Origin of the sequence: Salinispora sp. H7-4, assembly GCF_013416675.1 — a bacterium.
Classification (GTDB): domain Bacteria; phylum Actinomycetota; class Actinomycetes; order Mycobacteriales; family Micromonosporaceae; genus Micromonospora; species Micromonospora vitiensis.
On the sequence record NZ_JABZED010000016.1, the window covers coordinates 1 to 57,038 of the forward strand.

At 71.2% G+C, this 57,038-nt stretch carries 56 protein-coding genes (1 of these 56 running past the window's edge); 11 read left to right on the top strand and 45 right to left on the bottom strand.

All coding sequences use genetic code 11. The annotated features are described in order from the left end of the window. Nucleotides 1–270 precede the first annotated feature (270 nt). The 3 genes from H0524_RS11080 to H0524_RS11090 all read right to left on the bottom strand — a co-directional run bounded on the left by H0524_RS11080 (nucleotide 271) and on the right by H0524_RS11090 (nucleotide 3,911). Nucleotides 271–1,155 carry an acyl-CoA thioesterase II gene (locus H0524_RS11080; protein WP_180198573.1) on the bottom strand — a complete coding sequence of 295 codons (885 nt, stop codon included), beginning with the start codon at nucleotides 1,153–1,155 and terminating at the stop codon, nucleotides 271–273. 52 nt (nucleotides 1,156–1,207) lie between these two features. Beyond that, nucleotides 1,208–2,656, bottom strand: coding sequence for a pyruvate kinase (pyk, locus tag H0524_RS11085; protein ID WP_180198574.1), 1,449 nt, complete (start codon nucleotides 2,654–2,656; stop codon nucleotides 1,208–1,210). A gap of 391 nt (nucleotides 2,657–3,047) precedes the next feature. Further along, nucleotides 3,048–3,911, bottom strand: a complete 864-nt coding sequence (locus H0524_RS11090) for a triacylglycerol lipase (RefSeq protein WP_180198575.1) — start codon at nucleotides 3,909–3,911, stop codon at nucleotides 3,048–3,050. Nucleotides 3,912–4,174: 263 nt separating this feature from the next. On the opposite strand from H0524_RS11090, the gene H0524_RS11095 reads away from it, so the two are divergent. From H0524_RS11095 to H0524_RS11105, 3 genes are read left to right on the top strand one after another with little or no spacing between them, the layout of a single operon-like run. Next, entirely contained in the window at nucleotides 4,175–5,152 is a 978-nt protein-coding gene (locus H0524_RS11095) for an ABC transporter ATP-binding protein (RefSeq protein ID WP_180198576.1), read from the top strand. After that, nucleotides 5,149–6,000 (top strand): ABC transporter permease, encoded by an 852-nt coding sequence (locus H0524_RS11100; RefSeq protein ID WP_180198577.1) that lies wholly within the window; start codon nucleotides 5,149–5,151, stop codon nucleotides 5,998–6,000. The genes H0524_RS11095 and H0524_RS11100 overlap by 4 nt, the downstream gene beginning before the upstream one ends. A gap of 10 nt (nucleotides 6,001–6,010) precedes the next feature. Continuing rightward, nucleotides 6,011–6,262 (top strand): helix-turn-helix transcriptional regulator, encoded by a 252-nt coding sequence (locus H0524_RS11105; protein ID WP_180198578.1) that lies wholly within the window; start codon nucleotides 6,011–6,013, stop codon nucleotides 6,260–6,262. Between the two features lie 90 nt (nucleotides 6,263–6,352). Here the strand turns inward: H0524_RS11105 and H0524_RS11110 are convergent, their stop codons facing one another. The 8 genes from H0524_RS11110 to trpC all read right to left on the bottom strand — a co-directional run bounded on the left by H0524_RS11110 (nucleotide 6,353) and on the right by trpC (nucleotide 19,037). Beyond that, nucleotides 6,353–7,153, bottom strand: coding sequence for an SGNH/GDSL hydrolase family protein (locus H0524_RS11110; RefSeq protein WP_180198579.1), 801 nt, complete (start codon nucleotides 7,151–7,153; stop codon nucleotides 6,353–6,355). A gap of 149 nt (nucleotides 7,154–7,302) precedes the next feature. Next, nucleotides 7,303–8,808 carry a glutamate synthase subunit beta gene (locus H0524_RS11115; RefSeq protein WP_180198580.1) on the bottom strand — a complete coding sequence of 502 codons (1,506 nt, stop codon included), beginning with the start codon at nucleotides 8,806–8,808 and terminating at the stop codon, nucleotides 7,303–7,305. Continuing rightward, a complete protein-coding gene (gltB, locus tag H0524_RS11120; protein WP_180198581.1) occupies nucleotides 8,801–13,522 on the bottom strand; it encodes a glutamate synthase large subunit in 4,722 nt (1,573 codons plus the stop codon). Before gltB ends, H0524_RS11115 begins: the two co-directional genes overlap by 8 nt. A gap of 188 nt (nucleotides 13,523–13,710) precedes the next feature. Next, the gene (locus tag H0524_RS11125) at nucleotides 13,711–14,898 is read right to left on the bottom strand and encodes an NAD(P)/FAD-dependent oxidoreductase (RefSeq protein ID WP_180198582.1); all 1,188 of its coding nucleotides are present in this window, start codon (nucleotides 14,896–14,898) and stop codon (nucleotides 13,711–13,713) included. Between the two features lie 14 nt (nucleotides 14,899–14,912). Beyond that, on the bottom strand, nucleotides 14,913–16,022 hold the full coding sequence (lgt, locus tag H0524_RS11130) for a prolipoprotein diacylglyceryl transferase (protein WP_180198583.1): 1,110 nt from the start codon (nucleotides 16,020–16,022) through the stop codon (nucleotides 14,913–14,915). Nucleotides 16,023–16,161: 139 nt separating this feature from the next. Then, the gene (trpA, locus tag H0524_RS11135; RefSeq protein ID WP_180198584.1) at nucleotides 16,162–16,965 is read right to left on the bottom strand and encodes a tryptophan synthase subunit alpha; all 804 of its coding nucleotides are present in this window, start codon (nucleotides 16,963–16,965) and stop codon (nucleotides 16,162–16,164) included. 4 nt (nucleotides 16,966–16,969) lie between these two features. Further along, nucleotides 16,970–18,202 carry a tryptophan synthase subunit beta gene (trpB, locus tag H0524_RS11140; RefSeq protein ID WP_180198585.1) on the bottom strand — a complete coding sequence of 411 codons (1,233 nt, stop codon included), beginning with the start codon at nucleotides 18,200–18,202 and terminating at the stop codon, nucleotides 16,970–16,972. A 31-nt stretch (nucleotides 18,203–18,233) separates the two neighbouring features. After that, nucleotides 18,234–19,037, bottom strand: coding sequence for an indole-3-glycerol phosphate synthase TrpC (trpC, locus tag H0524_RS11145; RefSeq protein WP_018726714.1), 804 nt, complete (start codon nucleotides 19,035–19,037; stop codon nucleotides 18,234–18,236). Between the two features lie 467 nt (nucleotides 19,038–19,504). On the opposite strand from trpC, the gene H0524_RS11150 reads away from it, so the two are divergent. Beyond that, entirely contained in the window at nucleotides 19,505–19,738 is a 234-nt protein-coding gene (locus tag H0524_RS11150; RefSeq protein WP_180198586.1) for a hypothetical protein, read from the top strand. Nucleotides 19,739–19,792: 54 nt separating this feature from the next. Here H0524_RS11150 and H0524_RS11155 read toward each other — a convergent pair whose 3' ends face one another. Genes H0524_RS11155 through hisI form a run of 3 tightly spaced genes read right to left on the bottom strand, consistent with a single transcriptional unit; the run spans nucleotide 19,793 to nucleotide 22,373 of the window. Continuing rightward, nucleotides 19,793–20,386 carry a Trp biosynthesis-associated membrane protein gene (locus H0524_RS11155; RefSeq protein ID WP_180198587.1) on the bottom strand — a complete coding sequence of 198 codons (594 nt, stop codon included), beginning with the start codon at nucleotides 20,384–20,386 and terminating at the stop codon, nucleotides 19,793–19,795. After that, nucleotides 20,383–21,936, bottom strand: coding sequence for an anthranilate synthase component I (locus H0524_RS11160; protein ID WP_018726717.1), 1,554 nt, complete (start codon nucleotides 21,934–21,936; stop codon nucleotides 20,383–20,385). The genes H0524_RS11155 and H0524_RS11160 overlap by 4 nt, the downstream gene beginning before the upstream one ends. After that, nucleotides 21,933–22,373, bottom strand: a complete 441-nt coding sequence (hisI, locus tag H0524_RS11165) for a phosphoribosyl-AMP cyclohydrolase (RefSeq protein WP_180198588.1) — start codon at nucleotides 22,371–22,373, stop codon at nucleotides 21,933–21,935. Before hisI ends, H0524_RS11160 begins: the two co-directional genes overlap by 4 nt. A 119-nt stretch (nucleotides 22,374–22,492) precedes the next feature. Between hisI and H0524_RS11170 the strand changes: the two genes are divergently transcribed. From H0524_RS11170 to H0524_RS11180, 3 genes are read left to right on the top strand one after another with little or no spacing between them, the layout of a single operon-like run. Continuing rightward, nucleotides 22,493–23,230, top strand: coding sequence for an ABC transporter ATP-binding protein (locus H0524_RS11170; protein ID WP_180198589.1), 738 nt, complete (start codon nucleotides 22,493–22,495; stop codon nucleotides 23,228–23,230). Next, nucleotides 23,227–23,982 (top strand): ABC transporter permease, encoded by a 756-nt coding sequence (locus tag H0524_RS11175; RefSeq protein WP_180198590.1) that lies wholly within the window; start codon nucleotides 23,227–23,229, stop codon nucleotides 23,980–23,982. The genes H0524_RS11170 and H0524_RS11175 overlap by 4 nt, the downstream gene beginning before the upstream one ends. Before the next feature lie 29 nt (nucleotides 23,983–24,011). Further along, nucleotides 24,012–24,650 carry a TetR family transcriptional regulator gene (locus tag H0524_RS11180; RefSeq protein WP_180198591.1) on the top strand — a complete coding sequence of 213 codons (639 nt, stop codon included), beginning with the start codon at nucleotides 24,012–24,014 and terminating at the stop codon, nucleotides 24,648–24,650. Between the two features lie 44 nt (nucleotides 24,651–24,694). On the opposite strand, the gene H0524_RS11185 is transcribed toward H0524_RS11180, so the two are convergent. After that, complete coding sequence (locus H0524_RS11185; protein WP_180198763.1) at nucleotides 24,695–26,461, bottom strand: ABC transporter ATP-binding protein; 1,767 nt, start codon at nucleotides 26,459–26,461, stop codon at nucleotides 24,695–24,697. Between the two features lie 109 nt (nucleotides 26,462–26,570). Next, the gene (locus tag H0524_RS11190) at nucleotides 26,571–28,448 is read right to left on the bottom strand and encodes an ABC transporter ATP-binding protein (protein ID WP_180198592.1); all 1,878 of its coding nucleotides are present in this window, start codon (nucleotides 28,446–28,448) and stop codon (nucleotides 26,571–26,573) included. A 128-nt stretch (nucleotides 28,449–28,576) separates the two neighbouring features. On the opposite strand from H0524_RS11190, the gene H0524_RS11195 reads away from it, so the two are divergent. Then, nucleotides 28,577–29,206 carry a TIGR03085 family metal-binding protein gene (locus tag H0524_RS11195; protein WP_180198593.1) on the top strand — a complete coding sequence of 210 codons (630 nt, stop codon included), beginning with the start codon at nucleotides 28,577–28,579 and terminating at the stop codon, nucleotides 29,204–29,206. Between the two features lie 97 nt (nucleotides 29,207–29,303). Here the strand turns inward: H0524_RS11195 and H0524_RS11200 are convergent, their stop codons facing one another. Together H0524_RS11200 and H0524_RS11205 are read right to left on the bottom strand one after the other, a co-directional pair. Next, a complete protein-coding gene (locus H0524_RS11200) occupies nucleotides 29,304–30,611 on the bottom strand; it encodes a low temperature requirement protein A (protein WP_180198594.1) in 1,308 nt (435 codons plus the stop codon). Between the two features lie 60 nt (nucleotides 30,612–30,671). Then, nucleotides 30,672–32,129 carry a PLP-dependent aminotransferase family protein gene (locus H0524_RS11205; RefSeq protein ID WP_180198595.1) on the bottom strand — a complete coding sequence of 486 codons (1,458 nt, stop codon included), beginning with the start codon at nucleotides 32,127–32,129 and terminating at the stop codon, nucleotides 30,672–30,674. Between the two features lie 60 nt (nucleotides 32,130–32,189). Here H0524_RS11205 and H0524_RS11210 point away from each other — a divergent pair, with 60 nt between their 5' ends. Both H0524_RS11210 and H0524_RS11215 read left to right on the top strand, forming a co-directional pair. Then, nucleotides 32,190–32,831: a YitT family protein gene (locus tag H0524_RS11210; protein ID WP_180198596.1), complete on the top strand. Its 642-nt coding sequence runs from the start codon at nucleotides 32,190–32,192 to the stop codon at nucleotides 32,829–32,831. 143 nt (nucleotides 32,832–32,974) lie between these two features. After that, entirely contained in the window at nucleotides 32,975–33,436 is a 462-nt protein-coding gene (locus tag H0524_RS11215; RefSeq protein WP_180198597.1) for a hypothetical protein, read from the top strand. Nucleotides 33,437–33,562: 126 nt separating this feature from the next. Here H0524_RS11215 and hisF read toward each other — a convergent pair whose 3' ends face one another. From hisF to hisD, 10 genes are all read right to left on the bottom strand, one after another. Continuing rightward, nucleotides 33,563–34,330: an imidazole glycerol phosphate synthase subunit HisF gene (hisF, locus tag H0524_RS11220; RefSeq protein ID WP_180198598.1), complete on the bottom strand. Its 768-nt coding sequence runs from the start codon at nucleotides 34,328–34,330 to the stop codon at nucleotides 33,563–33,565. A gap of 111 nt (nucleotides 34,331–34,441) precedes the next feature. Continuing rightward, nucleotides 34,442–35,446, bottom strand: coding sequence for an NADP-dependent oxidoreductase (locus tag H0524_RS11225; protein WP_180198599.1), 1,005 nt, complete (start codon nucleotides 35,444–35,446; stop codon nucleotides 34,442–34,444). Nucleotides 35,447–35,451: 5 nt separating this feature from the next. After that, entirely contained in the window at nucleotides 35,452–35,901 is a 450-nt protein-coding gene (locus H0524_RS11230; protein WP_180198600.1) for a MarR family winged helix-turn-helix transcriptional regulator, read from the bottom strand. Nucleotides 35,902–36,047: 146 nt separating this feature from the next. Continuing rightward, entirely contained in the window at nucleotides 36,048–36,773 is a 726-nt protein-coding gene (gene priA / locus H0524_RS11235) for a bifunctional 1-(5-phosphoribosyl)-5-((5-phosphoribosylamino)methylideneamino)imidazole-4-carboxamide isomerase/phosphoribosylanthranilate isomerase PriA (protein WP_180198601.1), read from the bottom strand. Between the two features lie 16 nt (nucleotides 36,774–36,789). Then, a complete protein-coding gene (locus tag H0524_RS24690) occupies nucleotides 36,790–37,113 on the bottom strand; it encodes a hypothetical protein (protein WP_018726734.1) in 324 nt (107 codons plus the stop codon). Then, the gene (gene hisH, locus H0524_RS11245; protein ID WP_180198602.1) at nucleotides 37,110–37,775 is read right to left on the bottom strand and encodes an imidazole glycerol phosphate synthase subunit HisH; all 666 of its coding nucleotides are present in this window, start codon (nucleotides 37,773–37,775) and stop codon (nucleotides 37,110–37,112) included. The genes H0524_RS24690 and hisH overlap by 4 nt, the downstream gene beginning before the upstream one ends. Beyond that, nucleotides 37,772–37,945 (bottom strand): hypothetical protein, encoded by a 174-nt coding sequence (locus tag H0524_RS11250; RefSeq protein ID WP_180198603.1) that lies wholly within the window; start codon nucleotides 37,943–37,945, stop codon nucleotides 37,772–37,774. Before H0524_RS11250 ends, hisH begins: the two co-directional genes overlap by 4 nt. A 31-nt stretch (nucleotides 37,946–37,976) precedes the next feature. Continuing rightward, nucleotides 37,977–38,588, bottom strand: coding sequence for an imidazoleglycerol-phosphate dehydratase HisB (gene hisB / locus H0524_RS11255; RefSeq protein WP_180198604.1), 612 nt, complete (start codon nucleotides 38,586–38,588; stop codon nucleotides 37,977–37,979). Further along, nucleotides 38,585–39,661 carry a histidinol-phosphate transaminase gene (locus H0524_RS11260; RefSeq protein WP_180198605.1) on the bottom strand — a complete coding sequence of 359 codons (1,077 nt, stop codon included), beginning with the start codon at nucleotides 39,659–39,661 and terminating at the stop codon, nucleotides 38,585–38,587. The genes hisB and H0524_RS11260 overlap by 4 nt, the downstream gene beginning before the upstream one ends. After that, nucleotides 39,658–40,980 (bottom strand): histidinol dehydrogenase, encoded by a 1,323-nt coding sequence (gene hisD / locus H0524_RS11265; protein ID WP_180198606.1) that lies wholly within the window; start codon nucleotides 40,978–40,980, stop codon nucleotides 39,658–39,660. Before hisD ends, H0524_RS11260 begins: the two co-directional genes overlap by 4 nt. 107 nt (nucleotides 40,981–41,087) lie before the next feature. Here hisD and H0524_RS11270 point away from each other — a divergent pair, with 107 nt between their 5' ends. After that, nucleotides 41,088–41,786, top strand: a complete 699-nt coding sequence (locus H0524_RS11270) for an LON peptidase substrate-binding domain-containing protein (RefSeq protein WP_180198607.1) — start codon at nucleotides 41,088–41,090, stop codon at nucleotides 41,784–41,786. Here H0524_RS11270 and H0524_RS11275 read toward each other — a convergent pair. From H0524_RS11275 to H0524_RS11355, 17 genes are all read right to left on the bottom strand, one after another. Next, the gene (locus H0524_RS11275) at nucleotides 41,701–42,531 is read right to left on the bottom strand and encodes a DUF2567 domain-containing protein (protein WP_180198608.1); all 831 of its coding nucleotides are present in this window, start codon (nucleotides 42,529–42,531) and stop codon (nucleotides 41,701–41,703) included. The genes H0524_RS11270 and H0524_RS11275 overlap by 86 nt on opposite strands. 56 nt (nucleotides 42,532–42,587) lie before the next feature. After that, entirely contained in the window at nucleotides 42,588–44,147 is a 1,560-nt protein-coding gene (locus H0524_RS11280; RefSeq protein ID WP_180198609.1) for an AAA family ATPase, read from the bottom strand. Nucleotides 44,148–44,212: 65 nt separating this feature from the next. Beyond that, nucleotides 44,213–45,412, bottom strand: coding sequence for a hypothetical protein (locus H0524_RS11285; protein ID WP_180198610.1), 1,200 nt, complete (start codon nucleotides 45,410–45,412; stop codon nucleotides 44,213–44,215). A 48-nt stretch (nucleotides 45,413–45,460) separates the two neighbouring features. Next, a complete protein-coding gene (locus H0524_RS11290) occupies nucleotides 45,461–46,405 on the bottom strand; it encodes an RluA family pseudouridine synthase (RefSeq protein ID WP_018726744.1) in 945 nt (314 codons plus the stop codon). Next, nucleotides 46,402–47,103 carry a signal peptidase II gene (lspA, locus tag H0524_RS11295; RefSeq protein WP_180198611.1) on the bottom strand — a complete coding sequence of 234 codons (702 nt, stop codon included), beginning with the start codon at nucleotides 47,101–47,103 and terminating at the stop codon, nucleotides 46,402–46,404. The genes H0524_RS11290 and lspA overlap by 4 nt, the downstream gene beginning before the upstream one ends. A 63-nt stretch (nucleotides 47,104–47,166) precedes the next feature. Continuing rightward, entirely contained in the window at nucleotides 47,167–47,586 is a 420-nt protein-coding gene (locus H0524_RS11300; RefSeq protein ID WP_018216356.1) for a TraR/DksA C4-type zinc finger protein, read from the bottom strand. 637 nt (nucleotides 47,587–48,223) lie between these two features. Beyond that, entirely contained in the window at nucleotides 48,224–48,547 is a 324-nt protein-coding gene (locus H0524_RS11305) for a DUF167 domain-containing protein (protein WP_180198764.1), read from the bottom strand. Next, nucleotides 48,531–49,085, bottom strand: coding sequence for a hypothetical protein (locus H0524_RS11310; protein ID WP_180198612.1), 555 nt, complete (start codon nucleotides 49,083–49,085; stop codon nucleotides 48,531–48,533). The genes H0524_RS11305 and H0524_RS11310 overlap by 17 nt, the downstream gene beginning before the upstream one ends. A 112-nt stretch (nucleotides 49,086–49,197) precedes the next feature. Next, nucleotides 49,198–50,010 (bottom strand): DivIVA domain-containing protein, encoded by an 813-nt coding sequence (locus H0524_RS11315; protein WP_180198613.1) that lies wholly within the window; start codon nucleotides 50,008–50,010, stop codon nucleotides 49,198–49,200. Nucleotides 50,011–50,051: 41 nt separating this feature from the next. Then, entirely contained in the window at nucleotides 50,052–50,360 is a 309-nt protein-coding gene (locus H0524_RS11320; RefSeq protein ID WP_018726749.1) for a YggT family protein, read from the bottom strand. A gap of 30 nt (nucleotides 50,361–50,390) precedes the next feature. Beyond that, nucleotides 50,391–51,071: a cell division protein SepF gene (locus H0524_RS11325; protein ID WP_180198614.1), complete on the bottom strand. Its 681-nt coding sequence runs from the start codon at nucleotides 51,069–51,071 to the stop codon at nucleotides 50,391–50,393. A gap of 187 nt (nucleotides 51,072–51,258) precedes the next feature. Beyond that, the gene (locus H0524_RS11330) at nucleotides 51,259–52,005 is read right to left on the bottom strand and encodes a YggS family pyridoxal phosphate-dependent enzyme (RefSeq protein WP_180198615.1); all 747 of its coding nucleotides are present in this window, start codon (nucleotides 52,003–52,005) and stop codon (nucleotides 51,259–51,261) included. Nucleotides 52,006–52,014: 9 nt separating this feature from the next. Next, nucleotides 52,015–53,130: a cell division protein FtsZ gene (gene ftsZ / locus H0524_RS11335; protein ID WP_018726752.1), complete on the bottom strand. Its 1,116-nt coding sequence runs from the start codon at nucleotides 53,128–53,130 to the stop codon at nucleotides 52,015–52,017. A gap of 225 nt (nucleotides 53,131–53,355) precedes the next feature. Then, nucleotides 53,356–54,138, bottom strand: coding sequence for an FtsQ-type POTRA domain-containing protein (locus H0524_RS11340; RefSeq protein WP_180198765.1), 783 nt, complete (start codon nucleotides 54,136–54,138; stop codon nucleotides 53,356–53,358). 32 nt (nucleotides 54,139–54,170) lie between these two features. Beyond that, nucleotides 54,171–55,715 (bottom strand): UDP-N-acetylmuramate--L-alanine ligase, encoded by a 1,545-nt coding sequence (gene murC / locus H0524_RS11345; protein ID WP_180198616.1) that lies wholly within the window; start codon nucleotides 55,713–55,715, stop codon nucleotides 54,171–54,173. Continuing rightward, nucleotides 55,712–56,818, bottom strand: a complete 1,107-nt coding sequence (gene murG / locus H0524_RS11350; protein ID WP_180198617.1) for an undecaprenyldiphospho-muramoylpentapeptide beta-N-acetylglucosaminyltransferase — start codon at nucleotides 56,816–56,818, stop codon at nucleotides 55,712–55,714. The genes murC and murG overlap by 4 nt, the downstream gene beginning before the upstream one ends. Next, nucleotides 56,818–57,038, bottom strand: partial view of an FtsW/RodA/SpoVE family cell cycle protein gene (locus H0524_RS11355; RefSeq protein WP_255435907.1) — the end only. It continues 1,186 nt past the right edge of the window; 221 of the gene's 1,407 nt are visible here — the last part of the coding sequence; its start codon lies off the right edge, out of view; the stop codon is at nucleotides 56,818–56,820. The genes murG and H0524_RS11355 overlap by 1 nt, the downstream gene beginning before the upstream one ends.

Here is a 57,038-nt window from a genome sequence, read left to right on the forward strand (position 1 = left end):
CCACCAGCATTCCCGGCGACCTCACAGGCCACCGGCATTCCCGGCGACCTCACACCCGGTGGTGTCACCCGCCCGAGCGGGGCACCTCCACGGCCGTACGCAGGATGTAACGCCCCGACGGCCGCCGGGATTCCACCGTCACCGTGCCCCCGACCACACCCCAAACCGGCACAGACCCGCCATCGGGCGTCATCGTCGCGAACCGGCTGGGCCGCCCCTTCCAACGGTAATCGGTGGAAAGGGGCGGCCCAGCCCGGGAACGCAAGCGCGTCAGGCCCCGACCTTACGCAGCAGGCCCTCCTGCACCGAGCTGGCGATCTGCCGGCCGTCCCGGGTGAACATCCGACCGGTCGCCAACCCGCGCGCCCCGGACGCCGACGGGCTCCAGCAGTCGTAGAGGAACCACTCGTCGGCGCGGAACGACCGATGGAACCAGAGGGCGTGATCGAGACTTGCGCCCACCACCCCGCCGGGCCCCCACACCTCTCCGTGCACCGACAGCACCGAGTCCAGCAGGGTGAGGTCGGAGGCGTACGTCAGCGCACAGGCGTGCAGCAGCGGATCATCCGGGAGTTTGCCGTCGATCCGCATCCACACCCGCTGGTTCGGCTCGGCCGGACGGTCACCAGGGCGCACCCAGCCGGGCTCGCCGACATAGCGGACATCGATCGGCCGGGGAATCAACGCCCAGATGCCCAGCCGTTCCGGGTAGCGGGCGAGCCGGTCACTCATCGTCGGTACCTCGTCCGGCCCGGGCACGTCCGGCGGGGAGGGCGCGTGGTGGTCCAGCCCCTCCTCCTGACGTTGGAAAGACGCCGACATGAAGAAGATCGGTTCGTCGTGCTGGAGCGCCACTGATCGGCGGACGGAGAAGGAACGACCGTCGCGGACGCACTCGACCTGATAGTCGATGGGCTCACTCGGATCGCCCGGTCGCACGAAGTAGCCGTGCAGGGAGTGCACGGAGCGCTCCGGATCGACCGTCCGCCCGGCGGCGACCAACGCCTGACCGGCGACCTGCCCCCCGTACACCCGCTGCGGGCCGACCTGCGGACTCATCCCCCGGAAGGTTCGCTCGCCGGTCGGGCTGAGGTCCAGCACCTCCAGCAGCTGATCGACCGCGGCCTGACCGACCACCGCACCGGACTCGCTCACCGGACCTCCCGTCGCGACCGCGGGGATCGCGGGCCCGGCTTGCTCCGAACGCTCACTGGAGCGCCCGGGCCGCAGCGAGATCAACCAGCGATCCGAGCTGGTGCACGCGCAGGGTGTTGGTCGAGCCGGGGGTTCCGGGCGGGCTACCGGCGACGATCACGACGTGTTCGCCGGGGTTGGCCAGGCCGAGGCCGAGCAGCGCCTCGTCAACCTGTCGGAACATGGCGTCGGTGTGCTCAACGAAGGGCATCAGGAACGTCTGTACACCCCAGGAGAGAGCAAGCTGGTGGCGTACCTCCGACACCGGGGTGAACGCGAGCAGCGGCAGGTCGCAGTGCAGCCGGGAGAGCCGCCGGACGGTGTCGCCGGTCTGCGAGAACGCCACCAGAGCCTTGGCATCGATCGCCCGGGCGATCGACGACGCGGCGATGGTGAGCGCACCCCCATGGGTACGCGGATCGTGCTGGAGCCGGGGCACCGAGATCGAGCCCGCCTCCGTCGTCGCCACGATCTTGGCCATGGTGCTCACGGTGAGCACCGGGTACTTTCCGACGCTGGTCTCACCGGAGAGCATCACCGCGTCCGCACCATCCAGCACGGCGTTGGCCACATCGGAGGCCTCGGCACGGGTGGGCCGGGAGTTCTCAATCATGGAGTCGAGCATCTGGGTGGCGACGATGACCGGCTTGGCGTTCTCCCGGCAGAGCTGCACCGCGCGCTTCTGAACCAGGGGCACCTGGTCCAGCGGCATCTCCACGCCGAGGTCACCCCGGGCCACCATGATCCCGTCGAAGGCCAGGACGATCGCCCCGAGCTGCTCCACTGCCTCCGGCTTCTCCACCTTGGCCAGCACCGGCCGGTGCACGCCCTCCTCGGCCATGATGGCGTGGACCCGCTTGATGTCGTCGGCGGAGCGGACGAAGGAGAGCGCCACCAGGTCGACGCCGAGGCCGAGAGCGAACCGCAGGTCCGCGGTGTCTTTCTCCGAGAGCGCGGGGACACTGACCGCCACGTTCGGCAGCGACACGCCCTTGTTGTTGGAGACCGGTCCGCCCTCGGTGACCAGGCAGCGGATGTCGCTGCCGGTGACGTCGGTGACCTCGACCGCGACCCGGCCGTCGTCGATCAGCAGCCGGTCGCCGGGCTTCACCTCCTCGGGCAGCTTCCGGTAGGTGCAGGCGACCCGGTCCCGGGTGCCGAGAATGTCATCACTGGTGATGACCACCGAGTCACCGGTGCGCCACTCGTGCGGCCCGTCGGCGAACCGGCCAAGCCGGATCTTGGGGCCCTGGAGATCGGCGAGAACCGCGACCGGCCTCCCCGCCGCCTCGGCCGCCTCCCGAACCAGCCGGCAAACCGCCTCGTGATCGGCGTGGCTGCCGTGGCTGAAGTTGAGCCTCGCCACATCCATTCCGGCCTCAACCAGGCCACGAATGCGCTCCGGCGAGGAGACGGCGGGGCCAAGTGTGCAGACAATCTTTGCGCGGCGTGTCACGCCCATCAGGCTAATCTCTCCTCCGGGCCGGTCCGCGGGCCGACCCCTTTCGCAATGCGAACACGTTCTCCGACGTTGCGCGGCTGCACGGCCGGCAGTGGATAACCGCCGGGAACGTCGTGGGGGGCGGGCGTCGGCGACCGCGCGCCCCGAGATCGTACCGCCCACGGTTAGCCCGACCGAAAGGCATGGGTGAACAGCGCAGCGACATTCGACCTCGGTCGCTGGTTGTTTCCGCTCCCCGCCCCACCGTGACCGGGGAAGACGCACACCTCGGGAGAGCCGATGCAGCGTGGCCCGCGCCCCGGGAGACAACACGCGCCCGGGAGACAACCGGACCAGCCGGCACAGCCCGGTGGGGCGGTCGGTGTGCCGACCGCCCCACCGGGAAACGTTCCTAGAGGGCCCAGCAGTTGGGGCGGGTCGACTGGTCGCGCAGCGCCTGCCGAATCACCGTGTAGGTGGTCCCGTCCAGCGCCAGGCCGAGGTGCCCGACCAGCCGCAGCGGACACCGGGACTGGATCAGTACGTTGTTCGCCCCATCAGCGAGCGCGGCGTTGCCCACCGGCCGCACCAACTCGTCCTGCCACGTACGGATCGTGGTGTAGCTGACCGAGCCGGGGGTGTCGTCGCCCGCGTTGAGGTCGGCGAGGAAGTCCGAACCGATCGTCATCTGCTGACAGGCCACCACTCCGGCACAGTTGCCGAGCCCGAGGAAGGCGACGATGTTGGCCACGTACGTCCCGTAGTGCGGGCTGCCGAGGCTGACGTATCGGCCGACGGCTCCGGTGCCACCGAGCCGCTTCAGGTAATAGCGGGCCACAATGCCCCCCTCGGAGTGCCCCACCAGATCCACCCGGCTGGCGCCGGTGGTGGCGCGAACCTGATCGACGTAGTCGGCGAAGTCACGGGCCGAGGTCGGGATGTCGCCGAAGCCCAGCCCCGGCAGTTCATAAATAAAGGGGCGGAACCCGTCGGCAGCCAGCCGCGCGGCGAGCGGCTCATATGCGAAGGCGAAACCGCTCAACCCGCCAAGGATGATCACCGGGTTGTCGGTCGCCACGGCCGGGCCGGCTGCGGCGGCACCGGAACTGCTCGCCGGTGCGGGCTGGGTGGACGTTTGCTCCGCCGCAGCACCGGCGGGTGCCGCACTGACGGCGCCCGCCGGGACGGCGGGTGCTGCGCTGGCGGCGATGCCCGGGACGGTGAGCGTGGCACCGAGCGCGAACGCGAGCACGATGGCGGTCTTTCGAAGCAGCATGGCTGCACCTCCATGAGGGTGGCGGGTGCGGTGCGAGTCCGATCGACCGGTGCGAACGATGATGCGGGCAGAAATTCTCATTCGTCAATGCCTAGCTACCTCCCGGTAACCTGTTGTTCCACCTACGGCACACTCCGGCTCTCCGGACAAAAGCCCTATCACGGAATTAAATCGCGAAGCTCCTGCGCCACGACGCAGCCACAACCCCATCAGGAGAGAGTTGCTATACCTATATCTGTAGTAGAGATGCTATCTTCCAGAGCATGACTACAGTCGAACAGTCGGAGGCTGTCGAGGCTCCCCGAAATCCCGACGATCATCTGGTCCTCGACGTTCGAGACCTACGCATGCGCTACGGCACCGTGGACGTACTGAACGGCATCGACCTCACCGCCCAGCGAGGGGAGGTGATCGCGCTGCTCGGGCCGAACGGCGCCGGCAAGACCACCATCATCGAGATCCTCGAGGGGTTCCGGCTGCCCTCGGCCGGCTCGATCCGGGTGCTCGGCGTTGACCCCGCCCGCGGGGACGAGCGGTGGCGCGCCCAGATCGGCGTGGTGCTCCAGTCCTGGCGGGACCACGGCCGGTGGCGGGTCCGGGACCTCCTCTCCCACCTCGGCGACTACTACGCACCGTACGCGACCGACCAGATCCAACGCCCGTGGCCGGTGGATGACCTGCTGGCGGCCGTCGGGCTGACCGCACACGCCAACGCTCGGGTGTCCCGGCTCTCCGGCGGGCAACGGCGGCGGCTCGACGTGGCGGTCGGCATCGTGGGCCGGCCAGGGCTGCTCTTCCTGGACGAGCCGACGGTCGGCCTCGACCCGGCGGCCCGACGCGAGTTCCACGAGCTCGTGCACCGCCTCGCCGACCTGGACCACACCACCATCCTGCTGACCACCCACGACCTGGCCGAGGCGGAGAAGCTCGCCGACCTGATCGTCATCCTGGCCAACGGCCGGATCATCGCCCGGGGCTCGCCGGACCAGCTCTCCCGCCGGCTGACCACCGATGCGGAGATCCGCTGGACCTGCGACGGCCAACGCCACGTACACGCCACCATGGACGCCACCGGGTTCCTGCGCGACCTGCTCCGCGACCACGGCGACCGGGTACAGGAGCTGGAGGTACGCCGCGCCAACCTGGAGGACGCGTACCTGGCCCTGGTCCACGAGGAGGAGACCGGAATCCGTACCGGCTGGGCCGAACGGGTGTGGCAGCAGCAGGAGGAGACCCGATGAACCCGAAGACCACCGCGCTCCGGGCCGGCCTGCGGCGCGGAGCCATCGAGTTGCGCAGCACCTTCACCAACGGCCAGGACCTGTGGAACTACTTCTTCCCCACGGTGGTGCTGCTGGTCGCCGTCTTCTTCATGCGCGGGGCGACCGTACCCGGCACCGACTTCTCCCTCGGTTCGCGGACGCTGCCCAGCGCGCTGGGCATGGGCCTACTCTTCGGCGGGCTGCTCGGACTGGCCCAGGCCCTCGTCGTGGACCGGGAGGACGGCACCCTGCTGCGGGCCAAGGCCATCCCGAACGGGATGCTCGGCTACCTGGTCGGCAAACTGGTGCTCGTCTCCTCGGTCGCGATGATCGGCCTGGTCATCCAACTGACCCCCGGGATGCTCTTCCTGGACGGGCTCCGGCTGGACGAGGCCAGCGCCTGGCTCACCCTGGCCTGGGTGGTGCCGCTCGGGCTGGTGGCGACGCTCCCGCTGGGCGCGATGATCGGCTCCCTGATCGAGAACCCCCGCAACATGGGGCTGGTGGTGCTGCCGGTGATGGGCCTCATCGCCGTCTCCGGCATCTTCTACCCGATCACCGGCCTGCCCGGCTGGCTCCAGGGCGCCGCCCAGGTCTTCCCGCTCTACTGGCTAGGCTTGGGCATGCGCTCCGCGCTGCTTCCGGCTGACCTGGCGGCGGTCGAGATCGGCGGGTCCTGGCGCCATCTGGAGATGGTTGCCGTCCTCGGGGCGTGGGCGGTGCTCGGACTCGTGCTGGCGCCGGTACTGCTGCGTCGGATGGCCCGCCGGGAGTCCGGCTCGCGGGTCGCGGCCCGACGGGAGCAGGCCATGCAGCGGGTCGGATGAGAGGGCATCGATGAGCGAGACCGTGCACAACCGGATCGCGGTGCTGCGCGCCGAGCGGGGCATCTCCCGGCGGCAGCTCGCCGACGCGCTCGGAGTGCACTACCAGACCATCGGCTACCTGGAGCGGGGGGAGTTTCGGCCCAGCCTGCACCTGGCGCTGCGGATCGCCGCCTACTTCGAGGTACCGGTCGAGGTGGTCTTCTCGATCGAACCGTTTCCCCGCATCGGTGATGCCGCTGTCGGGAACCGCCGCCCAGCGTGAACCAACGGCGGCGGCCGGCAGCGTCGATGTCCCCACCCGCCGCCACCGCCGGCCGGCCGTCCACCTGGGACTGCCGGCCGACGGGCGGGATCAGCCGGTGACGGCGTTCAGCGCCGGCAGGTAGCCGTCGCGGTAGCCCTCGTCGTTGGGGTGGTACGCCTCGATGATCCCGGTGACGTCGTTGATCCAGGGTTCGTCGCCGCAGACGCCATGGCCGGCGAAGGAGGAACGGGGGTCGGCGAAGGTGGCACCGGCCGCGGCGGCGCGGCCGGCGGTGATGCTGTTGAGGAGGTCAGCGGCGTCGTTGAGCTGCTGCCGCTTGGAGGCGCTCATCCCGAACAGGCCACACCAGCCGGTCTCGAAGAGGCGCGGGTAGCCGAGCACGATCAGCTGGGCGCCCGGCGCCCGGTCCCGGATCGCCACGTAGGTGGCGTCCAGCCGGCCGGGCAGGGTGGTCTGGGCGAAGTCCCGCGCCTCGCCGATGGCCTCCGCGCAGGCCGAGCTGCTGCCGAACCGGCAGGTGAGCATCACGCTGGCGAAGCCGGCGTCATTACCACCGATGGTGACCGTCACCATCGTGGTGCTGGCACTGAGCGAGTCGACCTGGCCGTTGATGACGTCGGCGGTGACCGCGCCACCACAGGCCGGGAACTGGAAGCTGGTCACCGCGTTCGCCGCGGCCCAGCGCGGGGCATAGGACTTCTGACTGCGCAGGCAGCTCGACCCGTCGTACGGGCCGGCGCCGACGCCGGAGGAGTACGAGTCGCCGAGCGCGACGTAGTGGATGGTCGCGGCCTGCGCGGGGCTGGGGGGGACCAGCATCGCGCCGACGACGGCGACACAGAGGGCGACCAGCGCCGCCAGGGCGCGGGCGGGTGCACGGGGTGGCATGTGGACCTCCACAGGGCCGGGGGGTGGGGAGCCCAGAGACCGCGCGCGTGGCCAGGGGTAGAGCTTGTTACTAGCTGGTAATGCTAGCGAAACAATTCACCAAAGTGAATTGTTTCGCCCCGGCCGCCCGCCGCCCGGCTGCCCGCCCCTCAGCCGGCCAGCGGCCGAGCGTCCGATCCCACCGGCGCCGGCAGCGAACCCCGCCCGTCCAGGTACGAGTGGATGGCGGCAGCGGCGGCCCGGCCCTCGGCGATCGCCCACACGATCAACGAGGCGCCCCGGTGCATGTCTCCGGCGACGAAGACGCCGTCCACCTCGGTCTGCCAGTCCGCACGGGCCGCTACCGCGCCCCGTTCGTTGCGGGACACCCCGAGCTGCTCCAGCAGCGGCTGCGGCTCGGTGCCGTCGAAACCGATCGCCAGCAGTACCAGGTCGGCCGGCAGCTCCCGCTCGGTGCCCGGCACCGGGGTGACGGTCCGCCGGCCAGCACTCTTCTCCACCGTCACCTCGGCGATCCGGACCGCCCGCACCGCCCCACTGCCGTCGTCCACGAACTCCTGCACGGCGACGGCGAAGACCCGCTCCCCGCCCTCCTCGTGCGCCGGGTATTCGCGCAGGATCCACGGCCAGGTCGGCCACGGATCCCGTGCCTCGTCCCGCTCCCGGGACGGCTGCGGGTAGAGGTCGAGCTGGTACACCGCGGCGGCGCCCTGCCGGTGGGCGACGCCGAGACAGTCCGCGCCGGTGTCTCCGCCACCGATGATGACGACGTTCCGGCCAGCCGCGTCGATCGGCATGCCGTCCGGCAGCACCGCGGTGACCGGCGGGTTGGCCCCCGCGGCGGCGACCACCCGGTTGGCCGCGACGAGATGCCCCATCGCCTGGTGCACCCCGCGCAGCGAACGCCCCGGGGTCGCCGGGGTGTCCCGGCTGGCCAGGGCACCGCAGGCCAGCAGCACCGCGTCGTGCTCGGCCCGCAGCTGCTCGGCGGTTACCTGAACCCCGACCTCCACCCCGGTCCGGAAGCGCACCCCCTCGGCGGCGAGCTGCGCCAGCCGCCGGTCGATGTGGCGCTTCTCCAGCTTGAAGTCCGGGATGCCGTACCGCAGCAGGCCGCCGAGAGCGTCGTCCCGCTCGTACACGGTGACCGCGTGCCCGGCCCGGGCCAGCTGCTGCGCGGCGGCGAGCCCGGCGGGCCCGGAGCCGACCACCGCCACCGAACGGCCACTGGCGGGCGGCACCGCCCAGGGCCGCAGCCCGCCGCGGGCCACGGCGGCGTCGGCGATCTCCACCTCGACCTGTTTGATCGTGACCGGCTGCTGGCCGCCGAGGCCGAGTACGCAGGCCGCCTCGCAGGGGGCCGGGCAGAGCCGACCGGTGAACTCCGGAAAGTTGTTGGTGGCGTGCAGCGTCTCCACCGCGGCGTCCCAACCACCGGTGCGGACCAGGTCATTCCAGTCCGGGATGCGATTGCCCAGCGGGCAGCCGTCGTGGCAGAACGGGATGCCGCAGTCCATGCAGCGGGTGGCCTGCTCCCGGATCAGCTCCTCACCCGCCGGTGGGTAGACCTCCCGCCAGTCCATGATCCGCACCGGAACGGGCCGTCGGGCGGGAAGCTGCCGGTCGTACCGCAGGAAACCAGACGAATCAGGCACGAGCTACCTCCTGGACGGCCACCCACGCGACGGGCGACACCGGCGTGGACGGTGCGGACGACGCGGGCTGCGCTGCCGGCGCCGCCAGGGCGCTCATCACCGCGTCGTCCACGTCGTAGCCGGCGGCTTCGGCGGCCCGCATGATCTCCCGCACCCGGCGATAGTCCCGGGGCACCACGGCGGTGAACTCCGCCGCCGCCTCCGACCAGCGCTTGAGCAGGTCCTCGGCGACCGCGGAGTCGGTCTCGGTGTAGTGCCGCTGGACCAGGTCATAGAGGGTTGCCTGCTCCTGCTCACTGAGCGGCGTCAGGTCCACCAGCTCCGTGTTGACCCGCCGACGATCCAACCGCCAGACAAACGCGGTCCCACCGGACATCCCGGCCGCGAAGTTCCGCCCCGTCGGCCCCAATACCACGACGGTACCGCCGGTCATGTACTCGCAGCCGTGGTCACCGACGCCCTCGACGACAGCAGCCGCCCCGGAGTTGCGTACCGCGAACCGCTCCCCCGCCCGACCGCGGAGGAAGACCTCACCCGCGGTGGCGCCGTAGAGGATGGTGTTGCCGGCGATGATCTGATCCTCCGCCCGCCGGCCCGGCATGGCCTCCGCGTTGACAAAGGGCGCGGCCCGGTCCGGGCGGAGCACCAACCGCCCACCGGAGAGGCCCTTGCCGACGTAGTCGTTGGCATCGCCGTGCAGGCGCAGGGTGACCCCGGACGGTAGGAACGCACCGAACGACTGCCCGACGGTGCCGTGCAGGTCGAACTCGATCGTGTCGGTGGGCAGGCCGGCCCCGCCGTGCCGACGGACCACCTCGCCACCGAGCATCGCGCCGACGCTGCGGTGCTCGTTACGCACCGGCACCCGCGTCCGCACCCGGGTACCGGAGCGCAGCGCCGGCTCGGCGAGCGCGATCAGCTCGTTGTCCAACGCCAGCCCGAGACCGTGGTCCTGGGCGCGGACACCCCGGCGAGCGGCCTGCTCGGGTAGCTCCGGCAGACGCAGGACGGGGCTCAGGTCGAGGCCGGCCGCCTTCCAATGATCGACTGCGGGGGCGACATCGAGCAGTTCGGTCCGGCCGATTGCCTCGTCGATCGAGCGCAGACCCAGCTCGGCGAGGTACCCCCGGACCTCCTCGGCGAGGAAGAGGAAGAAGTTCTCCACGAACTCCGGCTGACCGGTGAACCGCTCGCGCAGCACCGGGTTCTGGGTGGCGATGCCGACCGGGCAGGTGTCCAGATGACACACGCGCATCATCACGCAGCCCTCGACGATCAGCGGGGCGGTGGCGAAGCCGAACTCCTCCGCCCCGAGCAGGGCCGCCACCAGCACGTCCCGACCGGTCTTGAGCTGGCCGTCGACCTGCACGGTGACCCGGTCGCGGAGCTTGTTGAGCAGCAGGGTCTGCTGCGCCTCGGCCAGGCCCAGCTCCCACGGGGTACCCGCGTGCTTGAGCGAGTTCAGCGGGGACGCACCGGTGCCGCCGTCGTGCCCGGAGATGAGGATGACATCGGCCTTCAGTTTCGCCACACCCGCCGCCACCGTACCCACCCCGACCTCACTGACCAGCTTGACGTGCACCCGCGCCGCCGGGTTGACGCACTTGAGGTCGTGCACAAGCTGGGCCAGGTCCTCGATGGAGTAGATGTCGTGGTGTGGCGGCGGAGAGATCAGGCCGACTCCCGGGGTGGCGTGGCGGGTCCGGGCGATCCACGGCCAGACCTTGTTGCCGGGAAGTTGGCCACCCTCGCCGGGCTTGGCGCCCTGCGCCATCTTGATCTGCAGGTCATCGGCGTTCACCAGGTACTCGGTGGTGACCCCGAACCGACCGCTGGCGATCTGCTTGACCGCGGAGCGGCGGGTCGGATCGTGTAGTCGCTCGACATCTTCACCGCCCTCGCCGGTGTTGGACTTGCCGCCGAGCCGGTTCATTGCGATCGCGAGGGTTTCGTGCGCCTCCACCGAGATCGACCCGTAGGACATGGCGCCGGTGGCGAAGCGCCGGACGATCTCGCTGGCCGGCTCGACCTCCTCGATCGGCACCGGCGGGCGCACTCCGGTACGGAGCGTGAACCGGCCCCGCAGCGCACCGCCCTGGGCGGCCAGCGCGTCAACCTTCGAGGTGTACTCCCGGAACACGTCGTACTGCCGGCTGCGGGTGGCGTGCTGGAGCAGGAAGACGGTCTCCGGGTTGAACAGGTGCAGCTCGCCCTCACGCCGCCACTGGTACTCGCCGCCGACATCCAGCCGGTCGGTCGTCGCCGTCCCCGGCTCCGGCCAGGCATGGGCATGGCGGGCGGCGACCTCAACGTGGATCCCGTCCAGGTCCACCCCGCCGATCTTGCTGGGAGTGCCCCGGAAGTACCGCTCGATCAGCTGGCTGTCCAGCCCAACCGCCTCGAAGACCTGGGCGCCGCAGTACGACGACACGGTCGAGATGCCCATCTTGGACATGATCTTCAGAACGCCCTTGCCGAGCGCCTTGACGTAGTTGCGAACCGCGGTGCCCGGCTCGACACCGACGAGCGCCCCCGTCGAGATCATGTCCTCCACCGACTCGAACGCCAGGTACGGGTTGACCGCCGCCGCGCCGTACCCGACCAGCACGGCCGCGTGGTGCACCTCCCGGCAGTCGCCGGACTCCACGATCAGGTCCACCTGGGTCCGGGTCTGTTCCCGCACCAGATGCTGGTGCACCGCCGCGGTGAGCAGCAACGACGGGATCGGGGCGAGGTTGGCGTTGGAGTCCCGGTCGGAGAGGACCAGGATGCGCACGCCGTCCTCGATGGCCTCGGAGACATGCCGACAGATCTCGGTCAGCCGCGCCCGGATGCCCGCGCCGCCCTCCCGGATCCGGTACAGGCCGGAGACCCGGACCGCCTTGAATCCGGGGAGGTTCCCGTCCTCGTCGATGGAAAGGATCTTCGCCAGCTCGTCGTTGTCGATCACCGGATAGGGGACCACGAGCTGCCGGCAGCTCGCCGGCCCCGGCTCGAGCAGGTTGCCCTCCGGCCCGATCGTGGACTGGAGACTGGTCACCAGCTCCTCCCGGATGGCGTCCAGCGGCGGGTTCGTGACCTGGGCGAAGAGCTGGTGGAAGTAGTCGTAGAGCAGCCGGGGTCGGGTGGACAGCGGGGAGATCGGGGTGTCCGTTCCCATCGAGCCGATCGGCTCGGCACCGACCCGCGCCATCGGCGCGAGAAGGATCTTCAGCTCCTCGTCGGTATAGCCGAACGCCTGTTGCCGGCGCCGAACCGAGTCATGGGTGTAGACGATGTGCTCCCGGGCCGGCAGGTCGGTCAGCTCGATCAGGCCGGCGTGGAGCCACTCCTCGTACGGCTGGGCCGCCGCCAGCTCGGCCTTGATCTCGTCGTCGTGCACGATCCGGCCGCCCACGGTGTCCACCAGGAACATCCGTCCGGGCTGCAGGCGTCCCTTGGCGACCACGGTGGCCGGATCCAGGTCCAGCACGCCCGCCTCGCTGCCGAGCACGACCAGCCCGTCTGAGGTCTGCCACCAGCGGCCGGGACGGAGGCCGTTGCGGTCCAGCACCGCCCCGACGATCTCGCCGTCGGTGAACGCCACCGACGCCGGCCCATCCCAGGGCTCCATCAGGCTGGCGTGGAACCGGTAGAAGGCCCGCTGCTCAGCGGGCATGTCCGGGTCGTTCTCCCAGGCCTCCGGAATCATCATCAACACCGCGTGCGGCAGGCTTCGCCCCGCCAGGTGCAGCAGCTCCAGGACCTCGTCAAAGTTGGCCGAGTCGGACGCCCCCGGCGTGCAGACCGGGAAGATCCGACGAATGTTGCCGGGTAGCGCCGCACCGACTCCACCGGCGAGCATCGACTCTCTCGCCTGCATCCAGTTCCGGTTGCCCCGGATGGTGTTGATCTCGCCGTTGTGGGCGATGAACCGGAACGGGTGCGCCAGGGGCCAGGACGGGAAGGTATTCGTGGAGAAGCGGGAGTGCACCAGCGCGATGGCGCTGCACATCCGCTCGTCGGTCAGCTCCGGGTAGAAATCCGGCAGCTGGTCCGGGGTGAGCATGCCCTTCCAGACCATCGTGCGGCCGGAGAGCGACGGAAAGTACGCCGGTACGCCGCGCTCCGCCGACTCCCGCTCGGCCTGCCTGCGGACGCAGTACGCCACCCGCTCCAGCTCGAGGCCGGTCAACCGGGAACCAGCCGGGCCCATCGCCGAGTCGGTGAGCCGGTGTGCGGTGACGAAGAGCTGCCGGACCCGGGGCATCGCCGCGAGCGCCGTCGCGCCCAGGCCCGCCGGATCCACCGGCACGTCCCGCCACCCGAGCAGGTCGGCGCCCTCGACCAACGCGTACTTCTCCACCACCCGGCGGGCCCGCAGCTCGGCCTCGTCGTCATCGGGCAGGAAGACCAGGCCGGTCGCGTACTCACCGATCGGGGGCAGCGGGAAGTCCACCACCGCGCGCAGCAGCGCGTCCGGCACCTGGATCAAGATGCCCGCGCCGTCGCCGGTGTTCGGCTCCGCACCCCGGGCACCCCGATGGTCCAGCCGGCGCAGCGCGGCGAGCCCATTCGCCACCACCTCGTGCGACCGCCGGCCGCGCAGATCCGCCACGAACGCCACCCCGCACGCGTCGCGCTCGTACGCGGGGTCGTAGAGCCCGGCGGTGGACCCGTTCGGGCCGGAGTGCGGGACCTGCTGCGGGATGCGGTGCGGGTACGGAGCGGCCACCCGGGCCTCCTGTCGTCACTCAGGCTGAATCTTGGTCGGGACGACGTCGGCCCTCAAGGGTCATTTGAGTCTACGTTAGGGGGGGCCACCCAAGGCCAGTGCAGATTGATCACACCTTCCAGAGTGTGAGAAAGAAGCTCCCATTACCACCCCACCCCTCGGCCGTCTTCCCGCCGATCCGGAGCTGGTCAGGACGGCGGATGCCACTCGTCGGCGGTCGTGCCGGCGCTGCCCAGCAGCCGGGGGGTGAGGGCGCCGAGGACGGCGTCGCGGGCCCGAAGCGCAAGCCGGCCCCGGGCCTGGAGCACCGCCGACATCCGTCGGGTCTGCCGGACCGTCGCCGCCACCCGGGGCCGTCGGGTCCGGTCGTAGGCGACGACCGCGTCCGGCAACCGGGACTCCCGGAGCAGCGCGGCCAGGGTGGCGGCGTCCTCGAAGGCGAGGCAGGCCCCCTGCCCCAGGTGCGGGGGCATGCCGTGCGCGGCGTCACCGAGCAGCACCGCCCCACCCGGACCGGTGGGGAAGCCGTACGTGCGGGGCAGCGGGCGCAGTTCGCGGATCTCCCGCTGGACCAGGTCGGCCGGGTCGGTGGCGTCGAGCAGCTCGGCGATGGGGGCGGGCCAGCCGGCGTACCAGCGACGCAGCAGGGCGAGCTGGGTCTCCGGCGACTCCGGCCGGGGCGCACCGGCGGCGGTGGCCACCCAGTAGATCCCGCCGCGGCTGGAGGCCCCGGACGAGCCCCGTTCGCCCAGCGCCACGTAGATGAAGCGGTACCCCGCACCGAGGATCTCCCCGGTCGGCGGCAGGTCGGCGGGGAGTTGGGGCGCCCGGTACCACGGGATCACCGCCCGCCACGCGGCCGAGCCACAACTGACCACCGCCGCCTCCGGTGCGAGCTGCGCCCGCGCCACGCTGTCGAGGCCGTCGGCGGCGACCACCAGGTCCGCCTCGTAGGTGTGCCGGCCGTCACCGACCGACGGGCGGGCGCCCGGCTCCGCGCGAACCGAACGGAGGGTCACGCCGGTCCGCAACTCCACACCGTCGCCCAGCCCGGCGATGAGCGCATCGTGCAGGTCCTCCTGGTGCACCACGACCGGGCTTCGGTCCGCCGGGACCGGACGGGGCCGCACCAACTGGTGGCCGTCGGGTCGGCGCACCCCACTGTTCGACAGCGGGGTGGCGATCGCGTCGAGCCCGGCCCCGAGGCCGAGGGCGCGCAGTGCGCGTACCCCGTTGGGCCAGAGCATCACCGCGGTGGGTTCCGGACGGATCCGGTCGGCTCGCTCGACCAGCGTGACCTGCCAGCCGGAGCGCGCCAACGCGCCCGCGACCGCAAGGCCACCGACACCGGCGCCGACCACGACCGCGCTACGCATGCGGCCCTCCTCGCTCAGCTGTCGCGCTGGTCGGCGGGCCGGGCGGCATTCGCCGGCTGGTCGGTGGGCGGATCGTCACCGGAGCCCCCGGCCTCCGGCCCCGTCTCCGGCCCCAGCGGCGCCTCCCCCGTCTCCTGCCAGTGCCGGAACTGCTCCTCGTCAACCACCTGGTAGCCCTCCGGCGCCGCCGGCTGGGCACTCGCCTCGCGAGCGGAGAGGTCGACCTGCGACACGTCGGACTCGGGGGCGGACGCCGGAACCTCGCGGATCGGAATCAGGTACTCGCGCGGTCCGCGCGCCCGCAGGAAGTAGATCAACGCACCGAGGAAGACCACCGCCGCGGTCCAGACGTTCAGCCGTACGCCGAGGATCGTGTTCGCCTCGTCGGTGCGGATCATCTCGATCCAGAACCGGCCGGCCGTGTAGCCCAGCACGTAGAGCGCGAAGGCCCGGCCGCGGCCCAGCTTCAGTCGCCGGTCGAGGAGGAGGACGAGGGCGACCACACCCAGGTTCCACAGCGCCTCATAGGCGAAGGTCGGATGGTAGAGCCCCGCCTCGAGGATGGGTGTCCCGGCGTCGTCGCGCAGGGCCTGGCCCGTCTCCTGGTCCATCCGGTGGATCTCCAGGCCCCAGGGCAGTGTGGTGCGCCCACCGTAGAGCTCGTTGTTGAACCAGTTGCCGAGCCGCCCGATCGCCTGGGCCAGCGGCAGTCCCGGGGCGAGAGCATCCGCCACCACCGTGAGCGGAATACCAAGCTGACGGGCGGCATACCAGGCACCAAGCGCGCCACCGGCCACCGCACCCCAGATGCCGAGACCTCCCTCCCAGATGGCGAAGACCTTGAGCGGATCGCCACCGGTGCCGAAGTACTTCTCTGGTGAGGAGATGACGTGGTAGATGCGGGCGCCGATGATGCCGGCCGGCACCGCCCAGACGGCGATGTCGAGCACCGCCCCCGGCGCCACCCCGCGCTGGCGCAGCCGCCGCTCGGTGACCCAACAGGCCACCACTATGCCGAGGAGGATGCAAAGCGCGTACGCACGGATCGGCACCGGGCCCAGCTGCCACACCGCGGTGGTCGGACTGGGCAGGGCCGCCAAAGGGGTCTGCGAGGCGAGGGTCACGAGTGCACAGGCTACCGCCGTTCGGCCCCGCCGTGGCACCCCGGCCCACGCGACCCGTGGCGCTCATCTCCGGAGTGCCGGGCCGGTGGCCCCGGGACGGGCGGCTCCGGGAGGCCGGGCCGGTGGCCCGGGACGGGCGTCAGGAGGCCGGGGTCCGGACGCCCGCGGCGAGTTCGGTGCTCAGCTCACGCAGGGCCTTCAGCCCCGCCGGCAGGCTCGCGGCATCGAGCAGGCAACGGATCAGGGCACTGCCGACGATGACCCCATCGGCGAACCCGGCCGCCATACCGGCCTGTTCCCCGGTGCCAATCCCGAGGCCGATGCCGACCGGCAGGTCGGTAACCGCCCGGACCCGGGACACCAGCACCGGGGCCGCCGCCGAAGCCCGCGCCCGGGCCCCGGTGACCCCCATGAGCGCGGTCGCGTACACGAATCCCCGGCAATGCTCGACGGTCATCTGCAGTCGGGCGTCAGTCGAGGAGGGCGAGACGAGGAAGGTCCGGTCCAGCCCGTACGCGTCGGAGGCGGCCAGCCACTCCTGCGCCTCGTCGGGAATCAGGTCGGGCGTGATCAGCCCGGTGCCACCCGCCGCGGCGAGGTCCCGGGCGAAGGCGTCAACGCCGTACTGCTCGATCGGGTTCCAGTAGGTCATCGTCACCACGGGCGCGCCGGTGGCGGCGACCGCGTCGACGATACGTAGCGTGTCGGCGACCCGGACCCCGCCGGCCAGGGCGATGTCACTGGCCCGTTGGATCACCGGACCGTCCATCACCGGGTCGGAGTACGGAATCTCCACCTCGATGACGTCCACGCCCGCTTCGACCATGGCGGTCATCGCGGCGATGCTGCCCTCGACGGTCGGGAACCCGGCGGGCATACAGCCGACGAGGACGGCCCGGCCCTCGGCCCGAGCCCGGTCGAACGCAACCCCGATGCGACTCACGCTGTCACTCCTTGTCGAGGACGCCGAAGTACTCCCCGGCGGTGTGCACGTCCTTGTCACCACGGCCGGAGAGATTGACCACCACGACCGGCTCCCGGCCCAGCTCGGCGGCGAGTTCCGGGGCGATCGCGGCCGTGCCGGCCAGCGCGTGGGAGCTCTCGATCGCAGGGATGATGCCCTCGGTACGGCAGAGCAGCTCGAAGGCGGCCATCGCGTCGGCGTCGTTCACCGGCCGGTACGTCGCCCGGCCGGTGTCGTGCAGCCAGGCGTGCTCCGGCCCGACGCCCGGGTAGTCCAACCCGGCCGAGATCGAGTGCGACTCGACGGTCTGCCCATCGGCGTCCTGCAGCACGTAGGTCCGGGTCCCGTGCAGCACGCCCGACGAGCCACCGGTAATGCTGGCCGCGTGCCGGCCGGTCGCCGGCCCGTCCCCGCCGGCTTCGAAGCCGTACAGGCGAACGCTCGGGTCGGCAACGAAGGCGTGGAAGACACCGAGCGCGTTGGAGCCGCCGCCGACGCAGGCGGTGACCGCGTCGGGCAGCGTACCGACCAGGTCAAGGCACTGCTGGCGGGCCTCGTCGCCGATGCCGCGGACGAAGTCGCGGACCAGGGCGGGGAAGGGGTGCGGGCCGGCCGCCGTACCGATCAGGTAGTGGGTGCCCTCGACGTTGGCAACCCAGTCCCGCATCGCCTCGTTCATCGCATCCTTGAGGGTGCGGGAACCGGTGGTGACCGGCACCACGGTGGCGCCCAGCATCCGCATGCGCGCCACGTTCAGCGCCTGCCGTTGGGTGTCCACCGCACCCATGTAGACCACGCATTCGAGATCGAACAGGGCGGCAGCGGTGGCGGTGGCCACCCCGTGCTGGCCGGCGCCGGTCTCGGCGATAACGCGCCGCTTGCCCATCCGCTTCGTCAGCAGCGCCTGGCCGAGCACGTTGCGCACCTTGTGCGCCCCGGTGTGGTTGAGGTCCTCCCGCTTCAACAGCACCTGTGCGCCGATCTTGGCGGAGAGACGCCGGGCGGGGTAGAGCAACGAGGGGGCGCCGGCGTAGTCGCGGAGCAGGGCGGCGAACTCGGTCTGGAACGACTCGTCCCCGATCGCGGTACGCCAGGCGTCGTCGAGCTCGTCCAGGGCGGCCACCAGGGCCTCGGGGACGAACCGGCCGCCAAACCGGCCGAAGTGACCGGCGGCGTCCGGGTATCGGCCGGTCGCGGCGGGCGTGTCGACGCTCATCGCGGCTCCCTTCGTTCTGACCAGCGCGCGCTCAGCGCACCGGACGGGGTGTCGCCGGGTGATTACCGGCGTTGACCAGCTCGGCCACCGCCTCCCGGGGGCTCTTCTGGGTAACCAGGCCCTCGCCGACCAAGACCGCGTCGGCACCGGCCGACGCGTACCGGATGAGATCGTGCGGCCCGCGCACCCCCGACTCCGCGATCTTGACAACGCTGCTGGGCAGGCCGGGCGCGATCCGCTCGAAAACCGAGCGGTCGACCTCCAAGGTACGCAGGTCGCGCGCGTTCACTCCGATCACCTGGGCGCCGGCCTCCAACGCCCGGTCCGCCTCCTCCTCGTCGTGCACCTCGACCAGGGCGGTCATGCCCAGCGACTCGATCCGCTCCAGCAGGCCGACCAGCACCTTCTGCTCCAACGCCGCCACGATCAGCAGCACCAGGTCGGCGCCGTGCGCCCGCGCCTCATGCACCTGGTAGCTGGAGACCACGAAGTCCTTCCGCAGCACCGGAACATCCACCGCGGCCCGGACGGCGGCGAGGTCATCCAGCGAACCACCGAACCAGCGCCCCTCGGTGAGTACGCTGATCGCCCGGGCACCACCGGCGGCGTACTCGCTGGCCAGGTCGGAAGGGTCAGCGATCTCCGCCAACCGTCCCTTGGACGGCGAGGAACGCTTCACCTCGGCGACCACCGCCACGCCGGGCCGACGCAGGGCCGCATACGCATCCAGCGGCGGCGGGGCGGCGGCGGCCAGTTCTCGAATGCGCTCCAGCGGGACCTGGTCCTGCCGCCGAGCCACGTCCTCGCGCACTCCGGCCAGAATCTCGTCGAGCACGCTGGGCTTCGCCGAACCGGCGTCGCTCCCTCCCGCGTGCGCATACTCCGCAGTCACCAACGCTCCCCTCTCCGGGCGTCATGGACCGATGCTAGGCGGCGTAACCGATGCCGGCTGCCGGGGGTATGGCGCTCCTCACGAATCGGCTTGCGGCATAATGCCCAACTTCCAGTGAAGGCGAGCTCACACACAGCCATCACCTCCCGGTCGTGGGTCGTGGCCGACGATCGTCGACCGCCGTCATCCTGGGTATTGATGTGATGCTATCCGGCCGGCGAACCACCGGCCGGCAGCCCGGGGCAGAGCTGTGAGCAAGCTCAAGGCCAGCGGGCTCTGCCCAGGTCAGCGCCGCGGAGTCAGAGTTGACCCGGCGGACACCCCGACGAAACGTGAGTCGATGAGCATTCCTCTCGGGCAGACTCGGTTCGGCATCCGCCCGCGCCACCCAACGATCTCCGGGATTGATCATGAGCACTGAGAGCATCGGCCTCACCACCATCTCCCGTACGGTCGCCTCGCTCGCCGTCGGCGTGGTGCACACACTCGAACGCGCCGTGGTCGGCGAGGCACAGACGCGCACCGCACGGGGCAATGCGTGGGAAGCCGTCTGCGCCGACCAGGCCCGCGCCGACCAGCGGGCCGAATTGGACCGGATCGTCGCCGAGTTCACCACGAACCGCGGCCCGCGGCCGATGGGCTGAGTCGGCGGGACAGCCGGACCGGCAGCGGGCGGCGTCAGCGATCGGCGGGCGGCGTCAGTCGTCCGTCGGATCCGCACCCCGATCCAACGCGTCCCACGCGTCCCTGGGGCTCCGGCCTGACACCGGGCCGGTTGCCGCCCCCGCCGACCGCTCGTATCGCGCGCCCATCGCCGACCACCGGTCCCCCCGGAGGGCGGTCAGCACACCGGCGGCCGCAGCGCACCCGCCACCGAGCAGGCAGAGCAGCGGCCACTGCCGACTGATCTCGCCGCTGAATCCCGCGACCAGGCCATACCCGCCACCGGCGGCCACCGCCACCGCGAGCCCGGTCAGCACACCGCCCAGGAGCCGCCGTACCCGCCCCCGGGTGGCCAGCACCGCGCCCCACCCGGCGAGGGTGACCAGGGCCAGCGCGGGCAGCCAGGGCAGCAGTTGCGCGCCGGTGCGGGCGACCCGGACCGGTGGCAACGGGGCCGGGCGGGGTGCCAGCTCGACCACCCAGGCCCGGCTCACCGCCCAGATCGAGAGGCCGGCTCCGGCCACCCCGAGGAGCACCGCGTAGCGCAGTTCCCGCCGGCCGGTCCGGTGCCGCCCCGGACCGGCCCCGTCCCCGCCGCGCCCCGGACCGGCCCCGTCCCCGGCGCTCACCGGGCCGCGCGCAGGGTCTCGGCCGCGGCGATGGCGGCCAGCACGGCGGCCGCCTTGTTCCGCGTCTCCTGCTCCTCGGCGGCCGGGTCCGAATCCGCCACCACGCCCGCACCGGCCTGCACGTGGGCGCGCCCACCGTGGATCAGCGCGGTACGGATCGCGATCGCCATGTCGAGGTCACCGCCGAAGCCGAGATAGCCGACGGTGCCGCCGTAGAGACCACGCCGTACCGGCTCCAACTCCTCGATCAACTCCATCGCCCGCACCTTGGGGGCACCGGAGAGAGTGCCCGCCGGGAAAGTCGCGACGAGCGCGTCGAAGGCGGTGCGGTCCTCGGCGAGTACACCGACCACCGTGGAGACAATGTGCATCACATGGCTGTACCGCTCGATCGTGGCGAACTCGGGTACCTCGACCGTGCCGGGCCGGCAGACCCGCCCCAGGTCGTTGCGGCCCAGATCCACCAGCATCACGTGCTCCGAGCGCTCCTTGGGGTCGGCGAGGAGTTCGGCGGCGAGCTGGGCGTCGGCCTCCGGCGAGCTGCCGCGCGGCCGGGTGCCGGCGATCGGGTGCAACAGGGCGCGCCGCTCTCCGTCCACCTCGGTGGCCACCTTCAGGTGCGCCTCGGGAGACGAACCGACGATGTCGAAGCCGTCAAAACGCAGCAGGTACATGTACGGGCTGGGGTTGGTGGTCCGCAGCACCCGGTACACGTCGAGCGGGTCGGCGTCGGTCGCCCGTTCGAAGCGCTGCGACAGCACGATCTGGAAGCACTCGCCGGCGCTGATCGCCTCCTTGGCCGCCACCACCGCCTTCTGGTAACTGCCCTTGGGCGTACGGCAGCTCACGTCCCCGACGGGCGCTGCGCCAACGGTGGAGGCCATCGGCGGGATCGGCCGGGACAGCGCGGCGGTCATCGCGTCCAGTCGCCCGACCGCGTGGTGGTACGCGGCGGCTACCGCCGCCGCCCGATCCGGTGCCTGAGGCGGTGGCAGGACGGCGTTGGCCACCAGGAGCGCCGAGCCGTCGTAGTGGTCGAGCACCACCAGATCTGTGGCGAGCATCATTCCCAGCGCGGGCAAGCCGAGGTCGTCCTCGGTGCGCTCGGGCAGCCGCTCGAAGTGCCGGACCAGGTCGTACCCGAGGTAGCCGACCATGCCGCCGGTCAGCGGCGGCAGCCCGACGGTGTCATCGGGAGGTGGCCCGGCGAGGGCGGCGACGGTGTCCCGAAGCACCGCGACCGGGTCGCCGGCCGTGGGTAGCCCCGCCGGCGGCTGCCCCGTCCACGCCGCGACGCCATCGCGTTCGGTCAGGGTGGCCGCGCTGCGGACCCCGATGAAGGAGTACCGGGACCAGGTCATGCCGGTTGAACCGACGCCCTGCTCGGCGGATTCGAGGAGGAAGGTGCCCGGACCGCCGGCCAGCTTGCGGTAGACGCCGACCGGCGTCTCCGCGTCGGCGAGCAGCCGCCGGGTGACCGGCACGACCCGCCTCCCGGCGGCCTGCTCGGCGAAGCTCGTCTCGTCCGGGCGGACGGTGCCGTCGGTCATGACCGGGCCCGCCGTTCGCCGGATCCGCCGGTGACCGGCAGGTCGGTGTGGAAGCAGCTTCGCCGGCCGGTGTGACACGCCGGGCCGACCTGATCGACATCGACCAGCAGGGCGTCGCCGTCACAGTCGAGGGCGACCGCGCGGACGTACTGGTGGTGTCCGGAGGTCGCACCCTTGACCCAGTACTCGCCGCGACTACGGGACCAGTAGGTGGCCCGGCCGGTGGTCAGCGTCCGATGTAGCGCCTCGTCGTCCATCCAGGCGACCATCAGCACCTCGGCGGAGCCGTACTGGCGGACCACCGCGGCGAGGAGCCCGTCCGCCGTACGGCGCAGGCGCGCGGCGATGGCCGGGTCCAGGTGGGACGGCCGGGCCGGACCGCCGCTGGGGTCCGAGCCGGGCAGGGCGCCGGGCGACGGCGCGTCAGGTACGGGCATAGTCACCCATTCTCCGGTACCCGACCGGCGGGTGGCACGGCACCCGTGTGCCTTGCTCACCCCGCATAATTCAACTACCGTTGAGTTTAAACAGTCGATCTTTTACCCGGAGGTGCGCGATGCAGGACGCCATCGCCCTTCGTGACCTGGTTGTCGACCGGGGCGGGCGACGGGTGCTGTCCGGAATCAACGCCACCGTGCCGTGCGGGACGGTGACCGGCCTGCTCGGGCCGAGCGGCAGCGGAAAGACCACGCTCCTGCGGGCACTGGTCGGGGTGCAGGTCGTCACCGCTGGCGCGGTCACCGTCCTGGGTCACCCGGCCGGCGCCGCACCGCTACGCCGCCGAGTCGGCTACCTGACCCAGACGCCGAGCGTCTACGCGGACCTGACCGTCCGGGAAAACGCCCGCTACTTCGCCGCCCTACAGGGGAAGGGCGCCGCCCAGGCCGACCAGGCCGTGGCCGACGTCGGGCTGCGGGCAGCCGCCGGCCAGCTGGTCGCCACCCTCTCCGGCGGCCAGCGCAGCCGCGCCGCACTGGCCTGCACGCTGGTCGGCGACCCCGAGCTGCTCGTACTCGACGAGCCGACCGTCGGTCAGGATCCGGTGCTGCGAGCGGAGCTCTGGGCCCGGTTCCACGCACTGGCCGCGGCCGGCACCACCCTGCTCATCTCCAGCCACGTGATGGACGAGGCCGCCCGCTGCGACCGACTCCTGCTGATTCGCGAAGGGCGGCTGATCGCGAACGAGACACCAGCGGCAGTACGCGCGGCTACCGGCGTGCACGACCTGGAGGAGGCGTTCCTACGAATGATCCAGGCAGGCGAGGCCGGCACGGCCGGGCAGGAGGCATCGTGAATCCCCGGATCCTCGCCGCCACCACCGGTCGCATCCTGCGCCAACTGCGCCACGACCGGCGCACGGTCGCGCTGCTCGTGGTCGTGCCCGCGGCGCTGCTCACCGTGGTCTACTACATGTACGTCGACCAGCCGACACCGCCGGGCCAGCCGGCGCCGTTCGATCGGATCGCGCTGGTGCTGCTGGGGTTCTTCCCCTTCATCATCATGTTCCTGGTGACCAGCATCGCCATGCTGCGCGAACGCACCAGCGGCACGCTGGAACGGCTACTCACCACCCCACTGGGCAAACTCGACCTGCTCTTCGGGTACGGCATCGCGTTCGGCCTGGCCGCCGTGGTGCAGGCGGCGGTCGCCGCCGTGGTGGCCTACCGGCTGTTCGATCTCGACACCGCCGGTAGCAGCGGGCTGGTCATCCTGATCGCGGCGGTCAACGCCGTGCTCGCCGTCGCGCTCGGGCTCCTCTGCAGCGCCTTCGCCCGAACCGAGTTCCAGGCCGTACAGTTCATGCCCGTCGTGGTCGCCCCACAGCTGCTGCTCTGCGGGCTCTTCGTCCCCCGCGGCGAGATGGCCGGCTGGCTACAGGCGGTCAGCGACGTCCTGCCCCTGTCGTACTCGGTCGAGGCGTTGCAGGAAGTCGGCTCGAACGCCGAACCGACCGCAACGATGTGGCGCGACCTTGCGATCGTGGGCGGCGCCGCGGTGCTGGCACTGGTACTCGCCGCCGCCACCCTGCGACGACGCAGCGGCTGACCGGCGACGGCGACGAGCGAAGGGCGACGATGGTACGACGGATCGGACGGCGACCCGGCAACCCGGACACCCGGGCGACGATCCTGGCGGCGGCCCGGACCACCTTCGCCGAACGGGGCTTCGACCATGCCTCCATCCGTGCCATCGCCGCCACCGCCAGCGTGGACCCGGCGCTGGTACACCACTACTTCGGCAGTAAGGACAAGCTCTTCCTCGCCGCGATGAACGCCCCCGCCGACCCGGCCGAGGTGGTGCCGACCGTACTCGCCGGGGACCCGGACCAGATCGGGGAACGGCTGGTCCGCGCCTTCCTCGGCATCTGGGACTCCCCCGCCGGTACCCCCGCGGTGGCGCTGCTGCGCTCGGCGGTCAGCAACGAGTGGACCGCTCGGCTGCTGCGCGAATTCCTCACCACGCGGGTACTGCGCCCGGTCCTCGACCACCTCGACGTGGACCCGGCGCAGGCACCGCTGCGCGGGTCGCTGGTGGCCAGCCAACTCTTCGGCCTGGCGATGGCGCGCCACGTGCTCCGGCTCGAGCCGATCGCCAGCGCTGCCCCCGAAACTCTCATCGGCTCCGTCGGCCCCACCATGCAGCGCTATCTCACCGCCCCGCTGGAGGGCTGGCACCCCGCTGGCGGAGCTGAGTCACCCCCGGCGCAGGGCTGAGGGCCGACCCGCCGGAGGGCTGAGGGGGACCCGCCCCGCCGCAGTCACCGGGTCTGCTCCAGCCACGAGGCGTAGAGCTGCCCGTACACCGATTCCGGGTCGCGGACCAGTTCCTCGTGCGCACCCCGCTGCACGATCCGCCCGCGATCCACCACGATCACCTCGTCGGCGGCCTGTGCCGTGGAGAGCCGGTGCGCGATGGCGAGCGTGGTCCGGCCCCGGGTCACCGCGTCCAGGGTGCGCTGCAGACGCACCTCGGTCGCCGGATCGACCGCGCTGGTGGCCTCGTCGAGCACCAGCAGATCCGGGTCGGCGACGTACGCGCGGGCGAGCGCGACCAGCTGCCGCTCGCCCACACTCAACGCCTCACCGCGCTCCCCCACCGGGGTGTCCAGGCCCGCCGGGAGACTGTCCGCCCAGTCCGCCAGCCCCAGCTCCACGAAGGTGGCGGCGAGCTGCTCGTCGGTGAGGTCCGGCCGGGCGAAACGGATGTTCTCCGCGACCGTGGCGTCGAAGAGGAACCCGTCCTGCGGGACCATCACCACCCGCGAACGCAGCGAGCCGAACCGCACCTCCCGCAACGACATCCCGGAGAGCAGCACGTCCCCCTCGGTCGGATCCATCAGCCGAGTGAGCAACTTCGCGAACGTCGTCTTCCCGCTGCCGGTCTCGCCGACCACCGCCACCCGGCTCTTCGCCGGAATCTCCACCGAGATGTCGTGCAGCACCGGCGTACCGCCCGGATAGGCGAAGTCCACCCCGACGAAGCGGATGTCCAGCGGACCCGGCGGAAGCTCCCGCCCCGACTCACCGGGATCCGCGACATCAGGCTCGACATCCAACACGTCGAGGACCCGTCGCCAGCCGGCGATCGCGTTCTGCGCCTCGTTGAGCACCTCGGTGGCGATCTGCACCGGCTGCACGAAGAGGGTCACCAGGAACAGGAACGCGGTCACCTCACCGACGCTCAACGTACGGTCAGCGCCGAGCAGCACTCCCAGCACCACCACGCCGGCCAACGCCAACCCGGCCGCGATCTCCCCGACCGAGCTACCCAGGATGCTGATCCGGATAGCCCGCTGCTGGGCCCGCCGCTGGTTGTCGATCGCCTCGTCCAGCCGGCGCGCGGTCCGCCCGGAAATGCCGTACGCCCGGATCACCGACGCACCCACCACGCTCTCGCCGATCGCGCCGAGCAGCGCGCCGGTGCGCTGCCGCACCACCCCGTACGCGCCGGCGAGCCGCCGCTGGATCAGCCGGATCACGAACACCGCCGGGCCGAACGCCGCGTACACCACCAGGGTCAGCTGCCAGGAGTACGCGAGCATGACCCCGGTGGTGACCACCAGCTGACCGAGGTTGATCAGCAGGATCACACCGCCCCACTGGAGGAACTGGGTGATCTGGTCGACGTCGCTGGTCACCCGGGACACCAACGACCCACGCCGCTCGGACTGCTGGTGCAGCATCGACAGGTCGTGAACGTGTCGGAAGGCCCGAACCCGAACGTTGGAGAGGGCCGTCTCGCTGACCGTGAACAACCGTCGCATCATGAAATAGCCACAGGTCGTGGTCACCACGAGCACCGCCGTGGTGACGGTCACCACCGTCCAGACCACATCCAGACGGAGACCGCCGGCGATACCATTGTCGATCCCCTGCTGCACCGCCACCGGTACGGCTGCCCGACCGACCATGTAGACCAGCGCCAGGCCGAGCGTGCCCGCCAACCCGACCCGCAGCTCCGGGGAGAGCGCCAAGCCCCGCCGCAGCGTCCGCCAGGTCGACTCAGCCGCCACCTCCGGCGCCACGGTGCCACTACTCACTGGTCCACCTTTTCGCTCGCGACTGCGGGGCTCGCAAGCTCACTCCTCGCACTCACCAGTCCACCTTTCGCTCGCGACTGCGGGGCTCGCAAGCTCACCGATCCACCTCCAGTTCGAGGCCGGTTGTCAGCGGCGGCGGGACCTCGTCGTACCCCTGCTGCTTGGTCTGCTCCTCGTCGGCCTGCTCGTAGGCGGTGACCAGGTCGGCGTAGCCGGGCACGGTGGCGAGCAGGTCGGTGTGCGTGCCCCGGGCCACCACCCGCCCGTGCTCCAGGTAGACCACCTCGTCGGCGAGGGCGATGGTCGCCCGCCGGTAGGCGACCACGAGGATCGACGTCGCCGCGCTCCCCGGCTCCGCGGCGCGCAGCCCGGCCAGGATCGCCGCCTCCACCCGCGGATCGACCGCACTGGTCGCGTCATCCAGCACCAACAGACGCGGCCGACCGACGAGGGCTCGGGCCAGAGTTAGCCGCTGCCGCTGGCCCCCGGACAGCGACGTGCCCCGCTCGCCGACCCGGGTATCCAGGCCCTCCGGGAGAGCGGCGACGAAGCCATCCGCCCCCGCCAACCGCAACGCCGCCCAGACGTGGTCATCACCGAGGCCGGGCCGGTCCAGGGTGATGTTCGCCCGCACCGAGTCGTCAAAGACGAACGGCACCTGCGCGACGAGCGCGACGGTACGGGCCAGCGAGTCCGCGGTGAGGTCGCGTACGTCCATCCCGTCGATCTCGACGGCGCCCGCCCGCGGGTCGACCAACCGAACAGCGAGCGAGGTGATGGTGGACTTCCCCGCGCCGGTCGGCCCGACCAGGGCGACCGTCCGCCCCGCCGGCACGGTGAACCCGACCTCACCCAGCACCTCGGCTCCGGGCAGGTGCGCCTCGGCCGGCTCGTACGCGAAGTGGACGTCGCGGAAGGCGAGCGTTGCCGGGCCGGCGTCGGCGGAGTCGAACGTCATCGGGCCGTACGGCATCTTGCCGGTGGCATCGAGTACCCGCCGGACCCGCTCCCAGCCGGCGACGCTGCGCGGCAGCTCGGCCAGGACCCAGCCGATCGCCCGGACCGGGAACGCCAGCACGGTGAAGAGGAACGCGACGCTGACCAGCTCGGCCACGCTGATCGCGCCCTGCCGCAACCGGAGGGTGCCGACCACCAGCACGGCGAGCGTCCCGAGGCCGGGCAGGGTCTCCAGCATGGGATCGAAGACGCCGCGTAGCCGCCCCACGGACACCAGCGCGTCCCGCAGGTCGCGGGCCCGGGCGGCGAACCGCTCGGTCTCCTGCGCCTCCCGGCCCATCGTCTTGACCACCAGCGCGCCGTCGAAGCTCTCGTGGGCGATGCCGCTGACCTCGGCCCGCAGCCGCTGGGCCCGGGCCTGCCGGGGTGCCATCCGGCGGGAGTAGACGACATTGAGCGCGAAGAGCGCCGGGAAGACACCCAACCCGACCAGGGCGAGCGCCCAGTCGGTGACGAAGAGCGAGATCACCGCACCGACCAGCATCACCAGTGTGCCCACGGCGAAGGGCAGCGGGGCCACCGGGTGCCAGGCGGCCTCGACATCGGAGTTCGCGTTGGACAGCAGCGTGCCGGTGGCGTTGCGCTGGTGCCAGGAGAGCGGTAGGTCGAGATAGCGGCGGGTGACCCGGCGGCGGTAGGCGGCCTGGAGCCGAAACTGCATGTAGCCGGCCCCGAGGCGGCGGCCGAGGATGGCGACCACCCGCAGCACGCTGAGCCCGAACAGCGCGGCGGCGGCCAGGCCGAGCGCAGCGGTGGGCACCGAGCCCTCGGCGATCGCCGGTACGACCACGTCGCCGACCACCGCGCCCACCACGAATGCGCTGGTGACGACCAGCAGACCGAAGAGCACACTGGAGCTCGCCGCGACCGCGAAGATCCTGGGTTGTTCCCGAATCGCCCGGCCGAGGACGACCAGCCCTCGCCAGAGCACGTCCCGACTCGTCCCGCTCGCCACGTTCTCCCCCGCCGTAAGTCGCTATTATCTCTCCCATCCTTACCCGCTGGAACCGGGTCTGCCGACTCCGGCGGGCACCCGATGCGTGCGATCGGGCTCGCCAGGCGCGCTGGGCCTACCATCAGGGCATGCCGCAGTACGCCCAATCGGAGCGGAAGACGCTCGCCGACCTTATGCAGACGCTGGGACCGGACGCACCGACGCTCAACGCAGGGTGGACCACCCGGGACCTCGCCGCACACCTGGTGCTGCGGGAACGCCGCCCGGACGCCGCCGGCGGCATCCTGTTGCCGCCGCTGCGCAGGTACGCCGAGCGGGTCCGCCAACAGATCGCCGCCCGCCCCTGGGAAAGCCTGGTTGACCAGGTACGCCGGCCGCCGGTGTGGAGCCCGATCAGCAATCCACTGCTCGACGGTGCGGTCAACACGATGGAATTCTTCATCCACCACGAGGACGTTCGCCGGGCACAAGCTGACTGGCAGCCCCGCGACCTGGCGGCGGGGCTGCAACAGGCGCTGTGGCAGCGGGCAGCGGGGCTGGCCCGGCTGACGCTGCGCCGCTTCCCAGCCGAGGTGCTGGTCCAGGCCCCGGGGTACGGGCAACGAGCCGCGGGTCGGGGTGGCGAGCAGCTCCGGTTGGTGGGTGCCCCCGGTGAGCTGGTGCTCTTCCTGAGCGGACGGCAACGGGCGGCGCGGGTGCAGCTCGACGGTCCGGCGGGGCCGGCCGACCGGCTGCGCGACGCCCGGTTGGGGCTGTGAGACGACCGCGGTCGAAACGTGCCATCGGCCAGCCGCGCCGGAACCGGGGCCGGACGGCGGGAGTGTCCCGCCGTCCGGGCCGGCGTTATGATGATGGTCACAGATTCTGGTCGCGCCACTCGTCCTGCCTGGCCTCGGTTGCCAGCTGCTCCCGCAGCGCCGTCCCACGGATCTGATGCCGGTTCGGCGCGTCCACGACGTACTGCACGATCAACAGCAACAGGCACACCGCCGACAGCAACACCAGGGCGAGTAGACCCGGCAGCCGGTGGGACAGCGGAATCAGGGGGAGAAGCAGCACGACCGCGGTGATCGGCGGCCAGCGGAGTTTGCGGGGTGCCACGGCGCCCAACGCGATCAGGGTGACCAGGTAGATGATCACACCGCCGTAGAGGCTCAGTGCCTCGATGACCGGCAGGGGCACCCCCCAGGCCGGCGTCTGCGGATCCGCCAGGTCATGCAGCAGCCGCTTCAGGGCCAGGGCGAACAGGATGATCCCCGCGACCAGCGGCAGATGCAGATAGGTGTAGGCGTAGCGGGCGAGTCTGCGCCGCGCATCCGGGTCCTGGGTCCGGTACAGGGCGTGCTCCATCCCGACCGCGAGACTGTCGAAGTACGCCCACCACAGCACGGCGATGATGGCGATACCCACCACCGCCGCCAGCACAACCGGCGCGGTCAACGGCAGGCGGTCGGCAGCCAGGTTCGGTCCGAGCCCCAACGAAATGATCGACTCCCCCAGGGCGATCAACACGATCAGGCCGTACCGTTCCGCCCAGTGCGCGGCGGAGGTCACCGTCCCCCGCACTCCCAGGCCGGCGCCGTACTCGACACCGATCGCGGCGATCCAGAACGTGAGCCGGAGCAGCCGCTCGGCGTCCCCCTCGGCAAGGTGCTGCGGCACCAACGCGGCGGCGACCAACAGGGCGGTGGCGGTCAGCGCCGGCGCGAGCAGCAGCAGCCAGCGCCGTCGCAATTTCGGGTTTGACCGCGCCACCCAGCCGAAGACACCGACCTGGAGCACCCGCACGAGGCAGTAGCAGGCCGCGAAGAGTAATGGACCGGCCAGGCCCTCGGGCATCGCCACGAACGCCGACGGGCTACTCAGCGCGAGTACGAAGACCGCGGCCGTGGTGACGAACCCGACCAGCGGGACGCTGCCCTGATCAACGCGGACCACGTTGCCGAGGGCGGCGAAGCCCACCCAGCACCACCAGAGCAATGCCAGCACCAGCAGAGACCGCAGGAGGACGGGCACGCTGAGGTCGGTGGCGGCCAGCTCGGTGACGTTCAGAAACGCGAAGACGAAGACCAGATCGTAGAAGAGCTCGAGCCGCGTGGTCCGGGAGCCGGGCGCTCCCGGCCGAACCGCCGGCGACCAGCGGACCCGGTTCTCGCGCTCCACCCGGCCAGTCTCCCAGCGGGTCCGCCCCGCCGCGGGCGACTTCCGCCGGCGCTACCCGGTTCAGGCGATGACCGCCGGCTCCGACCACTGCGGCCGGCCGCCGCGGTCCAGGTCGTAGCGGACGGCGGCGATCCGGTTAACCGCCTCCACCAACTCCGCTTCGGGCAGGGTGAACGGCAACCGCAGGAAGCGCTCCAGCGTCCCGTCCAGACCAAACCGGGGGCCGGGGGCGAGGCGTACGCCCGCCTGCTCGGCGGCGCGGGCGAGTGCGCTGGACACCGGACCGTCGAGCTCCGCCCAGAGGGTGACTCCGCCGTGCGGTAGGGTCACCCGCCACTCGGGCAGGCACTCGGCGAGGGCACCGAGCAGGACGTCCCGCTGGGCGGTGAGCTGGGCTCGCCGGGCCGCCACGATCGCCGGCCGCTGCGCCAGTAGGTGGACGGCGACCAGCTGGTCCAGTACCGGACTCGCCATGTCCACCCCGACTCGGACGGCGGCGAGCCGCTGCACCTGTGGCGCGGAGGCACGGATCCAGCCGATCCGCAGCCCGCCCCAGTACGCCTTGCTCATCCCCCCGACGGTGAGCACCCGGGAGTGTCGGTCGAAGCTGGCCGTGGGCGGAGGCATCACTCCACCGACCAGAGACAGGTCCACAAAGGACTCATCGATCACCAGTTCGGAACCGACGGCGTGAGCGGTGGCGACCACGCGCTCCCGCAACTGGGCCGACATCAGATGGCCGGTCGGGTTCTGAAAGTCGGGGATCAGGTAGGCCAGCTTGGGTCGCCCCTGACGGAGGGCACCGAGCAGGAGCTCAGCGTCCCAACCGGGAGAATCCGGGGCGAGTCCGTGGGTGTTGATGCGGGCCCGCCGGGCGTGCAGCGCGGCCAGGGCGTTCGGGTAGCTGGGCGCCTCCACCAGGACGCTGCCGCCCGGACTGTGGGTGAGACGAAGCACCAGGTCCAGGGCGTGCTGCGTGCCGTTGGTGACCATAACCTGCTCGGGTGAGGTGGGCAGGCCCCGTTCGTCGTACGTGCGGGCGACGGCTGCCCGCAGTTCGCTGATGCCGGTCGGGTGGTAGCCCGCCCCACCCAGATAGCGGGGCAGGTCCGCGGCGGCGGCCTGGGCGGCGGGCAGCAGCTCAGGCGGGGCGGCCAGGGCCGCGACTCCAAGATCGAGCATCTCGCGATCGTCCAGCGGAGTCCACAGGCCGCTCCCCGCCATCTGATGGTTGCCGGGGAGCATGGTCCAGCTGCCGGCACCTCGCCGGCTGGCGAGGTGGCCGCTGTCCCGGAGTTCCCGATACGCCGCGGTGACCGTGGTGCGGCTGATCCGGAGCGCCTCGGCCAGCTCGCGCTCGGCCGGCAGGCGGGAGCCCAGCGGAAGCCGCCCGTCGGCGAGCAGCCCCCGGACGGCGGCGGCCAGTGCCGCGTAGTCGGGGCTGCGCCGGCGACCGGGGAGCGCATGCCACTGGCCGAGCAGCCGGGTTAATTGGTTTCCGCGGATTTGACTCGCCATGGGGCCACTCCACCAAAATTGGCTCTACTGGTTGCCTGACTGGTTACTAGATTGGCATCCGTGCAACAGATTGGCAATCTCAGCTACCGGCCCGCGCGACGGCTGACCCAGCTCTACGCTGGGCTCGGCCTCTATGGCGTGAGCATGGCCCTGTTGATCCGCTCCGGCCTCGGCCTGGACCCCTGGGACGTCTTCCACCAAGGGATCGCCGGGCACACCGGGCTCTCCTTCGGCACGGTGACCATCGCGGTCGGGGCGCTGGTGCTGCTGCTGTGGATCCCGCTACGGCAGCGGCCGGGCCTCGGCACGGTCAGCAACGTGGTGGTGGTCGGGCTCGTGGTGGACGCCACCCTCGCCCTGCTACCGGCGGACCTGCCACTCGCCACCCGAACCGCCCTACTCGTCGGCGGGATCGTCGCCAACGGCACGGCGAGCGGACTCTATCTCGGCACCCGGCTCGGACCCGGCCCCCGCGACGGCCTGATGACCGGCTTCGTCGCCCGCCGGCCACGATTCTCGATCCGGCTCGTCCGCACCACCATCGAGGTCGCCGTACTGGGGCTGGGCTGGCTGCTCGGCGGCGCGGTCGGCCCCGGCACGGTGGCGTATGCCCTGACCATCGGCCCGCTGACCCAGTTCGTGCTGCCCCGCGTGACGGTCCCTCCTCCGCCCAACCCCGCCCCGGTCCTGGCTCCCGGTTGAGCCGTGTGCTCCCGCGCACCGTTCCCGTCCCGCCCGACCCCCAGCGGCTGTCCGGCTCACCGCTAGCGACGCAAAGGACGACCCGTTGTAGCCCAATGGGAGGAGGTGTTTCCTTTCCAGCGCGGGGTCGGCACAATCTGGCCATGGGGGAGAAGCAATGGCAGTGGACGGACGCCTGGATCTTCGTTTCGTTGGTGATCGCACACGGTGCCGGCCGGCACCGTCGCGCGGCATCCAGCCGCCGGCCGTTAGGGGTCCGGCTCACCGATGTTCTCTCCACCGCCGACCACCTCAACCGCGCGATCCCCGACCGGCAGGAGGTCGAGGTGGCGGTCCGCCGGTTGGTCGGCACCGGCCTGGTCAGTGTCACCGACGGCTGGTTCCGAATCACACCGGAGGGCGAACAGCTCTGGCGCACCCGTCCCCACGCCGGCCTGGCCACCACAGTCGACACCGTGCAGGGCGTGTTGAGCCGCCGACACACCCCGGGTGACGCGGACTGGCAGCTGGACGAAGCCGAGCACGCGGCGGCGGTCCAGGAGTACGCGGTACGTTCCATCCCGGCGGGGCGACAATCTCCCAAGAACCACGCCCGCCGGGACTGACCCGCGCAGCCCACCCACTGACCGGCGCAGCCCACCCACTGACCGGCATGGCCAGCCCACTGACCGGTGCCTTCACCCAGTCCGATTCGGTGGCCGCGCAGCCCGCGCACCTGCCGGCGAGGCGGGTCAGCAGACCGGGTGACCGCCCTCGCGCAGCGCGTCCTTGACTTCACCTACGGTGAGTTGACCGAAGTGGAAGACGCTCGCGGCGAGTACCGCATCGGCCCCGGCGTCAATCGCCGGCGGGAAGTGACCCGCCTCCCCCGCGCCCCCGCTGGCGACCACCGGCACGTTCACCACCGCCCGCACCGCGCGAATCAGCTCCAGGTCAAACCCGGCTTTGGTGCCGTCGGCATCCATCGAGTTGAGCAGGATCTCACCCGCGCCCAGCTCCGCGGCGCGCCGCGCCCAGTCGATGGCATCGATGCCGGCGCCACGCCGGCCGCCGTGTGTGGTCACCTCGAACCCGCTGGTGGTGGCGCCAGCGGAGGCGCGCCGCACGTCGAGGGAGAGCACCAGTACCTGCCGGCCGAACCGCTCCGCGACCTCAGCGATCAGCTCGGGGCGGGTGATCGCGGCGGTGTTCACACCGACCTTGTCCGCACCCGCGCGCAGCAGCGCGTCAACATCACTGACCTGCCGCACCCCACCACCGACGGTGAGCGGAATAAAGACTGACTCCGCGGTACGGCGGACCACGTCCAGCATCGTGCCGCGGTCGCTCACCGAGGCGGTGACATCCAGGAACGTCAGCTCGTCAGCGCCGGCCCGGTGGTACGCCGCGGCCCGCTCCACCGGGTCACCGGCGTCCCGCAGGTTGCGGAAGTTGACGCCCTTGACCACCCGCCCGGCGTCCACGTCAAGGCAGGGAATCACGCGTACGGCCAGGGACATGTCGCCAGCCTAGCCAACGCGATCCGCCGGTGGTCGTCGTGTGCGGCCGGCCACCGGCGGATCGCGTTGCAGAAGGTCTGCCCTACCGCCGAGGCGCGGCGGGATCCCGGCTCACACCCGGACCAGCATCTTGCCGAGGTTCTCGCCGCGGAGCATGCCCAGGAAGGCCGCCGGGGCGTTCTCGATGCCGTCAATGATCGTCTCGTCGTAGCTGAGCTTCCCGTCGCGCAGCCAGCCGCCGACCTCCTCGGCGAACTGCTTGCCCAACTGTCCGTAGTCGGAGACGATGAAACCGCGCAGGGTGAGCCGCTTGCTGATGATCATCGTCAGGTTACGCGGGGCAGCCGGCGGCTCGGCCGCGTTGTACTGCGCGATCATCCCGCAGATCGCGGCCCGACCGTTCGGCCGCATCGCACCGATCGCCGCCTCCAGGTGCTCGCCACCCACATTGTCGAAGTAGACGTCGATCCCGTCCGGCGCGGCGGCGCGCAGCGACTCCAGCACCGGGCCGTCGTGGTAGTCGAAGGCGGCGTCGAAGCCGAGCGCCCGCAGCCGCTCGACCTTGGCCGGCGAGCCGGCGCTGCCGACCACCCGGCCGGCGCCGCGAAGTTTGGCGATCTGACCAACCATGCTCCCCACCGCACCGGCCGCACCGGAGACGAAGACGGTCTCCCCCGGCTGCATCGCGGCGACCTCGAGCAGCCCGGCGTAGGCGGTGAGCCCGGTCATTCCCAGCACCCCGAGGTACGTACTGACCGGGGCGAGGGCCGGGTCGACCTTCCGGACGGTCGCTGCGTCCAACAGCGCGTACTCCCGCCAGCCGAGCGAGTGGAACACCGTGTCGCCGAGGGCGAAGCCGTCGGCCTCGCTCGCCACCACCGCACCGACCGCCCCACCGTCGAGCGGCGCGTCCAGCGCGAACGGCGGTACGTAGGAGGCGACGTCATTCATCCGCCCCCGCATGTACGGATCGACGGAGATAAAGGTGTTCTGCACCACGATCTGCCCTGGCCCCGGGGTGGGGATGTCGGTGGAGACCAACCGGAAGTTCTCCTCGGTTGGCCAACCCTGCGGCCGCGAGGCCAGCTGGATCTCACGGTTGGCGGTCTTGCTCATGGTCGCTACTGCTCCTTGTGTTGGTGGATCGTGCTGGTGATCCGAGTGAGGGTGTCGCGTAGGACGACGAGATCGTCCGCGCTGAGCCCGGTCGCCTGGGCCAGCTGGCGGGGAACGTCGGCCATCCGCCCCCGCAGGGCCCGCCCCGCCGGGGTCAGCTCCACCGCCACCCGTCGCTCATCGGCCGTCGACCGCCGCCGGACCACCAGGCCCGCCGCCTCCAGCCGCTTGAGCAGGGGAGAGAGCGTTCCGGAGTCCAGCTGCAGCCGGGCGCCGAGGCCGGAGACCGTCGGCAGCTGCTCCTGCTCGCCCTCCCAGAGCACCAGCAGCACGAGATACTGCGGATAGGTCAGCCCGAACTCGGCGAGGATGGGCCGGTAGACATCGACCATGGCACGCGATGCGGTGTAGAGCGCGAAGCACACCTGCCGCCGCAGCACCAGATCATCGGTCACCAGAGAAGCGTAGCCCGCAGTTTAGTTGTGCACAACTAAACTGCGGGCAACCCACCCTCCTGGCTCCGCAACCACCGGCACGAGGGTCGACAGACCGGGCCAACGAAACCGGCGGGCGGCTGCGCGGCAGGGACGCCGCGATGAGATCAGGCGTCGGCCAGTGTCCGCAACGCCTCGGCCACCGTGAAGGCACCCGCATACAGCGCCTTACCGGCGATGACCCCCTCCACCCCGACCGACTCCAGGGCGGCCAGCGCACGCAGATCGGCCAGGGTCGAGACACCACCGGACGCGATCACCGGAGCGCTGGTGCGGGCGCAGACCTCCCGAAGCAGCTCCAGGTTCGGCCCGCGCATCGTGCCGTCCTTGGTGATATCGGTGACCACGTACCGGGACGCGCCGGCCCGGTCCAGCCGCGCCAGCACCTCCCACAGGTCGCCGCCGTCCCGGGTCCAGCCCCGGGCGGAAAGGGTCTGCCCGCGCACGTCGAGGCCGATCGCCACCCGGTCGCCGTACTCGCCGCAGATCCGATCGCACCACTCGGGGTCCTCCAGCGCGGCGGTGCCGATATTGACCCGAGCGGCCCCGGTTGCCAGCGCGGCCCGCAACGACGCGTCGTCCCGGACTCCACCGGAGAGCTCCACCCGCACGTCCAGGCGACGCACCACCTCGGCGAGCAGCTCCGCGTTGGAGCCCCGGCCGAAGGCCGCATCCAGGTCAACCAGGTGAATCCACTCCGCCCCGTCCCGCTGCCAGGCCAACGCGGCGTCGAAGGGATCACCGTAGCTGGTCTCGCTACCGGCGGCGCCCTGCACCAACCGGACCGCTTGCCCGTCGGCGACATCAACGGCGGGCAACAGGGTGAGGCTCACAGCACATCTCCTCGAATCAGGAACGACGGTCCAGGGCGATCACCACGATCGCCGGCAGTACGAGCAGCAGGAGCGCGACCAGCCCGAACCGCAACGCAAGATCATCTACCAGGGTCCAGATCATCAGGATCACGGCCACCGTCGACAGCACGATCGCGGCGCGCTCGCCCCGGGTTCGCCGGGGCAGCCGGCCGATCCGCCCCCGGCGTACCGTCGGAGTCAGCCGACGAAACAGCGCCCGCCGCTGGGCTTGCCGGGCGAGCTGCCGCTGCCGCACCGCCCGCCGCTGCGCTGCCTCCGCCTCCCGAGCAGCCCGACGCCGCGCCCGCTCCTTGCTCACCGACGCCCCCCAGCAGCGTGGCCGGTCGCCGGCTGGACGCTCGACGAAAGCGTGCCCAACCAGTTGCGCAACAGCGCGGCACCAGCATCGGCGGACTTCTCCGGATGGAACTGGACGGCGCTGAGTGGACCCCGCTCCACGGCCGCCACGAACTCCGCCCCATGGTGGGCGGTGGTCACGGCGGCACCGGCAGCGGCCAACCCGGCCGCACCGTCCGCCGCGTATGAGTGCACGAAGTAGAACCGGCTCTCGCCCAGGCCGGCGAAGAGCACCGAATCGGCCGGCGGAGCGACCGTGTTCCAGCCCATGTGCGGCAGCCGTGCAGCGGGGAGTTGACCCACCTGCCCGGGCAACAACCCAAGACCATCGGTCACCACACCGTGCTCGGCACCGCGCTCGAAGAGCACCTGCATCCCGACGCAGATGCCGAGCACCGGGCGGCCGGCAGCGATCCGCTCGACTATCACCGGACCGGCGCCCAGCGCCGTTATTCCCGCCATACAGGCGGCGAAAGCCCCGACACCGGGGACCACCAGGCCGTCCGCCTCGGCAGCGGCGGCCAGATCGTCGGTCACCGTCACCTCCGCGCCGGCCGCCGCGAGGGCACGCTCCGCGGAGCGAAGATTCCCCGACCCGTAGTCCAGCACCACGACCCTGCTCACGAGCCCTCCCCCGGCAGCAACCACAGGCCCCCGGCGACCGCCGCCAACATGGCCAGCGCCGCGGTGGTGAGCACCACACCACGCGGCGCACCCTGCCGGTGCAACGAGACCACCCCGCCGACCAGCACCCCGGCCAGAATCAGCAACAGGGTCGGCAGCACCCCACCCATCAGCGCCACCCTCCACTCACGACCACGGTCCTCACAGTTTCCCCTTCGTGCTGGGCACCACGCCGGCAGTCCGCGGGTCCACTGCCGTCGCCTCGCGCAACGCCCGGGACACCGCCTTGAACTGGGCCTCCACCACGTGGTGGGCGTCTGGGTGTCCGCCCGGCCGGGCCGCCCGCAGCACGTCAACGTGCAGCGTGACCCGGGCCGACTGACCGAAGGACTCCCAGATGTGCCGGGTCATGCTGGTCGGGTAGACCGGGCCGATGTACGGGGCGAGCGCCGGCTCGTCATGCACGACGTACGGCCGACCCGAGAGATCAACGGCGGCCCGGACCAACACCTCGTCCATCGGGACGGTAGCCGAGCCGTACCGCCGGATGCCGGCCCGGTCCCCCAGCGCGCGGTCAACCGCGACGCCCAGCGCCAACGCGGTGTCCTCCATCGTGTGGTGCGCATCGATGTGGAGGTCGCCGACGGTGTGCACGGTGAGATCAAACCCGCCGTGCCGGGCGACCTGGTGCAGCATGTGGTCATAGAAGCCGACACCGGTCTCGATGTCGGCCTTGCCGCTACCGTCGAGGTCGACCTCGACGAGAACCTTGGTTTCCTGGGTGACCCGCTCGACCCGGGCGGTGCGACTCATGACGAAAGCTTCTCCACAGCGATCAGGAAGGCATCGGTCTCGGCGGGGGTGCCGGCGGTGACCCGCAGCCAGCCGGGCAGGCCGACGTCGCGAACCAGCACCCCGGCGTCGAGCAGGACCTGCCATGCGGCCCGCTGGTCCCCGCCGACCTCGAACAGCACAAAGTTGGCATCGCTGTCGGCGACCCGATGACCGCGGGCCCGGAGCTCGGTCACGATCCGGTCCCGCTGCACCCTGATCGCCGAGACGGTGCTCAGCAACTCGTCGCGATGCGCCAGGGCGGCCCGCGCCGCCGCCTGGGTCAGCGCCGACAGGTGGTACGGCAGCCGGACGAGTTGCACGGCCGCCACCACCGCCGGGTCGGCGGCCAGGTAGCCCAGCCGGCCGCCGGCGAACCCGAACGCCTTGCTCATGGTGCGGGTCACCACCAGCCGGGGATGGTCACCCAACAGCGACAGGGCGCTGACCGTGCCGGCCCGGGCGAACTCCGCGTACGCCTCGTCCACCACCACCATCCCCGGCGCCTCGGCCAGCACCGCAGAGACCACCGCCAGGTCCAGGACGGTGCCGGTGGGATTGTTCGGTGAGCAGAGAAAGACCACGTCCGGGCGGTGCTCACGGACCTGTGCCACCGCCTCGGCGACGGTCAGCCCGAAGTCGACGCCGCGTCGGGCCGGCGCCCACCGGGTGCCGGTGCCGAGCGCCAGCAGCGGATGCATCGAATATGCCGGCAGGAAACCGAGCGCGGTCCGTCCCGGCCCGCCGAAGACCTGGAGCAGCTGCTGGTGGACCTCGTTGGAGCCGTTGGCCGCCCAGATGTGATCCAGGTTGAACCCGGCGCCCAGGTACGCCGCCAAGTCACCACGGAGCGCCACCGCGTCCCGGTCCGGGTACCGGTTGAGGTCCCGCAGCTCGGCGGCGATCGCCCGGCCGATCGTCTCGGCCACCGCGTCCGGCACCGGGTACGAGTTCTCGTTCGTGTTCAGCCGCACCGACGCATCCAGCTGCGGCGCCCCGTACGGGGTCAGCCCGCGCAGGTCCGCCCGGATCGGCAGGTCGTCCCGGCTGGTCACAGCGCTCCCTCCGGCAGCCGGGCGGTGACCGCCTGGCCGTGTGCCGGCAGGTTTTCGGCCGTCGCCAGGGCGACCACGTGCGGCGCCACGTCCCGCAGCGCGTCCTGCGTGTATTCCACCAGGTGAACACCGCGCAGAAAGGACTGCACCGATAGGCCCGACGAGTGCCGGGCACAGCCCCCGGTGGGTAGCACATGGTTGGAGCCGGCGCAGTAGTCGCCGAGCGACACCGGCGACCAGGCCCCGACGAAGATCGCTCCGGCGTTGCGCACCCGCAGCGCCCACTCGCGGGCGTTCTCGGTCTGGACCTCCAGATGCTCGGCCGCGTAGGCGTCCACCACCCGCAGCCCGGCCACCAGGTCCGCAACGAGGACGACGCCGCTCTGCTCTCCGGTGAGCGCGGTGCTCACCCGCTCGGTGTGCCGGGTCGCCGGTACCTGCCGGGCCAACTCCCGGTCCACCGCGTCGGCCAGCTCCACCGACGGGGTGACCAGCACACTCGCCGCGAGCGGATCGTGCTCGGCCTGGCTGATCAGGTCGGCGGCCACGTGCACCGGATCGGCGGTGTGGTCGGCCAGGATCGCGATCTCGGTGGGACCTGCCTCGGCGTCGATACCGACCACGCCCCGCAGCAACCGCTTGGCGGCGGTGACCCAGATGTTGCCCGGGCCGGTGATCAGATCAACCGGCGGGCAGAAGGCGGCGCCGTCCGGGTCAACCGCACTGCCGTACGCGAGCATCGCCACCGCCTGCGCGCCGCCAACGGCGTACACCTCGGTCACCCCAAGCAGGGCGCAGGCGGCGAGTACCCGCGGGTCGGGCAACCCGCCGTTGTCCTTCTGCGGTGGACTGGCCACGACCAGCGAACGCACCCCGGCCTCCTGCGCGGGCACCACGTTCATGACCACTGTTGACGGGTACATCGCCAGGCCACCGGGCACGTAGAGCCCGACCCGGTCAACCGGCACCCAGCGCTCGGTGACCACACCACCCGGTACGACCTGTGTGGTGTGGTCGCTACGACGCTGCGCGACGTGCACCCGGCGGGCCCGGTTGATCGACTCCAACAACGCGGCGCGAACCTGCGGGTCGAGCGTGCCCTCAGCCTCGGCTATCGCCTCCGCCGGGACCCGCAGCACCTCCGGCGAGACCCCGTCGAACCGCTCGCTCGCCGCCCGGATCGCCGAGTAGCCATGCTCCCGCACCGCCGCCACGAGCGGACGGATCTGCTCGACAGCCGCGGAGACATCGAGCCGGGCACGGGGCAGCAGGCGGCGCGGGTCACGAACCCCGCCACGTAGGTCGATCCGGTGCAACACCCCTGCGAGTCTAGGCGGCCCGGGTCCGGGCTGACCGGCACCGCCCACACGACGAGACAATGAGCCGAGACACACCCTCCGGAGCCGGATCGGGCTACCCTCGATCCGTGACTGCGCGGCTGCCGGTGTTCCCGCTCGGGACCGTTCTCTTCCCCGGTCTGGTGCTGCCGCTACACATCTTCGAAGATCGATACCGCGCACTGGTGCGCCACCTACTCACCCTGCCGGAGCAGCCCCCACGCGAGTTCGGCGTGGTGGCGATCCGGACCGGTTGGGATGTCGCTCCCACCGCGCCCGACGGCCGCCCGCTGCCCGAGGACGACGTCACGCTGCACGAGGTGGGCTGCACCGCCGAGCTGCGCCAGGTGACCGAGCTGCCGGACGGTGGCTACGACATCGTCACCGTGGGTCGGCAGCGGTTCCGGATAGACAGCGTCAACCGGGCCAGCGCTCCCTACCTGACTGCCGAGGTCGAGTGGTTGCCCGACCCGGACCCCCCGGACCAGGCCGGGGAGCTGTCCGCCCGGGTGACCGCGGCCTTCCGGCGGTACCTGGGCCTGATCCGCGCCGACCCGGAGGATGCCTCGGAGCAGCTCCCGGAGGATCCGACCGTCCTGTCGCACCTGGTCGCCGCGACGGCCGCGCTGACCCTCGCCGACCGACAGCGGTTACTCGCCATCGACGACACCGCTGACCGGCTCCGCGCCGAGCTGCGACTGCTCAGCCGCGAGGCGGCTCTGCTGCGCCAGGTCCGGGCGGTTCCGGTGCCGCTGAAGGAGCTGGCGTCTCCGCCGACGCCCAACTGACGCCCGGCCCGGTCGACCAGTCGGGTGCCGGCTCCGGACGCAACGACGGCCAACGGGACCAGCCCGCCAGCAGGGTGTAACCGACCGCCGCGCCAAACGCGGGCAGCAGCACGTTGCCGTACGGCACCGGCAGTGGACCCCACCACCCCACGCCGCCGGCCCGCAGTCGCGCGGGTTGGCCGAAGGTCTGCCCCTCCGCGGCGGTCGCCAACAGGTGCTCGAAGGTGGCCAGCCCCACCTGTTGGCCGACCTGCCAGGCGACCAGCGCCGCGCCCAGCGACCCAAGCACGGCGGCAGCCAGTCCGATCGGACCCCGGTAACGACGCAACAGGAACCAGAGGCCGACCGCGACCAGGACGCCGAAGCCGAAACCGAGCAGGCTGAACCAACCGTCGGCGGCGATCGGCTGCTCCGGCTGCGACTCGCCGTAGACAGCGCCCGACTCGGTCTGCAGCACCGGGGTGTCGGGGGCCAGCGTGGCCCAGAGTAACCCCAGCGGGACCCCGAGGATCAGCACCCCGAATGCTCCCGCCGCCGCCCACCCGAGCTGTGGCCGGAGCCGGGTCCGCGGCACCTCGGCAACGAGCGGCACCTCGTACCAGGTCAACGAGGCGGGCGGTACCGGCCCGATGGCCGAAGCACGATCTGGGTACGGCGGCGACGTGCGGCCATCGCCCAGCGACTCGGCGTACGGCGGTAGAGCCCCGGAACTGGGCCGGTCGGGGTCGGGGGTGTCCGCGCTCACCCGGTGATCCTCTCAGGAGTGGCGGCGCCATGGGGCGCCGGTGGACGACACGCCACTCAGCGGGCGAATGGCTCCAGCATCACCGCGGCGGCGCTCAACCACGCCTCCCGGGTCGCCGGCTGGAGCTGGTGGTACTCGATTGACGAGCCGGACTCCAGGATCGGGTCATATGGCACCACAGTCACCGCCCGAGTCCGGGTGGCGAAGTGGCGTTCCAGGTCGGCCCGGAGCTCACTGTGCCCTGGGGTCGGGCACGAGATCAGCGTCACCGCGTTGTCAGCCAACTCCCCCATGCCCACCTCGTGTAGCAGGTCGAGCATCCAGTCCGCGCTGAACGCGGCATCTTCCCGCGGCACCGTGGTGACCACAAGTTGGTCGGCGGCCTGCATGACGGTACGCCAGTTGGGGCTCTCCACGTTGTTGCCGGTGTCCACGCAGATCACGTCGTGGGTGCGGCGGAGCAGCTCCAGCACCCGCCGGACGGTGAACTGGTCCAGCCGTTGGGCGAACCGGGGACTCTCCTCACCCGCCAGCACGTCGTACGAGCCGTCTGAGGCGTGCCGGAGATAGTCGTCGAGCTGCTCCAGCAGCTCCGGGCCATCCTTGATCTCGATGTGCGCGAGGTCGCTGATCAGGTGCCGGATGGTACGGGCGTGCCGGGCACTGCCCGCACGCAGCCCGAGCGTGCCCCGTAGCTCGTTGTCGTCCCAGGCCAGCACGCCCCGGCCGCGCACGCTGCCGACAGTCGCAGCGGCCAGCACGGTCGCAGTGGTTTTGTGCACGCCGCCCTTGGGATTCGCGAAAGCCAGCACCCGGGGGCCGCCGAGTTCCCCCCGGAGTACGTTTGCCGCGCGCTCCGATCCACTCGGCGGCGGACGCCACTCCAGCCGAGCGTAGCCCCGGCCTACCGCGGGCTGGTACGCCGGCTCAGACCGATACGCCGGCTCAGACCGATACGCCGGCTCAGGCCGATACGCCGGCTCAGACCGATACGCCGGCTCAGACCGATACGCCGGCTCAGACCGATACGCCGGCTCAGGCCGATACGCCGGCTCAGACCGGTAGTCGTTCCCCGATCGATTCCCGGGATCAGCCTGGGGCGCCGGCTCAGTCCGATAGCCGTTCTCTGCCGGGGGCGCATGCCGGTAGCCGTTGTCCAGCAAGGCATAGCGGGACGGCGCCGGCGGTGCCTCCGGTTCGGAGTAGCGGGGCTGCGGAGCCGGCACCGACGGGACCCGGTAACCCGGATCAGCCCCATACGCCGGCTCGGCCGGTAATCCCCGCTCACCCCGGTATGCCGGCTCACCCCGGTATGCCGGCTCACCCCGGTGCCCCGCGTCCCGCGCATCAGCCCCGTAGGTTCGCGACTCCGTATACGGCACCTCGGCGGGCGGCAAGCCGGAGCCTGGCATGTGCGACCCGACTGCCGGCACACGGGCCGCGTAGCCGTTGCCGTCGGCCCGTCGGGGCATTGGCTCGGCCTGGGCCGCAGGCCCAGGCCGGTCCGGCCCAGCCGGCTCGGCCGCGCGGTTACCGAGCCGCGCCCGGTCGAGCAACGCCCGCCACCGCGGTGCCGGTTCGGCCGGCTGACCCCAGCCGGTCTCGCTGCCCTCCACGGCTCGCCCTCCCAGCTCCATGCTGCTGCCCCGACTGACAGGCTACGAACGAAAGCCTATTAGGGCTATACCGATCCGCCTGCCACCGGGCCGACCTCAGCTTCCGAAACCGGCTCGGAGGCACCGCTGCCGACCACGTTCGCCAAGGTGGCCGGCGTGGGTGGCGCCCCGGACGCAAGGTCGGGGGTCGGTGAAATTGATGGTGACTTCTTCGCCTCTGGGGCTGAGCCGGGAACTGGTTCCTCCGTCGGCGTCGGCGGGCTGGGAGTCACCGGTTCGGGGCTCGGGGTGGGGACCGGATCCGGGACCACCGGGGTGGGGGGCACCGGCGTGGGGGTGGCGACCGGATCCGGGACCGCCGGGTCGGGAACCACCGGATCGGAAACCGCTGGATCCGGGACCACCGGGTCAGGAATAACCGGATCAGGGAACACCGGATCGGGGGTGGTCAGATCGGAATCCGCAAGGGGGTGCGCCACCACGTCCTGCTCCGGCAGGGGCGGGGTGAAAACAGTGCGGTCCAGCCGACGCACCTCCGGCGCGGGATCAACGACCCGCACATCCGGCTGGGATGCCACTTGGCGCAACTCGACCGGCTCCGCGCGGACCACCGCCGCGTAGACGCACGCGCACCCGCCACGGTACGCCGTTGCCTCGGCCTCCGCCATCTGCGCTGCGCTGAGGTACAACTCGCGCTGTTCGCGCTGCTCCGGTCTCCCCTCAGTGACCGCGGCGGCCCGGGCCCGATAGTCACCCGCCTCCCGGTCCTTGCGGGCCGCCAGGTGAACCATGGCGGTGATCACGTCTTCCGGCGGGCCCGGCACGTCGATCCGGACAACCTCCGTCTGCCGCTCAGGTAGTGGTACCCGGCCGATAACAGCGGCGACCGGCACGTCACTGAAGACGTTGGCGGCCTGATCCGGCGTCAGATACGCCGACAGCGAGACCAGCGCGAAGGTGCCGCTCTCCGGGGATGGGGCTGCCGCCGGCAGCGCTGCCAGGTCGTCCGTGGCGTCCTGCAGATAGCCAGGAATTGACTCCCCGGCGGCCACCCCGACCCGGGTCACGTCGTCCGCAGTGGGGTTACCGGCCGGCGGAGTGCCGGTGCCCCACACCGCGGTGACCGTCACCGCAAGACAGGAAAGCAGCACAGCCCCGAGGAGGAGCCTGGGTTGGGCAGAACCCTGGGCCAGCCGGTTAGCCGCGCCCACGAGGTGGGGTAACAGCCGCTGGTCCAGCTGGCGCAGCAGGTCACCGGAGCGCACGGACGGAGACCCCCTCGTCGCGTTGGATCGGTCAGGTCATGGCCGCGCTCAGTCCCGCAGGATTCCCAGAGCGCGGTCCAGATCGTCAGGGTAGTCGCTGACGAAGCAGACCTCCTCCCCTGTTCGGGGATGACGGAAGCCCAACTCCCGGGCGTGTAGCCACTGCCGATCCAGGCCGAGCCGCTTGGCGAGGGTGGGATCAGCTCCGTAAGTGAGGTCGCCCACACAGGGGTGGCGCAGCGTCGAGAAATGCACTCGGATCTGGTGGGTACGGCCCGTCTCCAGCCGTACGTCCACCAGACTGGCCGCCGGAAACGCCTCAAGGGTGTCGTAGTGGGTAATGCTGGGCTTACCGCCCGAGACCACCGCCCAACGGTAGTCGTGGTGTGGGTGCCGATCGATCGGAGCGTCGATGGTGCCCCGCAACGGATCGAGGTGCCCCTGCACCACGGCGTGGTAGCGCTTCTCCACCTCGCGGTACTTGAACGCGCGTTTCAGGAAGGTGTAGGCCTGCTCGCTCTTGGCCACCACCATGATCCCGGTCGTGCCGACGTCGAGCCGGTGCACCACGCCCTGCCGCTCGGCCGCACCGCTGGTGGCGATCCGGTGACCGATCGCGGCAAGCCCACCGATCACCGTCGGTCCGGTCCAACCGGGACTGGGGTGAGCGGCCACGCCGACCGGCTTGTCCACCACCACGATGTCGTCGTCGGCATACACGACGCCCAGGCCGGACACCGCCTGCGGCACGACGGCCGGCGGAGCTGCCGGCGCCGGCAGCGTCACCTCCAGCCAGGACCCGGCCCGAATCTTGTAGGAATTAGCCCGTGCCGTGCCATCGACCAGTGCGGCGCCCGCGTCAACCAGGGCCGCCGCGGTCGTCCGGGAGAGCCCGAAGAGCCGCGCCACGGCCTGGTCCAGGCGGAGTCCGTCGAGCCCATCCGGGACTGGCAGCGATCGTTGCTCGCCGCTGGCCGCGTACGCCGCCGTCATGCCCGCTCCCGCGGCACGGTGGGGGTCACCTGTCGTCCGTCCCGGCCGAGCCGGCTGCCGTCGCGCTGGCGGCCGGTCAGTTCCAGGAAAACCGCGAAGAAGACGCCGCAGACCAGGGCGCTATCGGCCACGTTGAACACCGGAAAGGCCCGGCCGTACGGCTCCAGGACACTGATCATGTCGACCACGTGACCGACGAACCAGCCCGGAGCACGGAAGATTCGGTCCATCAGGTTTCCGAGTGCCCCACCAAGCACCAGCCCCAACGACACCGCCCAGGGTAGGGAGCGCAGGCGCAGCGCCGTCCAGAGGATCCAGCCGATCACGAGGATGGTGATCAGTGAGAAGATCCAGGTGTGGTCGGCGCCGATGCTCCACGCCGCGCCGCTGTTGCGGGTGAGGCTGAGATATACCAGGCCGCCCAGGAGCTTGACCGGCTCCCGGCCCTCCAGTGCCTGAAGTGCCAGATGTTTGGTCCCGAAGTCGAGCGCCCACACGGTGAGGCCGATGCCGAGCAGGACCGACGCGGCGCGGCGCCGGGTCGGTGCACGGTCGATGGCGCCGTGCGACTCGGCGTCGCCGTGCGACCCATCCGCCTCGGCGGCGCCGTCCGGCCCGGTGGTCCGAGGGCCCTCGGCGGGCCCGGTTGACCCGGTCGCCTCGGCACGGCCGGATCCCGGGGTCGGTCCTGCGGTCATCTACTCCCCATCGAAGCTCGCGGTGGCGGACGCCACCTCACCGGGCTACTGGAGAGCGAGGTCTCAGCGCCGCTCCGCCAGCTGCTTACAGGTCACGCAGAGGGTCGCCGACGGGAAGGCAGCCAGCCGCTCCACCGGGATCGGGGTGCCGCACCGTTCGCACCAGCCGTAGCCACCCTCATCGAGCCGTTCCAGTGCCCGCTCGACCTGCGTGATCCGTTCCAGGATGCTGTTCGCGAGGGAAATCTCCTGCTCCCGCTCGAACGTCTTGGTGCCGGTGTCGGCCTGGTCATCCCCGGCCGAGTCGGTCAGCCGGTCGCGCTGCAGCTCGGTGATCTCGCTCAACGTCTGATCATACTCGGCACGGAGTTCGTCCCGCCGTGCTGCCAGGGCTGCCCGGATCTTCTCGGTCTCCGCCGCGCTGCGGGTGGACTTGGTCGCCGGCTTACGGCCGGCGGTCCTGGTGTCGGCTGGCTTCGCCATCGTCGCTCCCTTAGCCGCGGAGCCGCGGAGGGCCGCGGCACCTGGACAGAGGTCGCCGCGTTCGGCGCCCCCAGGTACAAAACGGGCGCGCAGCCACGCGGCCACGCACTCCGGAGGTTCGCAAGGATACGGAACGTACAGGCGTCGGACAATCTGGCGCACCGACACCCTGACGCTCACCCCGAATTTACACATCTCGGGCAAAAGGAACGCTAGCAGACTGATCACTCCGGCCCTCGCCGTAATCGCCAAACCCGTACGCCACCCGCCGCTGCCAGATAACGGGCCGCAGCCACCGCTACACCTCGGTCCGCCGCCTCGGAAGCGTCCCGCCGCATCGGACGCCGGGAGAGCAGACTGCTGCCGGCCGGGGCGGAAAAGTAGCCACCGCAACCAACCAGCAGCACCCGCTGCCCAGCCCAGCAGGGCTGGGCCGGGCAGGGCGATGGCTCAGAAACGAGGCCGGGGCAAGTGCCGGGGCCGAGGGCCTGGGGACCGGGCCTGGGGCGGGGGCCTGGGGACCGGGCGCCTGGGGCGGGGGCCTGGGGACCCGGCGCCTGGGGACCGGGCGCCTGGGGACCGGGCGCCTGGGGCGAGTGCCAGGCGCAAGGCATGGGCGCGTGGTCGCCGGCCCGCCCTATCCGTCGCGGAGTTGGCGCAGCAACCGGGTGATCTCGGCGCTTACCCCACCGACATAAAAGATCTTGTTTCGGCTGGCCGCCCCAGCGCCCAACAAGACCGCTCCCCGCCGGACACCGAGCGCCTCGGCGAGGGCACGGCGTGCCGCCTCGGTGGCCCGCCCGTCCACCGGTGGTGCCGTCACCGCGATTATCAGAGCAGGGCCATATGGGCCCAGGTAGCGGCCCCCTACTCGGGACCGGGACGACCCCGGCTTGATCCGGACCGCGACAGTCAACGAGTCACCGCCGTGGGCGGCTGGCGCCTCAGGCACCGGCACCAGCACCGCCACTGGCGATCCGTCCTTCCGCCGTCAACAGGGCGGCGACCGGGGCGCAGTGCGCACAAGGGGTAAAGCCGAGGTCTATCGCCTCGGCGACGGGAAGCGGCTCCGGCTCGCCGAGTAGCTCCCCACAGTCGGCCAGGTGGTAGTTGGGGTGGGCGTCAACCACCCACACCTCCCGGTCGAGTCGGGCCAGCCGTGCTGCCTCCGCCGGGGAAACCGCGGCTGGAGCTGGCCCGCCGTCCGCAATCGGTGCGGGGTCTACGACCGGCGGCCCGGGTGGTTGCCGCCACCCGGTGCCGCCATGGTCGATCGGTGGGGGAACAGGCTGACCGGGAAGCATGCGGCCGCCCGACTCCCGATCGGCACCCCCACCGCCCTGATCCGCCTCGGACGGGGTCTGCTCCGCCGCTGCCCGGGCCGCGGCTGCCTGGCGGGCACCCATGACAAGGGCGACGGCAGCCAGCAGGCTGGCCACGATGGAGACGACCAGCAGGCTGCTGGATCCATCAGCGAGGCCCGCCACCAGCAGCACCACTGCAACGAGAATGAGCAGGATACTGGCGACTATCAAAGCCCACCCCCGCGTCTCGTTCCGATTCTGCGCGAGACCGGGCAACCGTCAGTGCGACGACCGCCGGCCGGAATGGTCAGCGACCGGCTTCCAGCGCACCGGAGCGACCGCCGCCGTAGGAGCCGGCGAGACCGGCTGCGGCGAGGCCGTTGCCGCCACCGGCGCGGCCCCCACCATCGGTCCGGTCAATCTCGACATCCGGGCCCTGCCCACGGCTGTCGAGGTCACGCAGCTGACTCTCGAGGTACGCCTTGAGGCGGGTGCGGTACTCGCGCTCAAACTGCTTGAGCCCCTCGATGTGCTCCTGCAACGCGGTGCGCTTGGTGTCCAGGCCACCCATGGCCTCCTGGTGCCGCTGACGGGCGTCCCGCTCCAGGGCGTCGGCCTTGGCCCGCGCCTCGAGGGTGACCTCCTCGGCCTTGGACCGCGCCTCGGAAAGCACCTGGTCGGCTTCGCGGCGGGCGTCGGTGACGTGCTCGTCAGCGGTCCGCTGGGCCATCATCAGCACCCGGAGCGCCTGCTGCTCGCCGTCGCCGCCGGCGGGCACGACACCAGCGCCACGGACCTGCTCCAGTTCCGCCTGCATCGCGCGGGCGGCCTGCTCGGCTCCGGCCTTGTCCCGCTGGACCCGGTCGAGCTGAGCCTTCACGTCGTTGAGCTCGGCGGCGAGCCGGGCGTCACCGCCGGGGCCGACCGGACCGGCGGGGCCACCGCCGCGGCCACCACGCTCCACCTGAGCGCGCAGCTCGTTGTTCTCCTCGATCAGACGGGCCAGCTCGCGCTCGACCTCGTCCAGGAAGGCATCGACCTCCTCCTCGTCGTACCCCCGCTTGCCGATCGGCGGCTTTTTGAAGGCGACGTTGTGGACGTCGGCCGGGGTCAGCGGCATCGAAACTCCTCGGGTCAGTTGCGGCCGCGAAAGCGCATCGGTCATCCAGTGGTCCTGTGGATCGACGGCCCTAACACGAACTCCATCAGCACGAACAGGATAACCAGGAGCACAAGGGAGGCCAGGTCGATGCTCACGGTACCAATTCGCAGCGGAGGGATCACACGCCTCAACGCGTGGAGCGGGGGATCAGTGACGCTCCACACGGTTTCCAGCCCCGCCGAAGCCCCACGTCCTGGTTGCCACCGCCGACCGTACTGGAGCACAGCACTCAACACAAATCGGGACAACAGGATGAGAAGAAAGACAAACAAGACCAGATATAGGACCTGGAGCAGGATTGACAACACGGCTGGCGACGTCCCTTGCACTCGGGCTGATCAACTGAGGCTGAAGAAACCGCCCTCAGCGATCTTGGCTTTGTCCTCCGCGGTGACCTGGACATTAGCCGGCGAAAGCAGGAACACCCGATTGGTCACGCGCTCGAACCCACCGCGCAGCCCGAACGCGAGCCCAGCGGCGAAGTCAACCAGTCGCCGTGCATCCGCCTCGTCCATCTCCGTCAAGTTGATGATAACCGGGACCCCGTCTCGGAAATGCTCGCCGATGGTCCGCGCCTCCCGGTAGGTGGTCGGGTGCAGCGTGGTGATCTGGTAGCGCTGCTCCTCCTCCACCGAGACCCGCTCCCGAACCGACGCCTGCGGCGCCAAGGCCAGGTTGTCGCGGGTGTGGTAGGTCAGGGCGCCAGATGACTCGGGGACGGACCGAGTGATAGACCGGACACTGGAACGCTCGACCCGCTCCGGCTGCTCGGCCTCCTCGTCCTGGTCCGCATCACCAGCCCGCGCCGCAGCCCGCTCCAGACGCCCCCGGTCGCCAAGCCGCGAACGGGGTGGAACGGTCTCCTCATCGTCCTCGTCTCCGAAGTCCTCGGAATATCGGCTCGACCGATACCGCGACTCGCGGTAGTCACCCTTGTCGTAGCCACCGTCGTCGTAAGCCCGCTCGTCGTCCTCCTCGACCAGACCGAGCCAGACCCCCGCCTTGCGCAGCGCACCCATCCCGCGCCCTTCCCGTCCGCCCTACGGCACGCGCCCCCGTGCCGTGTCGCCTGCCGCAAGTGGATCATTTCTGCTCGCCGGGTCGGCATCCCCCTGGGCGCGCGGTTCGCGTCGCGCACCACAACCCGACGAGTGGAATGCCACTCCTACCAAACAACACCGATGTAATTTGCTTCTGGCGGCCAGGCTACCGCAGCGTGGGGCGCATTCCGAGTAACGCGCTGCCCACCCGGACATGTGTCGCGCCGTGCCGGATCGCCGATTCCAGGTCCCCGCTCATGCCGGCCGACAACAACGCCGCCTGCGGATGCTGGGCCCGGAACCCGGCCGCCACCTCCGCCAACCGGGCAAACGCCCGGTCCGGTTCCCAGCCCAGCGGTGCCACCGCCATCAACCCGCCAAGCCGCAGCCCGTCCGCACCCGCCACCGCCTCGGCCACCGGACCGAGCCCCGCGTCCAGGTCGGCGGAGCCGGGCAACGCACCACCGCGACCCAGCGCCCCGTCAATGCTGACCTGAAGGAGAACCTCCAACGGTCGGTCCCGCTCGGCCGCCGAAGCCCGATCCAGCGCCCGCGCCAACCGGACGCTGTCGACCGACTGCACCACGTCGGCGTACCGGACCACCGACTTCGCCTTGTTCCGCTGCAGCTGGCCGACGAAGTGCCACCGGGGCACCACCCCCGCCGCGGCCACCTCGGCCGCCTTCGCTGCGGCCTCCTGGTCCCGGTTCTCCCCGACCTCGGTGGCCCCGAGCCCCACCAGGGCGACGACGTCACTCGCCGGGTACGTCTTGGTCACTGCGATCATGGTCACCGCCCCGGGGTCCCGACCGGCCGCCGCACAGGCGTCGGCGATCCGGGTACGGACTCGGGCAAGGCCAGCTGCGAGATCGACGCTCCGGTTGGTGGGCGCCGCGGCGGGGGTGTTGGTCATCGGCAGGACTCAGGAACCGTTCTTGAGGAAGTCGGGAACATCGACGTCGTCGAAGAGAACCCGACGCGGCGACTGCTGCGGGGCGGGGGTGGTTGGCGGCGCCGGTGCCGCGGGCGTCGCCGGTGCCGGCTGGTTCTGATTCGTCTTGCGGGCCGGCTCGGCCGCCTTGTATGCGGGCGTGCCTCCGTCGAAGCCCGCGGCGATGACGGTGACCCGCACCTCGTCGCCGAGAGCATCGTCGATCACCGCGCCGAAGATGATGTTGGCTTCCGGGTGGGCCGCGTCGGTGACCAGTTGCGCCGCATCGTTGATCTCGAACAGCCCCAGATCAGAACCGCCAGCGATCGAGAGCAGCACGCCCCGCGCACCGTCCATGCTCTGCTCCAGCAGCGGACTGGAGATAGCCGCCTCGGCCGCCTCCACCGCCCGGTTCTCACCCCGGGCGCTACCGATGCCCATCAACGCGCTGCCGGCACCGCTCATCACGCTCTTGACGTCGGCGAAGTCCAGATTGATCAGACCGGGAGTGGTGATCAGATCGGTGATCCCCTGGACACCGGAGAGGAGCACCTGGTCCGCGGTGCGGAAGGCGTCCATCATGGAGATGTTCCGGTCACCGAGCGCAAGGAGCCGGTCGTTCGGGATCACGATCAGCGTGTCGCACTGGTTCCGCAACTCGTCAATGCCCGCCTCTGCCTGCACCTGGCGGCGCTTACCCTCGAACGAGAACGGCCGGGTGACCACGCCGATGGTCAGCGCGCCGAGCTTGCGGGCGATGTTCGCCACCACCGGAGCGCCGCCGGTGCCGGTGCCGCCGCCCTCACCGCAGGTCACGAAGACCATGTCGGCGCCCTTCAGGACTTCCTCGATCTCGTCGCGGTGGTCCTCGGCCGCGTTCTTACCGACATCTGGGTTGGCACCAGCACCCAGACCACGGGTCAGTTCCCGCCCCACGTCGAGCTTGACGTCGGCGTCACTCATCAGCAGTGCCTGCGCATCGGTGTTGATCGCGATGAACTCGACGCCCTTGAGCCCAACCTCGATCATTCGGTTGACGGCGTTCACGCCGCCGCCACCGATACCGACGACCTTGATGACCGCCAGGTAGTTATGCGGAGGTGTCATCTGAAGGTCCTTTCCCCCTCGAGATTGGCATGGGCCGCGCCACTCGGCTTGCCCAGGATCAACGGTTGACGACGCGGCCATCACCAGGGCTCGGTGTAAACCCTCACCCTCTACTAGAGGGTTACATTTATGTCAACCACTGATCCTCTTCGGGGCAACGTAAGCGCCTCCGCCCAATGTGCCAAGCAACCCGGCGGCGTGTCGCCCCAGCGGGCAGATCACACATCACCGGACGGTCACCACATCCGGAGCGCTGACATCGATCGTGGCCGCCGCCCCGTTCAGCAACGCGGTGGCGACTCGCGCCTTGTCCGCCCCCCGCGTCGCGTCCCCCCACACCACCCGCCGCTCATCGCGCAGGTGAAGCGTGAGTCGGGCCAGCCCCTCCACCGTGACGTCCACGAGCTCGGCCCGCAGCTGCGGGGTGAGCTCAGCGAGCACCGCCAGGGCGGCCTGGGTCTCCGGATCGGCCGGACCCGGCGTCGCCAGCCGGATCACCGGTAGGCCGTCGGGGGGAACCGCCAGCCGACGGAAGACAACCCCAGCAGCATCCACCACGAGAAACTGGCCCTCCTGCGGTACCACCGCCACACCGGTCCGCTCGGTTAGCCGAACCACAAGGACATCCGGCCAGTCCCGCGTCACGTCAACCCGCTCCACTGCCGGCAGGCCACCGATGCGCTCCGCGGTGGCCGCAAGGTCAACCCGGGCCAGCGGCGTGCCGTCGGGCACACCCGCGACAGCACGCACCTCGACCGCGGTCACCAACTCGGCCCCCTCCACCCGCACCTCACGCACCCCGAACAGGCCAGTACCGACCAGCACCCAGCCGACCAGCCCCGCCAGCGCCAGCCCGCCAACCATGAGCGCCCAGGGCAGGACCGCGCGCATTCGACGCCGCCGGGCCCGGGCCATGAACCGTCGGGTCGAGGCGGGCACCGCGTCCCGGCCGGCCCGAACCAGCTGCCAGCGGCGGACCGGCCCCCGGCGGCCGACGCCCCCCTCCACCCCGGAGGTACGCCGACGCCTAGGCCGCGAAGTCATCCGGCGGTGGAAGCATCAGGAGTGGAGCTATCCGGGAGGTCGGGGACGGTGCCCCCAATCGTCGTCGCACCCCCGACGGCACCACCGGGCACGGTGCCGGCGGTGCCCGCCACGCCCCGCTTCGACAGCGCGTCGAGTAGCTGGTCGCCCAGGAGCGAGCTGGGTGGCGCGCCCATCGTCACCACGACATCGCCCGACCTGGCCCGGCGGGCCACCTCGACCGGCGCCGCCTCCCAGGAGTCCACGAAGATCTTCCGGTCGGCCGGCAGCGGCACCGCCTCGATCAGCTCCGCCGAGCCCTCCCCCGGCCCACGGAGTTCCCCCGGGCCGAAGACCTCCAACAGCACCAACTCGTCAGCGATGGCGAGGGCCTCGGCGATCTCCGCCTGCAGGTCGCGGGTGCGGTAGAGCCGATAGGGCTGGAACACCACGAGCAACCGTCCGTCGCCGGCCACCTCCCGCAACGTCCGCAGCGCCAGCGCGATAGGTGTCGGATGGTAGGCGTACTCGTCATAGACCAGCACGTCGTCCGCGACGCCCTTACGCTCGAAGCGCCGCCGAACGCCGGGAAAGGCCGCCAGCGCGGCCTGCGCCGCCTCCAGTGGCAGGTCCAACAGATGCTCGGCGAGCACCGCCGAGGCACTGTTGAGCCCCATGTGCCGCCCCGGCACCGGCAGCCGGAACTCGCCCAGCGACCGGCCGTCGATCTCGGCGAGGTAACGGATACCGCGGGTGGAGGAGGCCATCTCGGTCAGCTGTAGATCCGCGTCGGCCGAGGTGCCGTACGTGTACACCGGTCGTCCCTCGGCGCGCAGCGTCTCGGCCAGTCGCCGGCTACCCGCGTCGTCAGCGCAGGTGATGATGAAGCCGTCCGGGTCGGTGAGGCGGGCGAAGTCAGCGAAGGCCGCTTCCAGGTTGGCCAGGTCACCGTAGGTGTTCAGGTGGTCGGCCTCAATATTGGTGATGATCGAGACAAACGGTCGATAGATCAGAAAGGAACGGTCACTCTCGTCCGCCTCCACCACGAAGTACTCACCCGTGCCGTGGTGCGCACCGGAACCGACCTCGGATATCTCCCCGCCGATCACGAAGGACGGATCCACCCCGGCCTGCTGAAGCACCATGGTCACCATCGAGGTGGTGGTGGTCTTGCCGTGGGTGCCCGCCACCGCGACCGTCCGGCGGCCGGTCATCGCCGCGGCAAGCGCCTCGGAACGGTGCAGCACCCGCAGGCCACGCCGGCGCGCCTCCACCAGCTCCAGGTGGTCGGGCGGGATCGCCGAGGAGTAGACGACAGTGTCCACACCGTCGAGGTTGGCCGCCTCGTGAGTCATGTGGATGGTGCCACCCAGCGCCCGCAGGCCCGCCAGGGACGGCCACTCGCGCAGTTCGCTGCCGGAAACCGAGATCCCACGGGTGAGAAAGAGCCGGGCCAGGCCGCTCATCCCGATCCCGCCCGCCCCGATCAGATGGATGGCGCCGAGATCCTCCGCCGTCAGCTGACCCGCCGGGGAGAACTTCGCCGTACTGTTCCCGCTCACCGGGCCACCGCCTCGTAGACAAAGTTGAGTAACGCCTCATCGCCGTCACGATGCCCGTACGCCGCCGCGGCAGTTCCCATCGTGGCCAGCCGCTGCGGGTCGCGGATCAGCGGGATCACCATGCTCTCCACCCAGGCCGGGGTCAGCTCGGCGTCGTCAACGAGTATTCCGCCCCCGGCCTCCACCACCGGCACCGCGTTTCGTCGCTGCTCCTGATTGCTGTGCGGGTACGGCACGTAGACCGTCGGCAGCCCGACCGCCGCCACCTCTGCACAGGTCATCGCCCCGCCCCGGCCAAGCATCAGATCGGCCGCGGCGTACCCCAGCTCCATCTGCGACAGGTACGGCACCGTCACGTACGGTGCGGGCAGGTCGGTCGGCACCGACACCGCCTCGTTCCGGGCACCGACCACGTGCAGCACCTGCACTCCGTTCCGAGCCAGTTCCTTGGCCGCCCCGACCACCGCCAGGTTGATCGAGCGGGCGCCCTGCGATCCGCCGGCGACGAAGAGTACCGGCAGATCCGGCCGGAGCCCGAAGTGGGCACGGGCGGCGGTACGCATGGCGGTCCGGTCCAGACCGGCGATGCCCCGGCGTAGCGGCACTCCCACCACCCGGGCCCCGCGCAGCGACTCGGCCTGCGCCGGCTGGTGCGGGAAGCCCACCGCGACGTGCTTGGTGAACTTCATGCCCAGCCGGTTGGCCACCCCCGGCGGCACATTGACCTCGTGGATGACGATCGGCAGCTCACGTCGCCAGGCAGCAAGGTACGCCGGGACCGAGACATACCCGCCGAACCCCACCACCGCATCGGCCTGCACCTCGTCGATGACCTTGCCAGCCGCCCGGGCCGCGGTCCACATCCGGCCCGGGGTCTTCACCAGGTCCAGGTTGACCGAGCGGGGCAGCTGGTACGCGGGGATCTGACGCAGGTCGTACCCGGCGGGTGGGATCAGCTCGTTCTCCAGCCCCTTGGGGGTGCCCAGGCAGGTGATCCGGATACCGGAGTCGTGCCGGCGCAGGCAGTCGGCGAAGGCGAGTAGCGGGTAGATGTGCCCCCCGGTGCCACCTCCCGCAAGCACCACCGAACGCAGCGGACCCATCACCGTCTCCTCTCCTCGGCCGACCCACGCCGGGCCCGGTTCGCCCGGACGGCACGCGGTGCGGCCTGGTCGTCTTCATGCCGTCCCCGGGGCGCCCGGACCCGGGGAGCTGGTGGGGAACCCGGGCGGCGCCGGCCGGGGAGCGGCGGCAACGGGGCCCAGACTAGTCGGACCCATCGGGCCGGCGGACGGGCATGCAGGGCTCTCGCCGCATCAGGTT

Bases quoted from the DNA above. Each gene is read 5' to 3' on its own strand.
- lspA (WP_180198611.1), bottom strand. From the start codon at position 47,103: ATGACCGCAGGACCGACCCCGGGATCCGGCCGTGCCGAGGCGACCGGG.
- H0524_RS11215 (WP_180198597.1), top strand. From the start codon at position 32,975: ATGGGGGAGAAGCAATGGCAGTGGACGGACGCCTGGATCTTCGTTTCG.
- H0524_RS11105 (WP_180198578.1), top strand. From the start codon at position 6,011: ATGAGCGAGACCGTGCACAACCGGATCGCGGTGCTGCGCGCCGAGCGG.
- H0524_RS11100 (WP_180198577.1), top strand. From the start codon at position 5,149: ATGAACCCGAAGACCACCGCGCTCCGGGCCGGCCTGCGGCGCGGAGCC.
- H0524_RS11325 (WP_180198614.1), bottom strand. From the start codon at position 51,071: ATGGGTGCGCTGCGCAAGGCGGGGGTCTGGCTCGGTCTGGTCGAGGAG.
- hisB (WP_180198604.1), bottom strand. From the start codon at position 38,588: ATGAGTCGCACCGCCCGGGTCGAGCGGGTCACCCAGGAAACCAAGGTT.
- H0524_RS11180 (WP_180198591.1), top strand. From the start codon at position 24,012: ATGGTACGACGGATCGGACGGCGACCCGGCAACCCGGACACCCGGGCG.
- H0524_RS11330 (WP_180198615.1), bottom strand. From the start codon at position 52,005: ATGACCAACACCCCCGCCGCGGCGCCCACCAACCGGAGCGTCGATCTC.
- H0524_RS11090 (WP_180198575.1), bottom strand. From the start codon at position 3,911: ATGCTGCTTCGAAAGACCGCCATCGTGCTCGCGTTCGCGCTCGGTGCC.
- hisF (WP_180198598.1), bottom strand. From the start codon at position 34,330: ATGTCCCTGGCCGTACGCGTGATTCCCTGCCTTGACGTGGACGCCGGG.
- H0524_RS11225 (WP_180198599.1), bottom strand. From the start codon at position 35,446: ATGAGCAAGACCGCCAACCGTGAGATCCAGCTGGCCTCGCGGCCGCAG.
- H0524_RS11110 (WP_180198579.1), bottom strand. From the start codon at position 7,153: ATGCCACCCCGTGCACCCGCCCGCGCCCTGGCGGCGCTGGTCGCCCTC.
- murG (WP_180198617.1), bottom strand. From the start codon at position 56,818: ATGGGTCCGCTGCGTTCGGTGGTGCTTGCGGGAGGTGGCACCGGGGGG.
- H0524_RS11290 (WP_018726744.1), bottom strand. From the start codon at position 46,405: ATGACGGCGGCGTACGCGGCCAGCGGCGAGCAACGATCGCTGCCAGTC.
- H0524_RS11125 (WP_180198582.1), bottom strand. From the start codon at position 14,898: ATGCGTAGCGCGGTCGTGGTCGGCGCCGGTGTCGGTGGCCTTGCGGTC.
- H0524_RS11160 (WP_018726717.1), bottom strand. From the start codon at position 21,936: ATGACCGACGGCACCGTCCGCCCGGACGAGACGAGCTTCGCCGAGCAG.
- H0524_RS11150 (WP_180198586.1), top strand. From the start codon at position 19,505: ATGAGCACTGAGAGCATCGGCCTCACCACCATCTCCCGTACGGTCGCC.
- H0524_RS11195 (WP_180198593.1), top strand. From the start codon at position 28,577: ATGCCGCAGTACGCCCAATCGGAGCGGAAGACGCTCGCCGACCTTATG.
- H0524_RS11205 (WP_180198595.1), bottom strand. From the start codon at position 32,129: ATGGCGAGTCAAATCCGCGGAAACCAATTAACCCGGCTGCTCGGCCAG.
- hisI (WP_180198588.1), bottom strand. From the start codon at position 22,373: ATGCCCGTACCTGACGCGCCGTCGCCCGGCGCCCTGCCCGGCTCGGAC.
- ftsZ (WP_018726752.1), bottom strand. From the start codon at position 53,130: ATGACACCTCCGCATAACTACCTGGCGGTCATCAAGGTCGTCGGTATC.
- trpB (WP_180198585.1), bottom strand. From the start codon at position 18,202: ATGAGCGTCGACACGCCCGCCGCGACCGGCCGATACCCGGACGCCGCC.
- H0524_RS11315 (WP_180198613.1), bottom strand. From the start codon at position 50,010: ATGCCGCTGACCCCGGCCGACGTCCACAACGTCGCCTTCAAAAAGCCG.
- H0524_RS11095 (WP_180198576.1), top strand. From the start codon at position 4,175: ATGACTACAGTCGAACAGTCGGAGGCTGTCGAGGCTCCCCGAAATCCC.
- H0524_RS11250 (WP_180198603.1), bottom strand. From the start codon at position 37,945: ATGGGTGGGGTGCTGCCGACCCTGTTGCTGATTCTGGCCGGGGTGCTG.
- pyk (WP_180198574.1), bottom strand. From the start codon at position 2,656: ATGGGCGTGACACGCCGCGCAAAGATTGTCTGCACACTTGGCCCCGCC.
- H0524_RS11170 (WP_180198589.1), top strand. From the start codon at position 22,493: ATGCAGGACGCCATCGCCCTTCGTGACCTGGTTGTCGACCGGGGCGGG.
- H0524_RS11300 (WP_018216356.1), bottom strand. From the start codon at position 47,586: ATGGCGAAGCCAGCCGACACCAGGACCGCCGGCCGTAAGCCGGCGACC.